Annotated in this window: 50 protein-coding genes (2 of these 50 only partly in view); 23 read left to right on the top strand and 27 right to left on the bottom strand. The window is 68.8% G+C overall.

The features are described 5' to 3' along the window. Together rpoB and C8263_RS10145 are read left to right on the top strand one after the other, a co-directional pair. Positions 1-3,041, top strand: the 3' portion of a protein-coding gene (gene rpoB, locus C8263_RS10150; RefSeq protein WP_199188374.1) for a DNA-directed RNA polymerase subunit beta. It extends 415 nt beyond the left edge of the window; the window shows 3,041 of its 3,456 coding nt (coding positions 416-3,456); its start codon lies beyond the left edge, outside the window; its stop codon occupies positions 3,039-3,041. 124 nt (positions 3,042-3,165) lie between these two features. Beyond that, positions 3,166-7,782: a DNA-directed RNA polymerase subunit beta' gene (locus tag C8263_RS10145; protein ID WP_107138001.1), complete on the top strand. Its 4,617-nt coding sequence runs from the start codon at positions 3,166-3,168 to the stop codon at positions 7,780-7,782. 79 nt (positions 7,783-7,861) lie between these two features. Here C8263_RS10145 and C8263_RS10140 read toward each other — a convergent pair whose 3' ends face one another. The 4 genes from C8263_RS10140 to soxR all read right to left on the bottom strand — a co-directional run bounded on the left by C8263_RS10140 (position 7,862) and on the right by soxR (position 10,785). After that, on the bottom strand, positions 7,862-8,152 hold the full coding sequence (locus tag C8263_RS10140) for a DUF1905 domain-containing protein (RefSeq protein ID WP_107138000.1): 291 nt from the start codon (positions 8,150-8,152) through the stop codon (positions 7,862-7,864). Positions 8,153-8,185: 33 nt separating this feature from the next. After that, positions 8,186-9,826 (bottom strand): hypothetical protein, encoded by a 1,641-nt coding sequence (locus C8263_RS10135; protein WP_107137999.1) that lies wholly within the window; start codon positions 9,824-9,826, stop codon positions 8,186-8,188. Positions 9,827-9,911: 85 nt separating this feature from the next. Continuing rightward, positions 9,912-10,355: a GNAT family N-acetyltransferase gene (locus C8263_RS10130; protein ID WP_107137998.1), complete on the bottom strand. Its 444-nt coding sequence runs from the start codon at positions 10,353-10,355 to the stop codon at positions 9,912-9,914. 1 nt (position 10,356) lies between these two features. Further along, complete coding sequence (soxR, locus tag C8263_RS10125; protein ID WP_107137997.1) at positions 10,357-10,785, bottom strand: redox-sensitive transcriptional activator SoxR; 429 nt, start codon at positions 10,783-10,785, stop codon at positions 10,357-10,359. A gap of 48 nt (positions 10,786-10,833) precedes the next feature. On the opposite strand from soxR, the gene C8263_RS10120 reads away from it, so the two are divergent. Both C8263_RS10120 and C8263_RS10115 read left to right on the top strand, forming a co-directional pair. Next, on the top strand, positions 10,834-11,805 hold the full coding sequence (locus C8263_RS10120) for an arylamine N-acetyltransferase family protein (RefSeq protein WP_107137996.1): 972 nt from the start codon (positions 10,834-10,836) through the stop codon (positions 11,803-11,805). 157 nt (positions 11,806-11,962) lie between these two features. Next, entirely contained in the window at positions 11,963-12,487 is a 525-nt protein-coding gene (locus C8263_RS10115) for a hypothetical protein (protein WP_107137995.1), read from the top strand. Positions 12,488-12,601: 114 nt separating this feature from the next. On the opposite strand, the gene C8263_RS10110 is transcribed toward C8263_RS10115, so the two are convergent. Genes C8263_RS10110 through C8263_RS10100 form a run of 3 tightly spaced genes read right to left on the bottom strand, consistent with a single transcriptional unit; the run spans position 12,602 to position 14,286 of the window. Continuing rightward, the gene (locus C8263_RS10110) at positions 12,602-13,354 is read right to left on the bottom strand and encodes an SDR family oxidoreductase (protein ID WP_107137994.1); all 753 of its coding nucleotides are present in this window, start codon (positions 13,352-13,354) and stop codon (positions 12,602-12,604) included. Beyond that, positions 13,351-13,710 (bottom strand): DUF6463 family protein, encoded by a 360-nt coding sequence (locus tag C8263_RS10105; protein WP_107137993.1) that lies wholly within the window; start codon positions 13,708-13,710, stop codon positions 13,351-13,353. Before C8263_RS10105 ends, C8263_RS10110 begins: the two co-directional genes overlap by 4 nt. 18 nt (positions 13,711-13,728) lie before the next feature. Continuing rightward, positions 13,729-14,286, bottom strand: coding sequence for a TetR/AcrR family transcriptional regulator (locus C8263_RS10100; protein ID WP_107137992.1), 558 nt, complete (start codon positions 14,284-14,286; stop codon positions 13,729-13,731). Positions 14,287-14,401: 115 nt separating this feature from the next. On the opposite strand from C8263_RS10100, the gene C8263_RS10095 reads away from it, so the two are divergent. After that, positions 14,402-15,853 carry a sigma 54-interacting transcriptional regulator gene (locus C8263_RS10095; RefSeq protein ID WP_107137991.1) on the top strand — a complete coding sequence of 484 codons (1,452 nt, stop codon included), beginning with the start codon at positions 14,402-14,404 and terminating at the stop codon, positions 15,851-15,853. A 352-nt stretch (positions 15,854-16,205) separates the two neighbouring features. On the opposite strand, the gene C8263_RS10090 is transcribed toward C8263_RS10095, so the two are convergent. Continuing rightward, the gene (locus C8263_RS10090; protein ID WP_233218754.1) at positions 16,206-16,709 is read right to left on the bottom strand and encodes a hypothetical protein; all 504 of its coding nucleotides are present in this window, start codon (positions 16,707-16,709) and stop codon (positions 16,206-16,208) included. A gap of 108 nt (positions 16,710-16,817) precedes the next feature. On the opposite strand from C8263_RS10090, the gene C8263_RS10085 reads away from it, so the two are divergent. Both C8263_RS10085 and C8263_RS10080 read left to right on the top strand, forming a co-directional pair. Continuing rightward, entirely contained in the window at positions 16,818-17,486 is a 669-nt protein-coding gene (locus C8263_RS10085) for a hypothetical protein (protein ID WP_146160647.1), read from the top strand. Positions 17,487-17,736: 250 nt separating this feature from the next. Beyond that, on the top strand, positions 17,737-18,564 hold the full coding sequence (locus tag C8263_RS10080; RefSeq protein ID WP_107137989.1) for a CAP domain-containing protein: 828 nt from the start codon (positions 17,737-17,739) through the stop codon (positions 18,562-18,564). 55 nt (positions 18,565-18,619) lie between these two features. On the opposite strand, the gene msrB is transcribed toward C8263_RS10080, so the two are convergent. The 5 genes from msrB to C8263_RS10055 form a co-directional block, all read right to left on the bottom strand. Then, positions 18,620-19,072: a peptide-methionine (R)-S-oxide reductase MsrB gene (gene msrB / locus C8263_RS10075; RefSeq protein WP_107137988.1), complete on the bottom strand. Its 453-nt coding sequence runs from the start codon at positions 19,070-19,072 to the stop codon at positions 18,620-18,622. Between the two features lie 113 nt (positions 19,073-19,185). Continuing rightward, positions 19,186-20,748 (bottom strand): acyl-CoA carboxylase subunit beta, encoded by a 1,563-nt coding sequence (locus tag C8263_RS10070; RefSeq protein WP_107137987.1) that lies wholly within the window; start codon positions 20,746-20,748, stop codon positions 19,186-19,188. Positions 20,749-20,958: 210 nt separating this feature from the next. Next, positions 20,959-22,992 (bottom strand): PxKF domain-containing protein, encoded by a 2,034-nt coding sequence (locus C8263_RS10065; protein WP_158263782.1) that lies wholly within the window; start codon positions 22,990-22,992, stop codon positions 20,959-20,961. A 313-nt stretch (positions 22,993-23,305) separates the two neighbouring features. Continuing rightward, positions 23,306-23,884 (bottom strand): xanthine phosphoribosyltransferase, encoded by a 579-nt coding sequence (gene xpt, locus C8263_RS10060; RefSeq protein ID WP_107137985.1) that lies wholly within the window; start codon positions 23,882-23,884, stop codon positions 23,306-23,308. A gap of 58 nt (positions 23,885-23,942) precedes the next feature. Continuing rightward, positions 23,943-24,788: a glycoside hydrolase family 16 protein gene (locus C8263_RS10055; protein ID WP_158263781.1), complete on the bottom strand. Its 846-nt coding sequence runs from the start codon at positions 24,786-24,788 to the stop codon at positions 23,943-23,945. A gap of 159 nt (positions 24,789-24,947) precedes the next feature. On the opposite strand from C8263_RS10055, the gene C8263_RS10050 reads away from it, so the two are divergent. Further along, positions 24,948-25,886: a phosphotransferase family protein gene (locus C8263_RS10050; RefSeq protein ID WP_158263780.1), complete on the top strand. Its 939-nt coding sequence runs from the start codon at positions 24,948-24,950 to the stop codon at positions 25,884-25,886. Between the two features lie 52 nt (positions 25,887-25,938). After that, positions 25,939-26,448 carry a hypothetical protein gene (locus C8263_RS10045; RefSeq protein ID WP_146160644.1) on the top strand — a complete coding sequence of 170 codons (510 nt, stop codon included), beginning with the start codon at positions 25,939-25,941 and terminating at the stop codon, positions 26,446-26,448. 3 nt (positions 26,449-26,451) lie between these two features. On the opposite strand, the gene C8263_RS10040 is transcribed toward C8263_RS10045, so the two are convergent. The 3 genes from C8263_RS10040 to C8263_RS10030 form a co-directional block, all read right to left on the bottom strand. Further along, the gene (locus C8263_RS10040; protein WP_199188373.1) at positions 26,452-27,390 is read right to left on the bottom strand and encodes a DUF8754 domain-containing protein; all 939 of its coding nucleotides are present in this window, start codon (positions 27,388-27,390) and stop codon (positions 26,452-26,454) included. After that, complete coding sequence (locus C8263_RS10035) at positions 27,387-28,385, bottom strand: Gfo/Idh/MocA family protein (RefSeq protein ID WP_107137981.1); 999 nt, start codon at positions 28,383-28,385, stop codon at positions 27,387-27,389. The genes C8263_RS10040 and C8263_RS10035 overlap by 4 nt, the downstream gene beginning before the upstream one ends. 128 nt (positions 28,386-28,513) lie before the next feature. Next, on the bottom strand, positions 28,514-29,590 hold the full coding sequence (locus tag C8263_RS10030) for a methyltransferase domain-containing protein (RefSeq protein ID WP_107137980.1): 1,077 nt from the start codon (positions 29,588-29,590) through the stop codon (positions 28,514-28,516). Between the two features lie 76 nt (positions 29,591-29,666). Between C8263_RS10030 and C8263_RS10025 the strand changes: the two genes are divergently transcribed. Together C8263_RS10025 and C8263_RS10020 are read left to right on the top strand one after the other, a co-directional pair. Beyond that, a complete protein-coding gene (locus tag C8263_RS10025; RefSeq protein ID WP_107137979.1) occupies positions 29,667-31,085 on the top strand; it encodes a TrkH family potassium uptake protein in 1,419 nt (472 codons plus the stop codon). Between the two features lie 40 nt (positions 31,086-31,125). After that, positions 31,126-31,785 (top strand): potassium channel family protein, encoded by a 660-nt coding sequence (locus C8263_RS10020; RefSeq protein WP_107137978.1) that lies wholly within the window; start codon positions 31,126-31,128, stop codon positions 31,783-31,785. Positions 31,786-32,057: 272 nt separating this feature from the next. Here C8263_RS10020 and C8263_RS19290 read toward each other — a convergent pair whose 3' ends face one another. The 4 genes from C8263_RS19290 to lptB form a co-directional block, all read right to left on the bottom strand. After that, complete coding sequence (locus tag C8263_RS19290) at positions 32,058-32,216, bottom strand: hypothetical protein (protein ID WP_158263779.1); 159 nt, start codon at positions 32,214-32,216, stop codon at positions 32,058-32,060. A 17-nt stretch (positions 32,217-32,233) separates the two neighbouring features. Continuing rightward, the gene (locus tag C8263_RS10015; RefSeq protein WP_107137977.1) at positions 32,234-33,436 is read right to left on the bottom strand and encodes an ABC transporter substrate-binding protein; all 1,203 of its coding nucleotides are present in this window, start codon (positions 33,434-33,436) and stop codon (positions 32,234-32,236) included. 83 nt (positions 33,437-33,519) lie between these two features. After that, a complete protein-coding gene (locus tag C8263_RS10010; protein WP_107137976.1) occupies positions 33,520-35,310 on the bottom strand; it encodes a DUF3084 domain-containing protein in 1,791 nt (596 codons plus the stop codon). Between the two features lie 20 nt (positions 35,311-35,330). Then, positions 35,331-36,113: an LPS export ABC transporter ATP-binding protein gene (gene lptB / locus C8263_RS10005; protein ID WP_199188372.1), complete on the bottom strand. Its 783-nt coding sequence runs from the start codon at positions 36,111-36,113 to the stop codon at positions 35,331-35,333. A gap of 86 nt (positions 36,114-36,199) precedes the next feature. Between lptB and C8263_RS10000 the strand changes: the two genes are divergently transcribed. The 5 genes from C8263_RS10000 to C8263_RS09980 all read left to right on the top strand — a co-directional run bounded on the left by C8263_RS10000 (position 36,200) and on the right by C8263_RS09980 (position 41,057). Then, positions 36,200-37,375 (top strand): phosphopentomutase, encoded by a 1,176-nt coding sequence (locus C8263_RS10000; protein ID WP_107137975.1) that lies wholly within the window; start codon positions 36,200-36,202, stop codon positions 37,373-37,375. 167 nt (positions 37,376-37,542) lie between these two features. Then, positions 37,543-38,064 (top strand): hypothetical protein, encoded by a 522-nt coding sequence (locus C8263_RS09995; protein ID WP_332888939.1) that lies wholly within the window; start codon positions 37,543-37,545, stop codon positions 38,062-38,064. 172 nt (positions 38,065-38,236) lie between these two features. Next, on the top strand, positions 38,237-39,586 hold the full coding sequence (gene hisD / locus C8263_RS09990) for a histidinol dehydrogenase (protein ID WP_107137973.1): 1,350 nt from the start codon (positions 38,237-38,239) through the stop codon (positions 39,584-39,586). After that, a complete protein-coding gene (gene yedA / locus C8263_RS09985) occupies positions 39,583-40,467 on the top strand; it encodes a drug/metabolite exporter YedA (RefSeq protein ID WP_107137972.1) in 885 nt (294 codons plus the stop codon). Before hisD ends, yedA begins: the two co-directional genes overlap by 4 nt. Before the next feature lie 20 nt (positions 40,468-40,487). After that, a complete protein-coding gene (locus C8263_RS09980) occupies positions 40,488-41,057 on the top strand; it encodes an antibiotic biosynthesis monooxygenase (protein WP_233218755.1) in 570 nt (189 codons plus the stop codon). A gap of 168 nt (positions 41,058-41,225) precedes the next feature. On the opposite strand, the gene C8263_RS09975 is transcribed toward C8263_RS09980, so the two are convergent. Continuing rightward, positions 41,226-42,245 (bottom strand): D-alanine--D-alanine ligase family protein, encoded by a 1,020-nt coding sequence (locus tag C8263_RS09975; RefSeq protein ID WP_107138025.1) that lies wholly within the window; start codon positions 42,243-42,245, stop codon positions 41,226-41,228. A 298-nt stretch (positions 42,246-42,543) separates the two neighbouring features. On the opposite strand from C8263_RS09975, the gene C8263_RS09970 reads away from it, so the two are divergent. The 3 genes from C8263_RS09970 (at position 42,544) to C8263_RS09960 (ending at position 46,818) form a co-directional block, all read left to right on the top strand. Then, positions 42,544-44,265, top strand: a complete 1,722-nt coding sequence (locus C8263_RS09970; RefSeq protein WP_107137971.1) for an ABC transporter substrate-binding protein — start codon at positions 42,544-42,546, stop codon at positions 44,263-44,265. A 479-nt stretch (positions 44,266-44,744) separates the two neighbouring features. Next, positions 44,745-45,767: an ABC transporter permease gene (locus C8263_RS09965; RefSeq protein ID WP_107137970.1), complete on the top strand. Its 1,023-nt coding sequence runs from the start codon at positions 44,745-44,747 to the stop codon at positions 45,765-45,767. A gap of 28 nt (positions 45,768-45,795) precedes the next feature. Then, positions 45,796-46,818: an ABC transporter permease gene (locus C8263_RS09960; protein WP_107137969.1), complete on the top strand. Its 1,023-nt coding sequence runs from the start codon at positions 45,796-45,798 to the stop codon at positions 46,816-46,818. A 92-nt stretch (positions 46,819-46,910) separates the two neighbouring features. On the opposite strand, the gene C8263_RS19285 is transcribed toward C8263_RS09960, so the two are convergent. Together C8263_RS19285 and ygfZ are read right to left on the bottom strand one after the other, a co-directional pair. Further along, positions 46,911-47,351, bottom strand: coding sequence for a hypothetical protein (locus tag C8263_RS19285; RefSeq protein WP_107137968.1), 441 nt, complete (start codon positions 47,349-47,351; stop codon positions 46,911-46,913). Then, positions 47,344-48,225 carry a CAF17-like 4Fe-4S cluster assembly/insertion protein YgfZ gene (gene ygfZ, locus C8263_RS09950; protein ID WP_107137967.1) on the bottom strand — a complete coding sequence of 294 codons (882 nt, stop codon included), beginning with the start codon at positions 48,223-48,225 and terminating at the stop codon, positions 47,344-47,346. Before ygfZ ends, C8263_RS19285 begins: the two co-directional genes overlap by 8 nt. Before the next feature lie 75 nt (positions 48,226-48,300). On the opposite strand from ygfZ, the gene C8263_RS09945 reads away from it, so the two are divergent. The 3 genes from C8263_RS09945 (at position 48,301) to C8263_RS09935 (ending at position 52,851) form a co-directional block, all read left to right on the top strand. Then, entirely contained in the window at positions 48,301-49,953 is a 1,653-nt protein-coding gene (locus tag C8263_RS09945) for an adenine deaminase C-terminal domain-containing protein (protein WP_107137966.1), read from the top strand. Between the two features lie 95 nt (positions 49,954-50,048). Further along, positions 50,049-51,695 carry a sensor domain-containing diguanylate cyclase gene (locus C8263_RS09940; RefSeq protein ID WP_107137965.1) on the top strand — a complete coding sequence of 549 codons (1,647 nt, stop codon included), beginning with the start codon at positions 50,049-50,051 and terminating at the stop codon, positions 51,693-51,695. Positions 51,696-52,467: 772 nt separating this feature from the next. Next, positions 52,468-52,851 (top strand): 2Fe-2S iron-sulfur cluster-binding protein, encoded by a 384-nt coding sequence (locus C8263_RS09935; protein WP_199188371.1) that lies wholly within the window; start codon positions 52,468-52,470, stop codon positions 52,849-52,851. A 35-nt stretch (positions 52,852-52,886) separates the two neighbouring features. Here the strand turns inward: C8263_RS09935 and C8263_RS09930 are convergent, their stop codons facing one another. The 4 genes from C8263_RS09930 to C8263_RS09915 are packed head-to-tail and all read right to left on the bottom strand — an operon-like array spanning position 52,887 to position 55,838. After that, complete coding sequence (locus C8263_RS09930) at positions 52,887-53,678, bottom strand: DUF421 domain-containing protein (RefSeq protein ID WP_107137964.1); 792 nt, start codon at positions 53,676-53,678, stop codon at positions 52,887-52,889. Next, positions 53,668-53,847: a hypothetical protein gene (locus tag C8263_RS09925; RefSeq protein WP_107137963.1), complete on the bottom strand. Its 180-nt coding sequence runs from the start codon at positions 53,845-53,847 to the stop codon at positions 53,668-53,670. Before C8263_RS09925 ends, C8263_RS09930 begins: the two co-directional genes overlap by 11 nt. Before the next feature lie 6 nt (positions 53,848-53,853). Continuing rightward, on the bottom strand, positions 53,854-54,882 hold the full coding sequence (mltG, locus tag C8263_RS09920; RefSeq protein WP_107137962.1) for an endolytic transglycosylase MltG: 1,029 nt from the start codon (positions 54,880-54,882) through the stop codon (positions 53,854-53,856). Further along, positions 54,879-55,838: a carbohydrate kinase family protein gene (locus C8263_RS09915; protein WP_107137961.1), complete on the bottom strand. Its 960-nt coding sequence runs from the start codon at positions 55,836-55,838 to the stop codon at positions 54,879-54,881. Before C8263_RS09915 ends, mltG begins: the two co-directional genes overlap by 4 nt. Positions 55,839-55,945: 107 nt before the next feature. On the opposite strand from C8263_RS09915, the gene C8263_RS09910 reads away from it, so the two are divergent. Next, a protein-coding gene (locus C8263_RS09910) for a molybdopterin-dependent oxidoreductase (protein WP_233218753.1) crosses the window boundary here: on the top strand, positions 55,946-56,212 show its beginning. It continues 276 nt past the right edge of the window; 267 of the gene's 543 nt are visible here — the first part of the coding sequence; its start codon is at positions 55,946-55,948; its stop codon lies beyond the right edge, outside the window.

The following is a 56,212-nucleotide window of genomic DNA, read 5'->3' as shown; positions in this document are numbered from 1 at the left end:
GCGCCGACCGCGTGATCATCTCGCAGATTCACCGCTCGCCCGGCGTGTACTTCACGAGCTCCTACAAGGGCATCAAGAAGATGTATACCGGCGCCATCATTCCCATGCCCAAGCGCGGCCCCTGGATTGAGCTGGAGTTTGCCGGCGGCATTCTGGAAATGAAGGTGAACAAGCGCAAGTTCCCTGTGGCCATGCTGCTGCGCGTGCTGGGCTACGACGACGCGAGCCTGAAATCGCTGTTCACGGAGTTTGAGCCCGAGATGGAACTTCCCGAGGACAAGAGCGCGGGCATGGGCGCGGATGAAGCCCTGCTGCGCCTGTTCACGGTGCTGCGTCCCGGTGACCCGCCCAAGCGCGACAAGGCCATTCAGTACCTGTACGGCCTGCTGGCCGACCCCCGCCGCTATGACCTGGGCGAGCCTGGCCGCTTCAAGATGAACACCAAGCTGGGCGTCAGCCGCCCCGAGCGCACCCTGCTGAACTTCCAGGACGGCAAGTTCACGGACGCTGGCCTGGTGGACACCATTCGCTACCTGATGGCGCTGCAATACGGGCGCGAGACCGTGGGCATGGTGGACGCGGACGGCGTGATTCAGGACGTGCCGGTGTCCGAAGACGACATTGACCACCTGGGCAACCGCCGCGTGCGCACCGTGGGCGAACTGCTGGCCGACCAGCTGCGCGTGGGCATGGGCCGCATGGCGCGTGGCGTGCGCGAGCGCATGCTGCTGGGTAACCCCGACGCCGCGACCCCCACCAAACTGGTGAACAACCGCCCCATCGTGGCGGCCATGCGCGAGTTCTTCGGACGCAGCCAGCTCTCGCAGTTCAAGGACCAGACCAACCCCCTGTCGGACCTGCGCCACAAGCGCCGTATCTCCGCGCTGGGGCCGGGCGGTCTGACCCGCGAGCGCGCCGGCTTCGACGTGCGCGACGTGCACCGGACCCACTACGGCCGTATCTGCCCGATTGAAACGCCCGAAGGCGCGAACATCGGTCTGATTTCTTCGCTGGCCTCTTACGCCAAGGTGAACGACCTGGGCTTCATTGAGGCGCCCTACCGCAAGGTGGCGGGCGGCAAGGTCAGTGACGACGTGGTGTACATGACGGCCGACATTGAAGACCGCTACACCGTGGCGCAGGCGAACAGCCCACTGCAGCCCGACGGCACCTTCAGTGACGAGCGCGTACTGGCCCGCCGCAAGGGTGATCCCCTCTGGTACACGCCCGAAGAAGTGGATTACATGGACGTGTCGCCCAAGCAGATCGTCTCGATCAACACGTCCCTGATTCCCTTCCTGGAGCACGACGACGCCAACCGCGCCCTCATGGGGTCCAACATGCAGTCGCAGGCCGTGCCCCTGGTGCGCGCCGACAGCCCTGCCGTGGGCACGGGCGTGGAGCGCCGCGTGGTGACCGACAGCGGCACCAGCGTGGTCAGCGACGTGACTGGCCGCGTGACCTACGTGGACGCCCGCGTGATTCAGATCACCCTGACCGAGGACGCCCCCGAAGTCGGCATGAACACCGGCAACGTGCGCACCTTTGAACTCGTGCGCTTTACCCGCTCCAACCAGGGCACCAACCTCGACCAGCACCCGATTGTAGACACAGGCGACACCGTGACGGCCGGGCAAGTGATTGCCGACGGCCCCGCCTCCGACCTGGGCCGCCTCGCCCTGGGCCAGAACATCACGATTGCCATCATGCCGTTTGACGGCTTCAACTTCGAAGACGCCATCTGCATCTCTGAGGGTCTGGTGCGCAAGGACTTCTACACCTCCGTCCACATTGAAAAGGACGAGATCGAAGCCCGCGACACCAAGCTGGGGCCGGAAAAGATCACCCGCGATATTCCCGGTCTGTCCGAGGCCGCGCTGCGCGACCTGGATGAAGACGGCATCGTGCGTGTGGGCGCCGAAGTCAAGCCCGGCGACATTCTGGTGGGCAAGACCTCCTTCAAGGGCGAGAGCGAGCCGACCCCTGAAGAGCGCCTGCTGAGAAGCATCTTCGGTGAGAAGGCCCGTGAAGTGAAAGACACCTCGCTGCGCGTGCAGTCCGGCCAGGGCGGCATCGTGGTGAAGACCGTGCGCTTCCGCCGCGGCGACGAAGGTGTGGACCTGAAGCCCGGCGTGCGTGAAATGGTGCGCGTGTACGTGGCCCAGAAGCGCCAGCTGCAGGTGGGCGACAAGGTGGCCAACCGCCACGGGAACAAGGGCGTGGTCTCCAAGATCATGGCCCCCGAGGACATGCCCTACCTGGAAGACGGCACCCCCGTTGACCTCGTGTTCAACCCGCTGGGCGTGCCCAGCCGCATGAACCTGGGCCAGATTCTGGAAACGCACCTGGGTGAAGTGGCGCGCCTGACCGGCCAGAAGTTCGAGACCCCCGTGTTCGACTCGGTGACCGAGGCGACCATCAAGGAAATGCTGGAAGTGGCCGCCGCCGAGCGCATCCAGGCCCGCAAAGACGAGGGCTTCGAGCTTGACAAGCGCGAGCAGGAAGTGCTGGACCGCGCCGCCAAGCTGGGGGTCATCCGTGACGCCCAGGGCGACTACGAGAAAGCCCAGATGGAACTGTCACGCACCGGCAAGAGCGTGCTGTATGACGGCCGCACCGGCGAGCCCATCAGTGGCCCCGTGGTGGTCGGCACCATGTACGTGATGAAGCTCTACCACATGGTGGAAGACAAACTGCACGCCCGCTCCACTGGCCCGTACAGCCTGATTACCCAGCAGCCGCTGGGCGGCAAGGCGCAGTTCGGTGGTCAGCGCTTCGGGGAAATGGAAGTGTGGGCGCTGGAAGCGTACGGCGCCGCGCACACCCTGCAGGAAATGCTCACGATCAAGTCCGACGACATTGATGGCCGCGACGCCGCTTACCAGAGCATCGTCAAGGGCGAGGAAGTCTCGGGCAGCACCATCCCCGAGTCCTTCAAGGTGCTCGTCAAGGAGCTTCACTCGCTGGGGCTGGACGTGGAAGTCCTGGATCAGGGTGACCGCGCGGTGGACATCTTCGAAGGCATGATGCCCAAACGCTGAGCGCGCCGCAGATGGCTGAAGGCCGATGGCAGATTGCCAGAAGAGCTTCAGCATTCGCAAGAGCCTCGTCTTGAGCCATCTGCTTTCTGCCATTTGCCATCTGCGTAACTCCGAAGGAGTTTGAATGAAAGATTTCAGCAAAGTCCGTATCGCCATTGCCAGCCCGGAGAAGATCCGCGAGTGGAGCTTTGGCGAGGTTGAAAAACCCGAAACCATCAATTACCGCACCCTGAAGCCCGAGCGCGAGGGTCTGTTTGACGAGCGCATCTTCGGGCCGCAGAAGGACTACGAGTGCGCCTGCGGGAAGTACAAGCGCCAGCGCTATGAAGGCAAGGTCTGCGAGCGCTGCGGAGTGGAAGTCACCAGCAGCAAGGTGCGCCGCTACCGCATGGGCCACATTGACCTGGCCACGCCCGCCGCGCACATCTGGTACGTCAAGGACACGCCCAGCAAGATCGGCACGCTGCTGGACCTCTCGGCCGGCCAGCTGGAAAAGGTGCTGTACTTCAGCTCCTTCCTGGTGACCGACCCCCGCAACGCCCAGAAAGACGGCCGCCCCCTCAAGCGCGGCGAGCTGCTCTCGGACGACGAGTACCGCGAACTGCGCTTTGGCCGTCAGGAAACCTACGCCCTGACCGGCGGCGTGGAAGCCGAAGTGCGTGACGGCGAGTACGTGACGCGCGGGCAGATCCTGGGCGGCAACGTGGTCTCCAAGATGGACGGTCTGGCCCAGTACCGCTTCCCCCGCCGCGCCGTGATTGCCTACGCTGAGGAAGTTGAAGCCACCCTGCCGCTGCCCGCCGACGTGCTGGTGGAGCAGGACGCCTTCCGCGCCGGTGAAATTCTGGCCGAGCTGGAAGCCGACGTGCAGATCACCGCTCCCGTGGGCGGCACCACCGTGCTGCACGACATGGGCGAAGACAGCGTGATGGTGGAGCTGCGCGAGGGCGTGGACGAGGAAGGCAGCCCCAGCGGTGAAGTCTTGAGCCGCGTGTACGTGCCCCACGGCATGAACGTGCACGTCGTGCACGGCGAGATCGTGGACGCGGGCGCCGTGCTGGCCGACGCTTCAGGCGGCACCCGCCTGCGCGTGAGCCGCGACAGCCGCCTGAGCGGTGTGACCTTCCCCAAGAAGGGCGACGTGAAGGTCACCGCCCACTGGACCCGCCGCAGCGAGTACCCCATCAACCCCACCATGCACGTGCTGGTCGGGGACGGCAGCGAGGTCAAGAAGGGCCAGAAGGTCATTGGCGCCATTGACGTGGAAGAGCAGATCACCGCCGAGGCCAACGGCGTGATCACCCTGCACAACCCCGCCAGCATCATCGTCTCCAAGGCCAAGGTGTACACCTACGAGGACGAGCCCCTGGTCGTGAACGGCGACCGCGTGGAGCCGGGCGACGAACTGGCCGACTCCGGCGAGCTGCGCAGCGACATCTCGGGCCGCATCGAGATTGACCTGGTGCGCAAGCAGGTGCGCGTCATCGAGTCCTACGACTTCGAGGCCAAGATGGGCGCCGAGGCGGTCAAGGAGCTGCTGGACGACCTCAACCTGGACGTGCTGGAAGCCGAGCTGAACGAGATGATGAAGGACAGCTCGCGCCACAAGCGCGCCAAGGCCCGCAAGCGGCTGGAAGTGACCCGCGCGTTCAAGCGCAGCGGCAACAACCCCAGCTGGATGATCCTGAACACCGTGCCGGTGATGCCGCCGGATCTGCGCCCCATGGTGCAGGTGGACGGGGGCCGCTTTGCCACCAGTGACCTGAACGACCTGTACCGCCGCCTGATCAACCGCAACAACCGCCTGAAGAAGCTGATGAGCCAGGGCGCGCCGGACATGATCATCCGCAACGAAAAGCGCATGCTGCAGGAAGCCGTAGACGCGCTGATCGACAACGGCCGCCGCGGTAGCCCCGTGACCAACCCCGGCTCTGACCGCAGCCTGCGCTCGCTGACCGACCTGCTCGGCGGCAAGCAGGGCCGCTTCCGCCAGAACCTGCTGGGCAAGCGCGTGGACTACTCCGGCCGCTCGGTGATCGTGGTGGGCCCGCAGCTCAAGCTGCACCAGTGCGGTGTGCCCAAGCGCATGGCGCTCGAACTCTTTAAGCCCTTCCTGTTCAAGGTGCTGGAAGAGAAGGGCGAAGTCACCAACATCAAGCAGGCCCGCAAGATGCTCGAGCGCTACCGCGATACCCGCGACAGCGTATGGGACGCTCTGGAAGAGGTCATTGAGGACAAGGTCGTGCTGCTCAACCGCGCGCCCACCCTGCACCGACTGGGCATTCAGGCGTTCGAGCCGGTGCTGGTGGAAGGCCAGTCCATCCAGCTGCACCCGCTGGTCTGTGAAGCCTTCAACGCCGACTTCGACGGTGATCAGATGGCCATTCACGTCCCCCTGAGCGCCCAGGCGCAGGCCGAGGCGCGCATCCAGATGCTCAGCGCCCACAACCTGCTGTCGCCCGCGAACGGCGAGCCGAACGTGAAGCCCAGCCGCGACATCATTCTCGGCATCTTTACCCTGACCCTGCTGCGCAGGGACAACCTGGGCGCCGGCACCGAGTTTGCAGACGCGCAGGAAGCGCTGGCCGCGCTGGACAACGGCAAGGTGGCGCTGAACAGCCCCATCACCGTGGCGGGCCAGGAACTCAGCCCCGGGCGCCTGAAGTACGTCTTCTCCAACCCCGACGAGGCCATCATGGCCGTCGAGCGCGGCGAGATTGACCACCAGGACCATGTCCGCATCCGCCTGAACGGCGTGACCTACGACACCAGCGCCGGGCGCGTGATGTTCCGCCGCATTGTGCAAGAAGCCCTGGGCGCGCAGGCGCACCTCGTGGACACCCTGGTGAACCTGGAAACCGCCTACGAAAAAGACCACCTGAAAGACATGGTCATGGCGTGCTTCAAGCACCTCGGCATCGAGGCCACCGCCGGGCTGCTCGACGGCCTGAAGGACGCGGGCTTCAAGCTCTCCACGACCTCGGGGATCACGATTGGCATTGACGACATCGTGATTCCGCCTGCCAAGGCCGGGATTCTGGCCGAAGCGGACGCCAAGGTGGCAGAAATCGAGCAGAACTTCGAGTTCGGCTTCATGACTGAAGAAGAGCGCTACAAGCAGGTTGTGCAGCTCTGGAACGACACCAAGGACGAAGTCAAGAACGCCATGTTCGAGAACTTCGGCACCAACTACCCGTTCAACCCGCTGTGGATCATGAGCCTGTCGGGCGCGCGTGGTAACGCCCAGCAGATCACCCAGCTGGCCGGGATGCGCGGCCTGATGGCCCGCCCCGACGGCAGCACGATTGAAGTGCCGATTCGCGCGTCGTTCCGCGAAGGTCTGTCGGTGCTGGAATACTTCATCTCCACCCACGGGGCCCGTAAGGGTGGCGCCGACACCGCGCTCCGCACCGCCGACTCCGGCTACCTGACCCGTAAGCTGGTGGACGTGGCCCACGAAGTCGTTGTGCGCGACGTGGACTGCGGCACCACCGACTACACCTCCATGCCGCTGGGCGCCCTGGACGAGCGGACCGGCGAGTGGCGCACCCGCAAGGCCAGCGAGATCGAAACCAGCATCTATGGCCGCACCCTGGCCGACAGCGTGCAGGTAGAAGGCCACACCATCGAGGCCGGCGAGATGCTGAGCCTGGAAGACGTCAAGGCCATTACCCGCAACGCCAAGACCCTGCAGAGCGTGTTCGTGCGCACCCCGCTGAACTGCCGCGTGAAGAGCGGCGTGTGCCAGAAGTGCTACGGGTACGACCTGTCGCAGGCCAAGCCCGTGAGCATGGGCGAAGCCGTGGGCGTGGTGGCCGCCGAATCTATCGGTGAGCCCGGTACGCAGCTGACCATGCGCACCTTCCACACCGGGGGCGTGGCCGGCAGCGGCGGCGGCGACATCACCATGGGTCTGCCCCGCGTGATCGAGCTGTTCGAGGCCCGCAAGCCCAAGACCAGCGCGGCTGTGGCCGACCGTGACGGCGTGGTGCGGATTGAGGAGGAAGAAGAGCGTTACCTCGTGCGCATTGAGGCCGACGACGACCAGTACTCCAGCAAGACCGCCACCAAGATCAGCAAGGGCCTGCGCCTGATCGTGCGTGACGGTGACCGCGTGGAGGCCGGCCAGGCCCTGACGCGCGGCGCGATTAACCCCCACGACCTGCTGCTGTACAAAGACACGGACGCCGCTCAGCGTTACCTGGTGGAAGAAGTGCAGCGTGTGTACCGCAGCCAGGGCGTGAAGGTGCACGACAAGCACATTGAAATCATCGTGCGCCAGATGCTGCGCTGGGTGGAGGTCACCGACGGCGGCAACACCGAGCTGCTTGAGGGCCAGACCGTCGAGCGCTGGGAAGTGGACCAGGCCAACGACGCGCTGGGCGAGGACACCACCCCCGCCAGCTGGAAGCCAGTTCTGCTGGGCATCACCAAGAGCAGCCTGACCACCAAGTCGTGGCTGTCGGCGGCCAGCTTCCAGCACACCACCCACGTGCTGACCGAAGCCAGCATGAAGGGTCAGGTGGACGACCTGATCGGCCTGAAGGAAAACGTCATTCTGGGCAAACTGATTCCCGCCGGTACGGGTCTGATGACCGTCCGCGAGATGCAGGTGGCCGACGACCGCACGCTGGAGAAGTACGGCGAGGGCAGCACCAGCACCGATTCGGTGACGGGCGACCGCTCCTACGACGACACCCGCCCCGGCACCGTGAACGACAACGTGACGTACACAAGCTAAGGGCAGATGGCTGATCGCTGAAGGCCGACAGCAAAGACCCCCACCTGGGCACGGGTGGGGGTTTTGCTGTGGCGTACGGTTACCCAACTTGAAGCTGTAGGGTCACCGTATCGCCGTCTTCCAGCCCTTCCGCGCGGCGCACCTTCGCCTTGACCGGCACCAGATAGCCGCCGTCTTTGGGAAAAAGCGACGTCTTGAAGGTGGTCCCGCCGATCTGCACCTGGGCTGGAATCATGCCCCAGCCGTAGGTCACCAGCTGCGAGAGATCTCGAATGGCCGCTACTTCAGCCTCGGGCACCGCCACGAAGTAGTGGGGCGCGGGGCCCGCCCAGTGAAACAGCGGGCCGCTGAACTGCAGCTCAAGGGTCACCCCCTCAGCCTAACGGCCCGGGCCCTTAAGGGGTCACATGGAGAAACAGGACGGTGTGGCCCACAAGTTGTCCCCCTGACTGAAGGTCAGCCTCATGCCGTCCTGGTACGCGGCCATGCCCGCCGCAGCCGAGAAGGTCAGCGTGGTGGACAGGGCCTGGGCGCCTATTGCCTGCGCCGTCAGGGCGGGGAACGTGAGGGTGCCGGGCGTGACGGTGATGCCGGGCACGTCCGTCGCTACCGTGACCGGGCCGCTCAGCGGGCCCTTTTGCAGGAGCTCAAAGGGCACGGCCACCGCTCCCCCGGCCCGGACCGTTACATCGGCCCCCCAGGCTGGCGTTTTGACCTGCACGACTGGACCCTGCTGGGCCAGGCGCAGGCGCGTGCGGGTGCCCGCAGGCAGTGAGCGGGTGGACCGCAGGATGGTCGCGCCGGCACTCGCCGTGCGCTCGGTGATCAGGTTCCAGCCCCGCTGCAGGCTCAGATCGTAGCTGTAGGAGACCTCGGGGAAGCCCGCGCAGGTCGCGGCGCCCTTCAGCCGCAGGGGCGCGTCGGCGTACAGGCGCCGGACCGCGCTGCCATCGGGCGCCAGTTCGCGCAGGGGGGCCAGCGTGTCGCCCTGCGCGGTCTGGAACGCCAGCTGCGCGGTGGCCACGTTGACATTCCCCGCGCTCTGCTCGCCTTGCACGGTGCAGTCCGGGCCCAGTAGGGGTTCCAGCTGCCCCGGGCCCTGCAGCGGCAGGTGAACCTGCCCGCCCGCCGACACCGGCGCCGAGGCGCGCGTGACCCAATCGCCCACCTGAGGGTCCAGGTACTGCTCGCTCAGCCCAAACGCGCCCCCGGCGGTCCAGCTGGACACCGCGCCGCTCACCACAGCAGGGTCGGCTGGCCGGCCCACCTCGGACGCGGTGCTGTCCTGAGCGGCAGTGAACATCAGGCTGAAACTGAAGGGCTGCCCCCGGGGATTGCTGCGGTCAATCGGCAGGTCCACGGCAAAGGTGACCGGCACGGTGGCGCCGGGGGCCAGGGTCTCGGCGGCCAGCCAGCCCTGGTTCTGCACGGTCATGCTCAGGCCCGCCGGGGGCGCGGCGTTCAGGTCGGTCACGTTCAGCAGGCGGATGAAGGGGGTGGCGGCCGGGTTTTCGCTGCTCTCGCCGGTGCGCACGTCCACCTGCTGCCCCTGCACCGGGCGAATGGCCGCTGCCTGCGCCGAGGCGTCGCTGCCATCGAACAGGCGCACGCCCCGGAAGGGGGTGCCCGCCACGGTGGGGGCCGTGGCGTTGTTGCCCGGGTCGCCGTCCGTGTCGGTCAGCACCACCGGCAGCAGGGTGAGGTGCTGCAGGCTGGTCCCACTGACGTTGGTGGCGGCGAAAGTGGTGCTGATGTGCCGCACATCAGCCCCCTCTCTGGTCGTGGTAAAGGTCTGGGTGGTGAGGGCCTGCGCGCCCAGGCGCAGGGGATCACCAGCCGTGCTCAGGCCCTGGGCGCGCAGCCCGGCGCCGTCCACGCGGCGCAGGCTGGCCTGCCCCACGCCCTGCGGGCTGACCTGCACCTGCAATTCGTAAAGGCCGGGCGTGCCGGACGGAACTGGGGCCGTGGGAGCGGCGGGCAGCGGGGTGGGGGCGCAGGCGGGCAGCAGGGCCAGCAGGCCCGCCAGAAACCAGACTTTGTTCATGGGCCGCTCCTTGAGACAAGTGGGGGGCAGGGCAGACTGGCGCCACCCTAGCGCAGGCGGCGGCGCCGCGCGGCCCCACTTGCGCCTATTCGCCCGGTGGGGGGCCGCCCAGCACCAGCGTCAGCTCGCGGCCACTGTGGGTAAAGCCCAGCGCCTGGTACAGGCCCCGCGCCATATCGGTGGTGCCCAGGCTCAGGCGCGTGATGCCCCGGGCCTGGGCCGCGTTCAGGCACGCCTGCACCAGCGCGCGGGCGTGGCCCTGGCGGCGCCGGTCCGGGTGGGTCCAGACATTGACCAGCCGCGCCCGCCACGGCTGGGGGTCATGGCGGCTGGGGCCCCACTCCAGCAGGGTCAGGCCCGCGCCGGCCACCACCACGCCAGCCTCTTCCCGCACAAAGCCCAGATACAGGCCCCGCGCCAGGGCCCCGGCCACCCACGCGGCGTAGGGGGCGCGTTCCCCAGCGTCGGCCTCGTCGGGGTACCGGTGGGCGGCAATCACCGGGGCATCTGCCGGCACGGCGGGGCGCACTTCAGCCCAGCCCGGTGCGCCCCGGGTGACGCTGCCCGAAGCGGTCGTCCGGGTTGTGCAGGGCGCAGCGCTCCAGCGACAGGCAGCCGCAGGCAATGCAGCCGCTCAGGTCGTCGCGCAGGCGCGTCAGCAGGGCAATGCGCGCGTTCAGTTCGGCCTGCCAGCCGGCTGCCAGGGCCGCCCAGTCGGCGGCGGTGGGCACGCGCCCGCCGGGCAAGGTTTCCAGCGCCGCGCGAATCTGGGCCAGCGGCACCCCCACCCGCGCCGCCGCGCGGATAAAGGCCAGTCGGCGCAGGGTGTCGCGCCCGTAGCGCCGCTGGCCGCCGCCTGTGCGGGTGCTGGTGATCAGCCCCTCGCGCTCGTAATGGTGCAGGGCGCTGATGGCGAGGCCACTGCGGGCCGAGAGTTCAGCGGGCGTCAGGCGTGTCATGGGCTCACCTCTTGACCTCAAGTGTACTTGAGGTTCTAGGGTGAAGGCATGACCCAGCCTGCTCTGTCTGCGGCGCATGCCGCCGCCTATCTTCGGCGCCTGCACCTCTCCGCCCCCGGCCCCCCGACCCTGGAGACGCTCCGCGCCCTGCACCGGGCCCACCTGCTGCAGGTGCCGTTCGAGAACCTTGACATTCACCTGGGTCGTCCCCTGTCCCTGGCGTTGCCGGACCTGTTCGGCAAGGTGGTGGTCCGGCGCCGGGGCGGCTACTGCTACGAACTGAACACCCTGTTTGCCGCGCTGCTGCGGACCCTGGGCTACGAGGTGACCTTGCTGTCGGCGCGCGTGGTGGGCGACGGGGGCAAGCCGGGACCAGCCTTTGACCATCTGGCGCTGCGGGTTACCTCGCCTGCCCTGCCCGGCGCCGTTCTGGCGGATGTGGGCTTTGGCGACGCCTTTCTGGAGCCGCTGGCGCTCTGCTCCGGCGTTCGCCGCCAGGAAGGGGGCAAGGTCGTGGGGCTGGATCGCACAGGAACCGACTGGACCTATCTGGAAGACCGGGGCCGTGGCCCCGAGGCGCAGTATCTGTTCACCGAGGCGGCTTTCCCGCTTCAGGCCTTTGCTGAGCGGCACATCTGGCAACAGACGGCGCCGGACAGTCATTTCCGGCGCCAGCCCCTGTGCACGCGCGCCGCCGCCGAGGGGCGCCTGACCCTGGCCGGGTGCCGACTGATTCAGACGGATTCCGTCCATTTCCGTAACATCCGGGAAAGAGCCGGATGTTCCCCGCCTTCGGCGCTGTCCCAGCCCAATTCCCGGAAATCCGTATTTTTTCCTTCTTCCGCTGGTCGGAAAAATTCCGTAACGTGTTACGGAATTTTTCGGAACCCGTATCAGACCGGCCGCGCGGGCCGCACCGAACAGGTGCTGCGGCCCGCTGCCCGGGAAGCGGTGCTGCGCGACCTGTTCGGGGTGAGCCTGGACCAGTGCCTGCCCGAGCCCGCCGCTTCACCGCCCTGACGCGACCCAGGCGGCCCCTGCCTCAAGTTGCCCTTCTGGCACGCGGGGCTGGAACTGGCGCTGGGAATGGCCCGCACCGTGCGCGCCGTTCAGGCGACGGCCGCGCGGCGGTCAGCGCCCGCGCAACCGGCCGCCGCCTGGGGCCGTATCTCCAGGCATGAGCGAACTGCACGGCCGCATTGGGGGCGTTTCTACGGGATACGATCTGCACGCCACCTGGGATGGCCAGCAGCTCAGCGGCCGCATCGGCGGGCGCTTTGAGGGCAAGGACATCCGGCTGAGCCTGCAGGCCGGCGCCGTGACGGGCCGCATTGGGGGCGACTTTGTGGGCTTCGGCGCCACTGGCGAGGCCAGCCCCCAGCAGGTGACGGTGCGGCTGGGCGGGCGCGTGAATGGCGACGACGTGCGGCTGGGCGGGCGCGTGAATGGCGACGACGTGCGGCTGGACATCCGTGAGGGCCAGGTGCAGGGGCGTTTCTCGGGGCAGGTGCACGGCAAGGACGTCCACCTGAGCAGCGAGGGCGCGCGGCTGGTGGGCCGGATTGGCGGCCGGTTTGAGGGCAAGGACGTGCAGCTGGACGCCCCCGGGGTGCCCCTGGAACTCGCCGCCCTGGCCGCAGTGTGCGCCTACAAGGCATTAGAAGACCAGCAGGCCAGTGCAGACGCAGACGGCTCCTCCTGATCACAGCGGTGGGCACCGCCGGCCGCCCGCCGTTCTCGTGCCGGCCGGAAGAGGACCCGCCCCCGCCCTGGGGGCCAGCTTTGACCGAACGGACAACTCTGCACGGCGTTCCCCCTACGGGGCCGTGTGCGCCCACTCGGCCCAGGACGGGCCAGCCACCTGCGCGCCCTGCGGCACCGCCGCCCCACCGCGCCACGCCCGGAACAGGGGCACCGGCAGCGGGAGGCTCAGCACCCGTTGCAGGCCCCGGGCGCGCGCCAGTTCTGGAAAGGTCAGGGCCTGGGGCCCACACAGCTCGGGCACCCGGCCCGCAGGCGCGCCCAGACCCAGGGCGCACAGGCGCTGCGCGGCGCTGCGGGCAGCCAGCGGCTGCAGGGTCACGCCTGCCGGCACCAGCGTGACCGGCCCCGGCAGGGTCAGGCGGCGCAGCAGCTCATCGGCAAATTCGTGGAACTGTGTGGTGCGCAGAATCGTGAAGGGCACCCCGCTGCCTTCCACCAGCCGCTCGGCCGCCCACTTGTCGCGGTAGTAGGGCGCGCCCTGCAAGCCTTCCAGGCCCGCAATGCTCATGTAGACCAGGTGGGCTGCGCCGGCCGCCTGCGCGGCCTGCACCACCCGCCCGGTGAGGGCCACGTCGGTGCCCGCCCTCAGCGGCTGGGTGGCCAGATGCACCAGCACGTCGCCTGGACGCAGCGCGGCCTCCAGGGTGCCGGGCTGCTCCAGATCGCCCTCTACCCAGGTCAGCCCGGACTGGGAGGCGCGGGGGCGGCGGCTCAGGGCCACCACCTCGGCGCCGGCGGCCTGCAGCAGCGGCAGCAGGTGCCGCCCCAGGGTGCCGCTGGCGCCCGTGACCACCACGCGGGTCATGGCGCTCCCCGCAGCGGGCGCGCCCGCAGGCTCAGGGCGGCGGCCAGGGCCACCAGCGGCAGGCCGCTGAGGGGCATTGCCATACTGCCCAGCAGCCCGGTTAGCAGCCAGCCCTGCACAAAGGCGCGGGGCAGCGGTTCGCGCCGGGTCTCGAAGGCGGCGGCCAGCTGGCCCTGGCCGTACAGCAGCGCGCCGTACAGCAGGAACCAGAAGGCCGCCATGCGGTCCCAGTGGGGGTCAATGGCCCCCACCACCCCGGCCTGCAACCAGGCCAGCAGCGGTTCGCGGTACAGCACCACCCCAACGGCCAGATGCAGCAGGGCCAGACCCCGCAGCCAGCGACTTGCTCGTGTCATCTCCATCCTCCTGAGGGCTTAGGGCTCGGGCAAAGGCGCGGCGCGGCCGGGCAGCAACTGGTAGAGCAACGTACTGATCTGGCGGTATTCCTCGCCCTGAATGGGCGGGTGCATCTGGGCGGCGCCCAGGTACACGGCGTAGCCCAGCCGGGCCAGCAGGCGGCCCTGGTGCGGATCGCCCACGATGGCCGTGAACAGCTCGCCCAGGTACTGCAGCCGCCGCTCATCCACCGGCCGCACCAGTTCGCGGGCGCCGGGGTCACGCTCGGCCCACAGCCGCACAGCGCGGTCCTCGGCCGGGTTGCGGCGGCTGATCTGCTCGGTCAGAGCCTGCAGTTGCCCGGCGGGGGGCAGCCGGGGGTCAATGGTGTTCACCACGTCGGCAAAGCCCACATGGTCCAGGTGCGTCAGCAGCGCGGCTTTATAGGCGCTCAGGCTGGCGAAATGGTGGTAAAAGGACCCCTTGGTCAGCCCCATGAAGGTTGAGAGCCCCTCCACGGTCAGGCCGCCCTCGCCCTGGGCGGTCAGCACCCCCAGCCCCGCATCCAGCCAGTCGGTTTTTGAGGTTCGGGCCATGACACCCGAACCGTACCATACCGAATGGTACGGTGGGGGGCGGATTGTCCTGGGCCCCGCTTGCCAGCAAGCCGCACATTCCCGTCCCCGGGCGCGTGGTACGTTTTCGCCCATCATGACGGTCACTGCCAAGGCGAGAACGCTCGGAGAATTGCTTCAGATGCCGGAATACGCCGGACGCACGCCGTTTGACGGCCGGGTAAGGCTGGTGCAGGACGAGGTGCGCAAGAACCTGACGCGCAAGCTGCGCGCGGGCGAGGACCTGTTTCCGGGTGTGGTGGGCTACGACGACACGGTGATTCCGCAGCTGGTCAACGCCCTGCTGGCGAGGCAGAACTTTATTCTGCTGGGCCTGCGCGGTCAGGCCAAGAGCCGCATTCTGCGCGCCATCACCGATCTGCTGGACCCCGAAGTGCCGGTGATCGCCGGGGCCGACATGCCCGATGATCCCCTGAACCCGGTGGGCGCCGAGGGCCGGCACCTGCTGGAAGCCCACGGCCTGGACCTGCCCATTCGCTGGCTGCCGCGCGCCGAGCGCTACGTGGAGAAACTGGCCACTCCTGACGTGACGGTGGCCGATCTGGTGGGCGACGTGGACCCCATCAAGGCCGCGCGCCTGGGCACGTCCCTGGGCGACGTGCGCTCCATGCACTTTGGCCTGCTGCCGCGCGCCAACCGGGGCATCTTTGCCGTGAACGAGCTGGCCGACCTCGCGCCCAAGGTGCAGGTGGCGCTGTTCAACATCCTTCAGGAAGGGGACGTGCAGATCAAGGGCTACCCCATTCGCCTGGAACTGGACGTGATGCTGGTCTTTTCGGCCAACCCCGAGGACTACACGGCGCGCGGCAAGATTGTCACGCCACTCAAGGACCGCATTGGCAGCGAAATCCGCACCCATTACCCCACGGACATTGGGCTGGGCATGGCCATCACCGAGCAGGAAGCGGTGCGGGCCCCCTCGATCACGGTGCCGCCGTTCATGGCCGAACTGATTGAAGAAATTGCCTTTCAGGCGCGCGAGGACGGCCGCGTGGACAAACTGAGCGGAGTCTCGCAGCGCCTGCCCATTTCCCTGATGGAAGTGGCCGCCGCCAACGCCGAGCGCCGCAGCCTGACGGGCGAGGGCGCTCCGGTGGTGCGCGTGAGCGACGTATACGCCGGCCTGCCTGCCATTACCGGCAAGATGGAACTGGAATACGAGGGTGAACTCAAGGGCGCCGACAACGTGGCCCGCGACGTGATTCGCAAGGCCGCCGGGGCCGTGTACGCCCGCCACTACGGCAGCGCCAACACCCGCGAGCTGGAAAAGTGGTTTGAGAACGGCAACGTGTTCCGCTTTCCGCAGGGGGGTGACGTGGGGGCCGCCCTGAAGGCCGCCCAGGAGGTACCGGGGCTGCCGGACCTCGCCGCCGAGGTGGCCGCCAGCGCCGACGACGCGGTGCGCGTGAGCGCCGCCGAATTCGTGCTCGAAGGGTTGTACGGCCGCAAGAAACTCTCGCGCGCCGAGGAACTGTACGCCGCCCCCGAACCCGAAACCCGCCAGCAGCGCGGCGGCCGCTGGAACTGAGCCGGGCATAAAACAGGCCCCCTGTCGTGGTGACGGGGGGCTTTGTGGTTAGCGGGGTGTGGGGTGCGGTTCAAGAGCTACGGCCACAGCTTCCTGGTGTCAAGCCCACCCTGAGCCTCCACCCCCGTCACCCCTCCTTTCCCGCGCACCGCCTCCTATTCCCCGCCTCCCTTATATGGCTTCCGAAAAATTCCGTAACACATTACGGAATTTTTTCGACCGGAGGGACTCGAAGAGCTGCGGAGCAGAGAAGGAACACATGCGGATTTCCGGGAATTGGGCTGGAGCAGCGCCGAAGGCGGGGAACATCCCCCTTCTTCCCGGATGGTACGGAAATGGACGGCCGTCCGTATTACTCCCCTTCCAGCTTCCGGTACACCGCCCCCGCCACCAGCCCACCCAGCGTGTACCACGCGGCGGTCAGCAGCAGCGTCTGCGGGCGCTCGTGGGGCTGGTGGCCCAGGCCCAGGCGGGGGGGCAGCGCGGCGCCGCCCACACCAGCGGCCACGCCCAGAGCCGTGCCCAGCGCAGGTGCGCGGGCCGCGCCGCCCAGCCCAGCCAGAGCGTAATAGACCGTGTTGGACGCCAGGTCAGCAGCCAGGGTGGTGGCGTACAGCGCCCGGCCGCGCGGCGGCTCCTGACCCAGGGCCAGCAACCCGGCGCTCAGGGCCCGCTCGCCAATGACCTCCATGCGCGGGGCGTGGGGCAGCACGCGGCGCACCCCCTCGTTCAGCAGATTCACGGTCACGGCCCCAGCCAGCCCGGCCAGGGTCAGCGCGGCCCAGCGGGGCAGGCGGGGCGGCGCGGCCTCGGGTGGGGTAGCGGGCAGGGCCGGCAGATTGGGGTGGTCGTTCATGGAACCTCCTGTGAGGCCATGGCAGCACGGCGCGGCGTGGCAAAGATGTGCCCTGGCCCCTGGGGCCGCTTAAGAATGGCCGCCCGGCCGCCCCGTACCCTGAAGCCCATGCTGCCCCCGGCCCTGGCCCAGTTGCTGACGTACCACGCGCCGCTGTCCACCCTGCAGCGCGAGCAGGACGGCGCGGTGACGCTGCTCACGCCCGGCGTGAATGTGCTGGCCCTCAACGCCACCTACCTGCCGGCCGACCCCGGCCCGGCCGCCCTGCGGGCAACTGCGCAGTGGCACGCAGCCCATGAGCTGCCAGCCCTGGTGGCCTCGGCCGCGCCCCTGGCGGGTGCCCAAGTGGTGGCGACCCTGCGGGTGGGGCCCTGGAGCCCCCAGCCTCTGCCACCAACCGGCCCTGAGGCCGCTGAAGTGGTGGTGGAACAGATTTCACGCCTGCATCTGGGGCTCTGGGCGCAGGCACTGGCCGGGAGCCGGGGCACGCCGGGCTGGGGCCCCCCACTGGCCCGGCAGCTGGGGGCCCGGCTGGAAGGAACGCGCGGCTTCCTGCCCCTGCTGGCCTACCGGCAGGAGGAGGCGGTGGGGGCCCTGCTGTGGCAGGCCCAGGGCCGGGGCGGCGCCGCGCTGCTGTGGGGGGCCGCAGAGCCGGCTGTGGCGGCGGCGCTGCTGAACACCGCCGCCGCGCTGGGCGAACCTCTACTGACCGCCTGGACCCCCGAGGACTTTGAGGCCCCGGGCGAGGCCGTGTTTTTCAGCCTGCTGCCGTCGTGACTGGGGCAGGGGCTCTCCGGAGAAACTGAGGTCTGGGCTGCAGGTCTCTTGAACCCACGCTCAAATCGGCCAGCGCTGTGAGATTCTTCTCACCACAGGCCCGCATGATGTGCCTTCCATGAGAAACACCACCTGTGAGAATTCTGGCAAAACATGGGCATTTTTGCGCTCAGTCAGCTCGGCGGATGGCATGAGACATGAGAGCCTTCACCTCATGTTTATGGAGGCTTGAAGCGGTTCTAATACAGGCATGCGCTTTGCCCTGCCGCGTTCTGCCAGCCTGGTGCTGCTCGCCCTGACCCTCGCTGCCTGCGGCGCAGGCCCCAGCGCCCCCGGGGCGGAAGGTCAGACCCCAGGAGGCCACAGCGGCAACGTGGCCGACACCTTGGCCGCGCAGGCGGTGGCCACCCCCATTGCCCTGACGCCCGGTCAGACGCTGCAACTGCGCGTGACGGTGAACGGGCAACCCGCGCAGCCCGGCCAGCTGACCTGGACCAGCAGCAACGCCGCCGTGGTGACGGTGAACCAGAGCGGCCTGGTCACCGCCACCGGCGCCGGCAGCGCCACCGTGCGGGCCGCGCTGAGCAGCCGGCCTTCGGCCTTTCTGGACTTTCCGGTAACGGTGGGCGCGGCGGCCCCGGCGCCCACCCCCACTCCACCCGCGGCGGGCTTCGCCCAGCGGGTGCTGGACCTGACCAACGCCGCGCGTGCGGCGGGCGCCACCTGTGGCAGCGCCGCCTACGCCCCGGTGCCGGCCCTGAGCCTGAACCCCCAGCTGACCCAGGCGGCCCAGGGCCACGCCGCCGACATGGCCGCCCAGAATTACTTCAGCCACACGGGCAAGGACGGGCGCACCTTCGCGCAGCGCGTGACGGCCGCCGGCTACACGTGGCGCGCGGTGGCCGAGAACATCGCCGCCGGGCAGAGCACCCCGGAACAGGTGGTGACCGGCTGGCTGAAAAGCGAAGGCCACTGCAAGAACATCATGAGCGCCAGCTACCGCGAACTGGGCGTGGGCTACGCGCAGGGCGGCAGCTATGGCCACTACTGGGTGCAGGATTTCGGCAGCGCCCGGTAAACCAGGAGCAACCGAAAGGGGGCGGCCCATTCAGCCGCCCCCTTTCGGTTCGTGTTCAGCGCCCGAACAACGGCAGGTATTCGCTGTACCCCTGCACTTCCAACTGAGACACCGGAACAAAGCGCAGCGCCGCCGAGTTGATGCAGTAGCGCAAGCCGCCCTGCGCCTGCGGCCCGTCCGGAAACACGTGGCCCAGGTGCGAGTCTGCGCCCTGAGAGCGCACCTCGGTGCGGGCATAGCCAATCTTGTAGTCCGTGTTCTCGGTCAGGGCCACGCTGGGAATGGGGCGGGTAAAGCTGGGCCAGCCACAGCCCGCGTCGTATTTGTCCAGGCTGGAAAACAGCGGCTCGCCGCTCACCACATCCACGTAAATGCCTTCCTCGGTGTGGTCCCAGTATTCGCCCGTAAAGGCCCGCTCGGTGCCCTCGTGCTGCGTGACCTGATACTGAATGGGATTCAGGCGCTCGCGCAGCTCGGCGTCGCTGGGTTTGGTGTATTTGCCGGTCATAGGCGCAGTCTGGCGCGTCCGCGTGCAGAAACGGTAAGTGGGACGTGGAGAGGGGTTAGTGGAAGCGCCCCCTGCGTTTTTCCCACTTCCCTACGGCCCACTCTCCACGTCCCTCACAGCGGCATATTCCCGTGCTTCTTGTACGGCCTCGCCTCTTCCTTGTCGCGCAGCATCTCGAAGGTCTGAATCAGGATGCGCCTCGTGTCCTCCATCGGAATCACATCGTCAATGTAGCCCTTGCTGGCAGCCACATACGGATTGTCAAAGGCGTCCTTGTACTCGGCAATTTTCTGGGCGCGGGTGGCCTCGGGGTTCTCGCTGCCTGCAATTTCGCGGCGGTAGACGATGTTCGCGGCCCCCTCGGCGCCCATCACGGCCACGGCGGCGGTGGGCCACGCGTACACCACGTCGGCGCCCATATCGCGGCTGTTCATGGCGAGGTACGCCCCGCCGTAACTCTTGCGCGTGATCAGGGTGATCTTGGGCACCGTGGCCTCGGCGTAGGCGTACAGCATCTTGGCGCCGTGGCGGATGATGCCCGCGTGTTCCTGCGCCACGCCGGGCAGGAAGCCGGTCACGTCCACCAGCGTCAGAATGGGGATGTTGTAGCAGTCGCAGGTGCGGATAAAGCGCGCGGCCTTGTCAGAAGCGTCAATGTTCAGCGTGCCGGCCATCACGCGCGGGTTGTTCGCCACAATGCCCACCGACTCGCCGTTCAGGCGCGCGAAGCCCACGATGATGTTCCTGGCCCAGCCGGGCTGGATTTCCAGAAAGGTGCCGTCGTCCACGAGTTCGTGAATCACGTCGTGCATGGGGTAGGGCTTGCGCTGGTCCGGCAGCACGATGTCCAGCAGCTTCTCTGTGGTGCGGGTGGCCGGGTCGCGGCTGGGGAGGGCCGGGGCCTTTTCGTGGGCGTTCTGCGGCAGGTAGGACAGCAGGTCGCGCACGCCGCGCAGCACGGCCTCGTCGCCGTCGTACTCCAGGTGCGCCACGCCGCTGCGGCGGGTGTGCACGTCGGCGCCGCCCAGCTGGTCAAAGGTCACGTCCTCACGGGTGACGGACTTGATGACCTCTGGCCCCGTGATGAACATGTAACTGCTGCCCTCGCTCATCAGGATGAAATCGGTCAGGGCCGGCGAGTACACCGCGCCGCCCGCGCAGGGCCCCAGAATGGCGCTGATCTGCGGAATGGCGCCCGAATAGATGGCGTTGCGGTAAAAGATCTCGCCGTAGCCCGACAGGCTGTCCACGCCTTCCTGAATGCGGGCGCCCGCACTGTCGTTCAGGCCAATGACCGGGCAGCCGGTCTTGGCGGCCAGATCCATGATTTTCGTGACCTTCGCGGCGTTCATCTTGCCCAGCGAGCCACCCAGCACGGTGAAATCCTGCGAAAAGACGAAGACCTGCCGCCCGTCAATGGTGCCCCGGCCCGTCACCACGCCCTCACCGGGGGCGTCCACGCCCTGCATCAGTCGCCCACCCCGGTGCTCCACGAAGGTGCCCATTTCCAGAAAGCTGCCGGGGTCCAGCAGCGCCTCTATGCGCTCACGGGCCGTGAGCTTGCCGCCAGCTTTCTGCTTTTTCAGCCGCTCCGGGCCGCCGCCCTGCTCCACCTTGGCGCGGCGCTGCTCCATGGCCGCAATCAGTTCCTGAAGTTCGATGCCCGGCTGTGTCATGCGGGACATGGTATCCAAACGGGCGTTAGGTGAGGCGGGAGGCAGATGGCAGATGGCAGATGGCAGATGGCAGATGGCAGTGAAACTGCCTCATGTGGCCCGGCGCGCCTGTCAAGCCTCTCGTTGTTCCTACAGCCCACAACCAACGACCCATACCTCAAACGCCTGCGCCGCCCCACATGGAGGCGGCGCGGGCGATCAGCAGAGCAATCAGCGCAGGCGGAAGGTGGCCTCTAGGCTGCTGCCGTCCAGCAGAGCCACGCGCACGGTGCGGCAGGTGTCGGCCCAGGCTTTTTCGGTCTTCCACACGTACCCATACTGGCCGTCGTAGTGCAGGCCAGAGCCGCCCGAGGCGCCGGTGGGCACAGCGGGCCCCAGGGCGCCCAGGCTGCTGCACGACACCGGCCACGAGGCGGGCGAGCCGGCGGCCAGGATGTTCAGGCCCCAGTCGCCGCCCAGGCTGAATTTCAGCGGCACGGCGCTGCCCGCCTTGATCACGTTGACCTCGTTCATGCGCACTGGCTGGAAGAAGCCCTGCACGGCGAAGCGCACCTGCACAGTAAAGCTGCTCTGCGCGGCGTTGCCTGCCGCGTCGGTGGCGGTGCAGGTCACCGTGGTGCTGCCCAGCGTAAAGGCGCTGCCACTGGGAGGCGCACACGCCACGACCACACTGGGGTCTACCACATCACTGGCGGTGGGCAGGGGGTAGTTCACGGGGGCACTGAACTGCCCCGGGGCCGGGGTCACGCTCAGGTCAGGGCTGGGGGCCAGGGTGGGGGGCGTGGTATCGGCCACGGTTACGGTAAAGGTGCCGCTGGCGCTCAGGCCGCCGCTGTCCTCCACCGTGCAGGTCACGGTGGTGGTGCCCAGGGCGAAGGTGCTGCCGCTGGCCGGGGTGCAGACCGGGCTCAGCGCACCGTCCTCGGCATCGGTGGCGCTGGCGCTGTAGGGCACGGCGGCCCCGGCAGCCGAGGTGGCTTCGGCGCTCTGGGCGCCCGGCAGGGTCAGCGTGGGCGGCGTGTTAGCCGGCACCTGAATGGTCACGCTGTAGGGCGCCGCCGACACGTTCGAGGCGTCACGCGCCGTAAAGGCCACCACGAAGGAGCTGCCCGCCTCGTCGGCCTCGGGGGTCCAGCTGAAGGTGCAGGTGGTGGCCCCGCCCGAAGCCGCGCAGGCCCCGAAGGTGGCGTGGGGGGGCAGCCCCAGGTGATTGACCGTCACCGGGGTGCCGTCGGGGTCGGTGGCCTGCACCTGGAAGCTCAGGGGCGTGCCTGCATTCAGGGTGAACACCTGCCCGTTACCCGGGAAGGGCGGACTGGTGGTAAAGGCCGGCGGATTGCCGGTGACCAGCCGGATCAGGAAGTCCACCGGGGTGGTGGCCACCAGGGGCCCAGAGGCTGAACCCAGGCGCTCTTCAATGGTCACCTGGGTGGCAAAAACGGTGCCGGCAGGGGCGCCGATGGGCGGCAGGGTGTATACCCCGGCCGGGCTGATACTGCCCGGCATGGGACCGCCGATCCCGGTTTCTGCCGCCACGCTGGGCTGGTTGGACAGCCGGAACACCAGCACGTGGCCGTCCGGGTCGGCCGCCGGCACGCTGAAGGTGCAGACCGTGGCCACCACGCAGTCCACCACGGGCGGCAGGGTGGTCACGGGATTGGTGGTGTTGCCCGCAAAGCTGACCACGCTGCGCACCAGATAAGGATCGCTGGGGCCAGTGTTGGCGCCGTCCAGCCGGCAGCACGCCTGGAACAGGGCGGTGTACGGGCCGGGGCCCGGGTAGGTCTTGGTAAAGCCGTTTTCAATGGTGCTGCCGGTCTGGGTGATGGCACGGGCGTACAGCAGGTCACCGGCCGGGTCCACCGATTCCACGCGGCCCACCATGCGCCCCGGACGGGTGGTGCCGTCCCCGAAGGCAAAGGCGTTGGAGGCGCTGGCGGCCATATCCACGTAGTCGCCGGGCGCGGGCAGACCGCCGGAGCCTGTGCAGGTGGTCACAGCGCCGGCTGGGGTGCGGCAGCGGTCAGTCAGGTAGAAGCCAGCGCGAAAGCCCCCGCGCAGCTCAAAGCGCACGGTGTTGGGCCCAGTGACGGTGTAAGACAGGTTCTGGTAGCGGTCATGCGACTGGGCCGCCAGGGCGGGCGCCGCAACAACAGGCGCCGCAGGTGCAGGTGGGCTGTGCGGCGCGCAGCCGCTCAGGGCGGCCCCACACAGCAGAGCCAGGGCCGTCAGAAGTCGTCTCATGTTCATCCTCCCCAGATGAAGCACGGCAACACAAGTTTGTCTGCACTGGGGGCCGGGGCTCCAGCGGCACATGGCCGCAGGTCCCGGACCATCCGGCAGCAGCGGGGCGGCGCGCACCTTCAAGGCGGCGCACAGCAACGCGGCACAACACGCCCCACCGACGTTCGCCCGGCCCCGGAGCCCTGGGCCACGAACGCCACCACAGATCGATCTTCATGAAGCGTAACACAAAATACGAAGTGAGGTTCTTCACAGAAGCCGTTGAGGGTTCAGGGCCAGAGCGCTGGCCTTTGTCTCCCTGCGCCCGCCTCCCCTACCGGCCCGGCTCCACAGTCAGCTCTCCCCCCTCCATGCGCACAATGTTGGCCAGTGTGTGAAGAGGCACGCCCAGGTCGGCCAGTTTGGCGCGGCCGTGTTCAAACTGCTTTTCCACCACGCAGCCAATCCCCAGTAACTGCGCCCCGCTCTGGGCCAGAAGGGTGCTCAGGGCGCGCAGGGTGCCGCCCGAGGCCAGAAAATCGTCCACCACCACCACACGGTCGGCTGGGCCCAGGAACTCGCTGCTGACAAACAGTTCCACCACGCCGCCCTTGGTGCGGCTGACCGACTGGGCGGTGAAGATGGGTTCTTTCATGGTCACTGGCTTTTTCTTGCGGGCATAAACCATGGGCACGCCCAGGGCCATGGCAGCCGCAATGGCGGGGGCAATGCCGCTGACTTCAATGGTCACGACCTTGCTGGGGCGCAGCGGAGCGAAGTGACGCGCAAAGGCCTCGCCCATCTCGCGCGTCAGGTCTGGCAGCAGCTGGTGGTTGACCAGACCGTCCACCTTCAGAATGCCGCCGGGCAAGATTTCCCCCTGTTGCCGGATCGCCTCTACCAGTGCCTGCATGGGGGCAGTGTAGCGGCCCCGCCCACAGGGACCGGGGCCTGAACAAAGGAAGCGGGGCTCAGCATCGGGGGGTGCCTGCGTTCACGCTGCCGTCGCTGGGCGCGTACTGGAAGCGGCGCACGGTCACTTCTGTCTCCTGGCCGTTTGCGGGGGCCATGCCTCTGAACAGCCACAGGTTCATGTGCACGGGCATCTCAATCTGGGCAATGCGGGGGTTGGTCCAGCCCCCGGTGCTTGGGTTGTAGGTGGCGGGCCACACGAATTCGTTGCAGCCCATGCGGTTGGAGCGCGCGGTGGTGTGCCCGCCGAAGGTTTCATGAATCACGCGGTCGCGCAGGCGGGTGTAGCGGTGGGTGGTGTAGGTGCCCTGCAACTGCAGAGGCAACACGCGCGAGGTCACCGGCTGACCGCGCGCGCTGGGATAGGTGGTGTAATTCAGCGGCTGGGCGCTGGCCTGCCCCCAGCGGGCCAGCTCCACATCAATTTCAAAGAGGCCGTCCGGGTCCTGCCCGGCAGGCACCGTGTCGGGGGTGGGGTACTGAAACAGACCCAGCACCACATTCTGGTCCAGCTGATCCACGCGGCCGATCACCCGCCACTCGTAGGTGCCGTAGCCCAGGCGGCGCCCAGTGCTGACTTCGGCGTTGGTCCACGTGCTCCCGTCGCGGCGGATGGCGAGGTGCAGGTCGCCCGCCGCATCCAGCCAGACATTCCGGGCCGACCAGGTGTTGGGCCCCGGGCCCAGCCCTGAGCCCTCCTTGACGGTCCAGGTGAAACCACTGAAATTCAGCGTGGCGGCCTGCGGCTGCACAACACGGGCCGCCTGCTGCCCAAGGTGAGGCACCTGCGCACCACACGCGGTTAATCCCAGCACCAGTGTCAGTCTTGGCAAAACGGAATTCATGGTGTCCTCCTGACACGTCTACTGAATCACAAGTCAGCTGCGCAATGATGTAAAAATTCCAATTCAGTGATTGAGATTGAAAATTTATATCATTGGTCAACGGCGGGGTCGGCCAGTTGGCGCATGGCGGGGCGGGGGCCGGGCACCAAGAATGCGGGGGTGCGTATCCTGCCCGACCTGTCGCCTGCCGAACAGGCCGCTTTTGCCGGCAAATACGGCCTTCAGGGCCCACTGCGCCGCCTGCCCAGTGTGGGCATGGTGAACCGCGTGTACGAAACAGTGTGGCAGGACCAGCCGGCCGTGCTGCGCGTGCCCCTGCCCGGCGACGACGAGGACACCCTGACCGAGAGCGTGGCCGCACCCGCCGCGTTCCGGGCGGGCATCTGCACCCCAGAACTGCTGATCTTTGACGAGGACCGGGACATTGTGAACGCGCCGGTGACGCTGTATGCCCTGGCGCCGGGGCGCAGCCTGGAGGACCTGGGCTGGCCCCCCGGCGACCCCCGCCTGCGCCGGGCGTGGCAGGAAGCCGGGCGGGAACTGGCCCGGCTGCACCAGGCGGTGGGCCCGGTGGCCGACCCCCTGGGGCGCCTGGAACCTATTCGCCCGCCCGACGTGGCGCGCGTTCAGGCCCAGGTAACGGGGGCCGCGCGATTAGGGGCGGGGGAAGCCGCGTGGGCCGCGGCCCTCACGCAGCGCCTGCTGGCAGACCACCCGCCCCCCACCCACCCCGTCTTCCTGCACAACGACCTGCACGCCGGCAACCTGATGGTGACCGGGGACGGCGCGCTGACCGCCCTGATTGACTGGGGCGACGCGGGCTGGGGCGACCCGGTGCTGGACCTGACGTACGGCGGCCCGCTGGCGGCCCCGGACCTGCGACGCGGCTACGAGGACGAAGCGCCGGGAGCGCTGGGCGAGGGCGCCACCCTGCGTCTGCTGGCCTACCTGCTGCACGACGCGGTGCGCCGCCTGGGCCGCAACCCAAAGGCCCATGAGGCCGACCTGTGGCACAGCCGCCCCGGCACCGCGCTGCTGCACCTGCTGCGCGTGAGCCCGCAGTTTCCAGAGTGGCAGGCGGCGCTGGCCCCCGGCTGAAGGCTGAAGCCCGGCCCACCCGCTGCCCACAGTGCACCCGTACACTGCCCCCATGCGCCGCGTTCTGCCTGTTCTGCTGCTGGCTGCCCTGGTCTCCCCCGCCCACGCCGCTTCCGTGGAGGTGCCGGGCACGGGCGTGCGCTTTACCGTGCCGGCCGGGTTCGTGAAGATGCCGCCGGACATCCTGAAGCTCAAGTATTCGCGCGGCGCGCCGCCCACGGCCGTGTATTCCACCCCGGGGCCGGGCTGGGCCGTGAACATTGCCTTTGCCGTGCGCCGCGCCGAGGTGCCGGGTGACATGGCAGCCCTGAAAGTCCTGCTGGAACGCTCGGTGCAGGGCGCACCCGGGTTCCGCTGGGAGAGCCGGGGCGTCAAGACGCTGGGCCCGCGCGCCTGGGTGGTGCTGCGCTTCTGGGTGCAGGGCGCTGACGCTCCCATCTACAACGATCTGCGCGCCACGCCGGTCAAGGGCGGGCTGCTCATCGTGACCGCCAACGCGGCCAAGTCGCAGTATCCCCGGTATGTCCAGACCCTCAGTGCAGCCCTGGACAGCCTGCGCTGAGGGTCAGCTCAACTCATTGATCTCCGGTTTAAAGCCCACCTGCCGGATGTACTCCAGGTACTGGGGGCCGCTCAGGGCTTCTTGCTGACCGGCCAGGGCCACGAACATGGCCTCCAGCACGTTGGTGGCAAAGTTGCGCTGCCCCATGCGCGGCGTGGTGGTGATCAGGCGCCGCACGCCGCGTGCCTTCATCCACTCGCGGTCGGCGGCGGTGATGGTCTGGGTGAGGATGGTCTTGCCCTGCAGGTTCTGCGGCGCGTAGCGCTTGGCATAGTGGGTATCGCCGGCAATCACATCGGCCCAGGCGTAATACCTGGTGCCCTTGCCGGGCACGCTCTGCTCCTGTTTGGCGCCCGTGGGGTAAAACCAGTCCTGGGGCAGCCGGGTCAGCAGCGGCAGCACCAGCCCCGCCACCCGGCGCAGCGAGCCGATAGACCGCAGCGGCCGGTCCAGATTCAGGCCAAACACGAGGTCCCCGTACACCACGTCGGCGCCGTGCTCCGACAGGGCCTCGGCCATGCCGAAGCGGTCCACGGCCGACACCATCAGCACCTTCTGGGTGCGCCAGCGGAGCAGGCCATCCAGCTGGGCAATGGCGTCGCGCTCCAGGGTGTTTTTCAGGCCGCTGCCGTCCAGCACGGGGGTCTGCCGGGCGTGGGCCACCAGCTTGCGCACGTTGGCAAACACGTACTTTTTGCCGCCCGCAATCACGTACAGGTCTGCTCCGCCCAGCCCGAAGGCGTCCACCCGGCCGTCCAGCGCCTGAAACAGCGCCGCCATTTTGGCCGCGTCGCCGTCGGTGCCGATGCGCTCAATCACGAACGGCTGGCCCAGCACGGTCACGGTCTCGCGGGCGTTGCGGCTGCTGTTGCCCAGGCTGATGCTGACCACGTGCTTGTGCCCGGCGGGGGCGGGCTGCCAGCCCTGGAGTGGATCGGTCATGCGGGGCATTCTACGCGGCGGCCCGTGCGCGCCGAGGCGTACAGGGCGTCCAGCACGCGGGCCTGGGCGGCGGCGTCGGCCGGTGGGTACAGTGCCGGCGCCTGCCCCGCCGCCACCGCCATGAAGTGCCGGACCATATGGGCGTAGCCGTTGCTGGGCCCAAAGGTTTCCTCGCGCACCCCCGCGCCCACCGTCACCCGCAGCGTCTGCGCTTCCTGGGTGTGGCTGTGAAACACGCCGTCCATACTGACGGTGCCGCGCGAACCCACCACCGTCACCCCCTGGGTGCTGGGCTCGGTCCAGTCAAAGGCGCAGTCCAGGCTGACCAGGGCGCCGGGGTAGGTCAGCACCCCGCTCAGGCCCACGTCCACGCCGCTGTCCGGGCCCCCCGCCGTCCAGCGGGCCGCCGCTGTGACGGCCTGCGGCTCACCCAGCAGCAGCCGGGCAAGGTTGACCGGGTACGTGCCCACGTCGTACAGCGCGCCGCCGCCCTGGGCCGCGTGCCAGCGGAAGTCGTGCGGGTTGGCCATATGAAAGCCAAAGGCCGCGCGCACGGCCCGCACCTCGCCCAGCTCCTCCGCCACGATCTGGCGCAGCCGGGCCACCTGCGGCTGAAAACGGTAGGCGAAGGCTTCCAGCAGCACCCGGCCAGCCGTTTCGGCGGCAGCGGCCAGGTCCTGTGCCTGGGCGGCGTTCAGGGTCAGTGGCTTTTCGGTCAGGGCGTGCTTGCCTGCCTGCAGGGCGGCCAGGGTCCAGGGGTGGTGCAGGTCGTTTGGCAGCGGGTTATACACCGCTTCCACCTCCGAACCCAGCACGTCCGCGTAGCCGCCCACCAGCGGCACGTTCCATTCCTGGGCAAAGGCGCGCGCCCGCGCGCTGTGCGGGTCGCGCACCCCCAGCGCCGTGACCTCACCCCCCGCGGCCCGAATGGCCGGAATCAGTGCCTGGGCAATGCGCGCCGCCCCCAGAATGCCCCAGCGAAATGGTGTGGTCATGGGGGGCAGTGTGGCAGATGGGGTGTGGGGAGTGGGGTGTGGAACAACCTGATTCTGAACTCGGGCGTTTGTCAACCCCCGACCCTTCCCGCGCCCTGCCCCCCTCTTTGTCCACACCCCACTTTCCACTACCTCTTACTCAGCAAATACCCTTTCGGATGGTGCCCGCCGCTGGCGACCTGGAACAGTTCGTGGGCGTTCCACTTCTGCTGCCCGGCCAGCACCCGCTCGAACAGGCGGATTTCGTGGGTGATCACGCACAGGCGCCCGCGCTGGCTGGTCAGGCGGTGCATTTCCTGCAAGAAGGCGGGGTACAGGGTTTCGTTGGCCTGATGGGTGCTGATGGCGTCGCCCCAGGGCAGATCGGCCATCACCAGGTCAAAGGAGCGGGCGGGCAGTTCGGTGTGCAGGGCGTCACGCACCGCCACCTCGATCTCGCGCCCGGCGGCCTGGATGTTGGCGCGGGCGCAGGTCACGGCCTCGGGGTTCACGTCCACGCCCACCAGGGCGGCGCTGGGGCCCATCAGGTCACGCTCGATCAGCAGGGTGCCGCTGCCGCTCATGGGATTGAAAATGCGGTCCTGCTCGCGCTGCCCGGCCAGTTTGTGGGCGGCGTAGGCAATGGTGGCGTTCAGGCCGCCGGCCATGTTGCACACCCGCCAGGGCCGCGCGCTCAGGGGCTTCGGCGTGATGCGGGCCAGCACGTCCCAGCCGGGGCCATCCTGTTCAGGCCGCAGGCGAATCAGCAGTTCGCCGGCCTCGGGGTCGTGGGGCAGGTTCAGGCTGGTCTGCAGTTCCTCGGCGAGGCGCTGCATGACCGCCGACTCCTTGCCCGCCGCCGCCAGCCGGAACGAGCGGTGCGCCCCCATCTGTACGGTCCCCAGCAGAAAGTCCGTCAGTTCGCCCAGTTGCTGGTGGCCCAGCAGGCCGCGCGGGCGCGGTACATCCCAGGTGCGCACGCGGTAGACCGCCTGGGCCGCCTTCAGCCGGGTCAGGCGCGCGGGGTCGCCCGGGTACCAGAAGCGCAGGTCCCGGACATCGCGGGCCAGCGGCACCCCGGAGAGCTCGGTGGCCGCCACCTGTTCCAGGCCACGCAGGACCTCCAGTTCGTATTCGTGGGCCGGCTGGCGGGTGCGGTGGTCGCCCCGGGGGCGGGCTTTGCGCCGGGGCTGGGCGTGACGGTCGGGGCGGGCGGGGCGCGGCATAGCAGAACAGTATAGAGCCCCCGCCCCTGGGGGCTGCCGCCGCCCCGCCCGAACGGCGTACAATCCGGGCCGTTCTATGACCCGTCCGCCCCGCCCCCCCCGCGACCTGAGTGCCGGTCGCGCCCGCCGCCGCTTCTCGCCGCTGTCGCGCCTGAGCCCGCCGCAGCTGATCGCGCTGTCGTTTGCCGTGGCCATTCTGGTGGGCGGCGCGCTGCTGGCCCTGCCAGTCACCCACGGCCTGAACCCGGACGGCACGCGGCGCAGCGTGAATTTTCTGCAGGCGCTCTTTACCTCAACCAGCGCCCTGTGCGTGACCGGGCTGAACGTCATTGACCCCAGTAAGGATTTCAACCGGCTGGGGCAGGTGCTGATCATGCTGCTCATTCAGGTGGGGGGCCTGGGCATCATCACCTTCGGTACGGCCTTCGCGCTGATCTCGCGGCGCCGCGTGAATTTTACCGAGCGCCTGCGGCTGGCCCAGCAGGTCAGCGCACTGAACACCGGGGGGGTGCTGGGTCTCATCCGGGCCATTTTTCTGTACACCTTCGTGATTGAGCTGGTGGGCGCCGCCCTACTGGCCTTTCGTTTCGTGCCGCAGGAAGGCTGGGGCCGGGGCCTGTTCTACTCGCTGTTTCACTCGGTCAGCGCTTTTAACAACGCGGGCTTCGCGCTGTACAGCGATAACCTGATGGGCTTCGTGGGCGATCCGCTGGTCAGCGTGGTGATCGCGCTGCTGATCATCCTGGGGGGCACCGGCTTTCTGGTACAGCTGAATGTGGTGGCCCACCTGCTCAATCCCCGGCGCAACCGCCTGATGGTGCACAGCAAACTGGTGCTGACCATGATGGCTGCGCTGCTGCTGCTGGGCACGGTGGCCTACCTGGTGCTGGAATGGAACAACCCCAGAACGCTGGGGCCACTGGGCCTGGGCGAGCGCGTACTGGCCTCGTTCTTCCAGAGTGTGACCACGCGCACCGCCGGCTTCAACACCCTGGATTACGGCGCCATGGGCCTAACCACGCTGTTCATCACGATTATCCTGATGTTCATTGGCGCCAACCCTGGCTCCACAGGCGGCGGCATCAAGACCAGCACCTTCTACGTGATGATGGCCTCGGCCTGGAGCATGGTGCGCGGGCGGCGCGATACCACGCTCTTTGAGCGGCGCATCGACACCGACACGATTCTGCGCGCCATGACGGTGGGCCTGCTGAGCATTGGGCTGGTCAACGTGATGCTGATTGCGCTGCTGGGCCTGAACACCCGGGACGACGTGCGCTTTGTCCAGCTGTTTTTCGAGGCGGTCAGCGCCTTCGGCACCGTGGGCCTGAGCATGAATACCACCCCGCTGCTGAACCCAGCCCAGCATGTGATTCTGATTCTGCTGATGTTCCTGGGGCGCATTGGTCCGCTCACCTTCGCGGTGGCCTTTGGGCGCCCGCGCTCGACGGTGCCGGTGCGCTACCCGGCCGACAAGGACATTCTGATCGGCTGACCCCGCCGCTTTCCTGCACACCAGAAAGGACCTGTTAACAATGAAAAGCAAACAATGTCTTGTGATCGGGCTGGGCCGCTTTGGCACCGCCGTGGCCACCACCCTCTACGAAATGGGCCACGAAGTGGTGGCCATAGACCAGCACGAAGAAAACGTGGAACGCGTGATGAACCTTGTCACGCACGCTGCAATTGTAGACGCCAGCGACGAGCGCGCCCTGCGCACCCTGGGCGTGGGCGACTTTGACGTGGTGGTGGTGGCCATCGGCACCGACGTGCAGGCCAATATCCTGGCGACCATGAACGCCAAGAGCCTGGGCGCGCCCTACGTGGTGTGTAAGGCGATTGACGAGATGGCCCGCCGGGTGCTGGAGCGCATTGGTGCCGACCTCGTGATTCGCCCGGAACACGACATGGGCGTGCGGCTGGCCCGCCAGATCGCCACCCCGAACATTGTGGACACCCTGGACCTGGGGGGCGACTACGCCATCGTGGAAATCGAGGCCAACGACCGCCTGAAAGGCACCCTGCGCGACCTGAATCTGACGGGCCGCTTTGGCGTGCAGGTGATCGCCATCAGCCGGGCGGGCAAGATTGAGGTGACGCCGCGCGCCGAGGACGAACTGCGCTCCCACGACAAACTGGTGGTGATTGGCACCAGCCACAACCTTGACGACCTGCGGCGGTATCTGGGGGAATAGGCGGGGCGGGTGATCTGGAACTGCCAGCCGCTCCAAACGGGCCCCTTTGCAGCCTGTTGCGGGTCAGCACTGGGCCACATTCGTTCTGGCGTCAGACAGCTTCCGAAACATTCCGTCACACATGACGGAATGTTTCCGACCAGAGGACTCGCAGAGCTGCGTAGCCGAGCAGGAACGAATGCGGATTGCCAGGAATTGAAGTCACATCCCCTGTCTTTCCGGATGTGACGGAAATGGACGGCAGTCCGTATCAGACGGGCGCCCAGCTTCTTTCAGCCCCCGTGCCCCAGCGCCACGACCAGCGCCGCCAGCAGGGGAAGCAGCGCGCCCAGGCCCCACACCACCCCGGCGCGCGCCAGCCCTGGGCGCAGCAGAAACAGCAGCAGCGCCAGAGCAGTCAGCAGGGTCAGGAGCAGGTAGGCAAGCACCACGCCGCCCAGCATAGCGCCTAGCGTTCGGCGCGCTTCTGGGCCTCGTCCAGCGCGGCCTTGGCGCTCAGTTTGCCGGTGGTGGCTTTCAGGATGGCCTCTTCCAGCAGGGCGGTCCAGGCGGCGTACTCGGGCAGGGTGGGCCGGGGCACCGCGCGGCCAATCTGGGCATGCGCCGCGCGCAGCTGCGGGTTTTTCGCGTACCAGTCTTCCAGCAGGGGCCCGGCGGCGCGCCGGGGCGGCACGTAGGCGGTGGCCTGCACCCAGTGGGCCAGGCGCGCAGGCTGCATCAGGAACTGCCAGAAGGCCACGGCGCCGGCCTGCTCGGCGGCGGGGGTACCAGCGGGCACCGCCAGGGTGGCACCTCCCAGCGGCACTGTGCAGGCGCCCTGCTTTTCACAGGGAAAGGGCGCAATGCCCAGGTTGAAAAACGGCAGCTTGCGCGCGTCAATCCAGTTCGCCACGCTGGCCAGCACAAAGACATTCTGCCCACGGGCAAAATCGAAGGCGGCGCGCGTGGCCTCGTTCAGGGTGCGCGGCTGGGCCTGACCGGCGGCGCTCATGCGGGTCAGCTGGGTCAAGGCTTCCACGGCGTCAGGGCTGTTCAGGCGCGGCGCACTCCCCCCCACCAGGCTGCCCCCGCGCGACAGCACATTCGCCTCAAAGGTCCAGGCGTCGGCGGCGGCCACCAGCGGGCGGCGGCCCCCCGTGGCCAGCGCGCGGCTCTGGGCTTCCAGCTGCGTCCAGGTGTCGGGCGCTCCCAGGCCGGCCCGCTTCAGGCTGCCCGCGTTGTACAGCAGCACCGGCACGCTGAGATTCCAGGGCAGGCCGTAGGTGCGCCCACCCAGCTGCCCCGATTTCCAGGCCGCCGGGTAGATGTCACTCTGCAGCGCGTCCGGCAGGGCTTCAGCGGCACGTGTCAGGTCGGCCAGCTGCCCGCCTGCCGCCAGGGCCGGGAACTGGGTGAATTCCAGCTGCACCAGCGCGGGGGCCTTGCCCGCTTTCAGGGCGCCCTGCAGTTTGGGCAGCAGCTCGCGGTAGTTGCCCTGCACACTGGGCACCACCTCATAAGCGTCCTGGGCCGCGTTAAAGTCGCGGGCGTAGCCGGCCACCACACCCTGCACGCCGCCCATGGCGTGCCAGAACTCCACGCGCACGGGGGCGGCCAGGGCCGAACTCAGGGACAGGGCCAGCAGGGGGGTCAGCAGGGCCAGTCGGCGCATGGCGGCAGGATAGCGGCCCCGGCTGATGACAACTTGATACAGGTTGCGATTGGGTCTTGAGGCGGCCCCTGTGTCCGGGCCCCTCAGGGCAATACGGGATACAGGTCCACGCGGCTGGCGGGCTTCACGTCGCTGCGGGCGGCAATGCCCACCACTGCCGTGCCACCTGTGCGGGCCTGCAGGCGCGTGAGCAGGGTGGCGAATTCGGTCACGTCCAGGCCCTGCACGTACTCGCTGGGCACCCCGCGCGAGGTCACGTCCAGCACGGTGTCCTTGACCAGATCGCTGATCTGCTCCTGCAGGGCCCGGGCATCGCCCCCCAGCGCCACGCTGGCGCGGCGGATGATCTGGTTGCCCCGGAACAGCACGGCGTTGGGCCGGGCGTCGCAGGTGAGCTCCACGGGCAGGCCCGCCGCCGCGTTCTGGGCGGCGCGGCACTGCACGAAGGTGCTCACGTTCAGGCCGCGCAGCTTGGTTTCCAGGGCGCTGCGGGCCGCCGCACTCAGGCGCACGGCCGGGGTGCCGCGCGCGCCCCGGGCCTGGGCACTGCGCGCCGCGTCCTGCAAGAAGGCGTCGAGGTTGCGCACGCTGGGCACCACGGCGGCGTACACCAGTTCGTTTTTTGGGTAGGCGAGGTCACTGTTGCGGGTGGCACTCAGCTCGGCGCGGCTGCTGGAATATTCATCCTGCAGGCGGCCCAGGGTGTCTCTGGCCTGCGCCAGATCGCGCCCCAGGGCCTCGTTGCTTTTTTGCAGCTGCGCCTGCTGCGCCTGCAAGCGCGCCAGATCGGTGCGCACGCGGTCACGCTCGCTGGCGGCCTGGTCACGCTCCGCACCCAGGCGGGTGCGCTCGGCGCTCAGGCGGCCCACCTCGGCCTGAGCGGCGCGCACCTGGGCCTGCGCCTGCCGCTGCTGGGTCTGGGCGCGGGCCAGTTCGGCGGTGGCCTGGGCCAGTGCGGCGCGCGCCGCGTCGCGCGCGGCCTGCACCTCCTGCACCTGCGCCTGCGCCGCCCGGACCTGGGCCTGCGCCTGCCGCTGCTGGGCCTGGGCCGCCCGCACCTGGGCCTGGGCCTGGGCCGCCTGCACCTGGGCCTGGGCCTGGGCCGCCCGCGCCTGGGCCTGCGCGGCCTGGGTCTGGGTCCGGGCCTGGGCCTGGGCCTGCTGCGCCCGCGCCTGCGCCTGGGTGGCCCGCAGCTGCGCGGCTTCGGCAGCCTGCTGCGCGGCCTGGGCGCGGTCCTGGGCGCGGCGCGCTTCCAGTTCGGTCAGGGCCACGCGGGCGTTGAGGTCCACCACCTGGGCGTCCAGGGCCTGGGCGCGGGTGCGGCTGGCCTTCAGGGCGCCCTCGGACTGGGCCAGCTTCGCGCGGCTCTGGGCGGCGCGGTCTTCCAGGGCCGCGCGGGTCTGGGTCAGGGTCTGCACGCGGCGCTGCAGCTCGGCGGCCTGGGCTTTCAGGGTGGCTTCAGCGGCGCGCGCGGCGTTCAGGTCCCGGCGGGCGGCCGTCAGGTCACGCTGGGCGGCCTGCTGCTGGGTGCGCAGCCCCTGCGCTTCCTGCTGGGCGCGGTCACGTTCCTGCTGAGCAGCGCGAATCTGCGCCTGGGCCACGGTGATTTCCCGGCGCAGTTCTTCAAGCTGGGGCCGCAGCTGATCAGCCTGGGCAATGGTGTTGACCGCCGAGCGGTTGAGCAGCAAAAAGGCCGCCAGACTGGCCGCGCTGATGGCCATGCCGGAAAGCACCGCCACAATCAGGGCCGTCTGCTTGGGCCGCAGCCCGAACCAGCGCAGGTGTTTGCGCCCGGCCTTTTTGGCAATGGTGTCGGCGGCGTAGGCCACCACACCAGACAGAATCACCACGAAGGGCAAAAAGAGCCACAGCACCGCGCCTCACGCTCCCTGGGTCACAGCTCGAAGTCGTCGCCCAGATAGTGGCGCCGGGCGTCCTCGTCCTGGGCGAACTGGGCCGGCGTGCCTTCAAATTTCACTTCGCCGTCGTACATCAGATACACCCGGTCGGTCAGGGCGATGGTCTCGCGCACGTTGTGGTCGGTGATAAACACGCCCAGGCCGCGGCGGTCACGCAACTCGCGGATCAGGCGCTGAATCTCGCGGATGCTCTTGGGGTCCACGCCGGTAAAGGGCTCGTCCAGCAGCAGGTAATCGGGGTCGGTGGTCAGGGCCCGCGCCAGTTCCAGGCGCCGCCGCTCGCCGCCCGAGAGCTGGTAGGCGAAGCTGCCCGACAGATGCGACAGGCCGAATTCGGCCAGCAGCGCGTCGGCGCGGGCCTCCTGCTCGGCGCGGGAGAGGTTCTGGTATTCCAGGATGGCCAGCAGGTTGTCGCGCGCCGTGAGCTTGCGAAAGGCGCTGGGTTCCTGCGGCAGGTAGCCCAGGCCCAGCCGGGCGCGTTCGTGCATGGGCAGGCGGGTGACGTCGCGCCCGCCCAGGCCAATGCGCCCGCCGCCGGGACGAATAAAGCCCACCAGCATGTAGAACGTGGTGGTCTTGCCTGCGCCGTTGGGGCCGAACAGCGCCACGATCTCGCCGGGGCGCACTTCCAGGTTCACGCCGCGCACCACCGCGCGGCGCCCGTAGGTCTTGCTCAGGCCCTCGGCGTGCAGCACCGGCCGGGCCGCCCCGGGGCCGGACGCGGGCGCGGCGGTCGAGTGGGACAGGGGCGCGGTCACGTCTGGCAGCGTAGCACGGGCCTCCCGCGCCCCCCGTGAGGGCCAGATGGGACCCCCGGGGCCCGGGCGGCCCTTACACTGGAAGAATGCTGCTGACGATCATCGTGCTCGATTCTGTGGGCGTGGGCGAACTGCCCGACGCCGAGCGCTTTGGCGACGTGGGCGCCCACACCCTGAACCACACCCTGCAGGCGGCCCCGGCAGCGCTGCCGAACCTGGCCGCGCTGGGGCTGGCGCAGGTGGCCAGCGTGCAGACCGGCCCCGACACCGTGCCCGATGTACCCGCCCAGGGCGCCTACGGCCGCATGCGCGAGGTCAGCCCCGGCAAGGACACCAGCACCGGCCACTGGGAATTCATGGGCGTGCAGTTGCAGCACCCGTTTCAGGTGTTTCCGGAGGGCTTTCCGCCGGCGGTCATGGAGCGCTTCGACGCCGCCACCGGCAAGGGCCACCTGTGCAACCGGCCGTACAGCGGCACCGACGTGATTCGCGACTTCGGCCCCGAGCACCTGCAGACGGGCGCGCCGATTGTGTACACCAGCGCCGACTCGGTGTTCCAGATAGCCGCCCACGAGGACGTGGTGCCGCTGGAGACGCTGTACGCGTGGTGCGCCGCCGCCCGCGAGATTCTGCAGGGCGAGTACGCCGTGGCGCGCGTGATCGCCCGGCCCTTCCGGGGTGAATTCCCTTTCGAGCGCGCCGGTGAGCACCGCAAGGACTACAGCCTCGTGCCGCCGCCCACGGTGCTGGACGCCGTGAAGGCCGCCGGACGGGCCGTGATCGGCATTGGCAAGATTCCCGACATCTACGCCCACCAGGGCTTTACCGAGGAAATCCACACCGACCACAACGCCGACGGCGTGGCCAAGACGCTGGCCCGCATGCGGCAGGCGGCGCAGGACGGCACCTCGGGGCTGATCTTTACCAACCTCGTGGACTTTGACAGCAAGTACGGCCACCGCCGCGACCCCGCCGGCTACAGCGCCTGCCTGGCCGAATTTGACGCCGCGCTGCCTGAGCTGATTGCGGCCACCCCCGAGGGCGGCGCCCTGATCATCATCAGCGACCACGGCAACGACCCCACGTGGCACGGCAGCGACCACACCCGTGAATACGGCCTGCTGCTGATGCACCGCGCCGGCTGGGCGGGCGTGAACCTGGGCGAGCGCGCCACCTTTGCCGATGTGGGCGCCACGGTGGCCGAGGCGCTGGGCGCCGAGTGGCAGGGGCCCGGTGAGAGCTTCTGGACACGCCCGAGCTAGGCGGCGAACTGGGCGACCCCAGGGCGGAAGCCAGGGGCGACCTGAAGAGCGAGCCCCGCGCCGAGCTGAAAGAGGGGGCGTTCAGCCTGACCCTGTCGCTGGGCGGGCGTTACGCGGGCGAGCAGCACTGGGCCCTGACGAGCGAGCGCAGCGCCCTGGTTGCGCGCGTGCAGACGGATTTTGGCGGCGTGCTGCCCGAACTGCGCCGGGTGCAGCACAGCCGCCTGCACCCCCGGCACCTCACCAGCCTGGGCTACGCCGAGGGCGACGGCCGGGGCCGCCCCAGCTTCGAGGTGCAGTTTGACCGCCGCGCCGGCCTGGTGCACCTGCGCCAGGGCCGCGAGGAAGCCAGCACGCCGCTGGTGACCGAGTACCACGACCCCGTGAGCCTGCTGCTGTGGCTGCGCTGGCTGAGTGCCCAGGAGGGCGGCGGCCCCGAGCGCCTGGGCGCGCAGCTGACCGGCGGGCGCGTGCTGATTCAGCGCCTGCAGAGCACCGAGGTGGGCGGCGTGCCCTGCACCGGGTACTTTCTGCGCCCCGGCAACGCCTACGTGTACACCGAGCAGGCCGAGCCCTGGCGCCTGATGCGCCTGATTCAGCCCACCGATTTCGGTTCTGTGGAGGCCAACGCCCAGGTGCGGTCCAGCCGCCCGGCCCCCGACCGCGAACGCCGCCGCCGCAGGGTATAAGGCCCGGCTGGCCACGACCCGTCCAAACAACCGTTTGGTTTCCAACCACGACCGCGCGCAGACTGAATCGCCAGCGAGCGGCTGTGCTGTCCCCGCTGTCTCCACCTGCCACTTTCCACTGCCCCACGGCCTTTCCTACGCCTCACAACCCACACCCCTCCTGGAGCCCCCCATGCAAGTGTTGCAAGGCCCTGATGCCCGGCGCGCCCTGACGCGCACCTTCAACGACCTCCCGGTGCCTGACGCGGTCCTGGCCCGCATTGAAGCCACCTTTGGCGAGCCCCTGAGCCCCGAGGCGGTGGTGGAGCGCATTCTGGCCGATGTCCGGGCGCGCGGCGACGACGCCCTGCGCGACTGGACCGGGCGGCTGGACGGGTACCGGCCCGAGGTGCTGGCCGTGGGTGCCGCCGAACTGGCCGGCGCCGTGGTCGACGAGGCGCTGCACGGCGCCATTCGCACCGCCATTGCCCGGGTGCGCGGCTTTTACGAGCAGCAGCCCGCCCACGGCTTTCTCAACCACGGCCCAGACGGCGCGCTGGGCCAGCTGGTGCGGCCGCTGGGACGGGTAGGGGTGTATGTGCCCGGCGGACTGGCGCCCCTGATCAGCACGCTGATTCACACGGCGGTGCCCGCGCAGGTGGCGGGCGTGCCCGACATCGTGGTGACCACGCCCCCTGCCCGGGACGGCACCGTGCACCCCGCCATTCTGGTGGCGGCGCGCGAACTGGGCCTGACGCAACTGTTCAGGGTGGGCGGCGCGCAGGCCATTGGCGCCCTGGCCTACGGCACGGCCAGCATTCCCGCCGTGGACAAGATCGCCGGGCCCGGCAACCTGTTCGTGGTGATCGCCAAGCGCATGGTGTATGGCATGGCAGGCATTGAAAGCCTGCCCGGCCCCACCGAGACCCTGGTGGTGGCCGACGACAGCGCCTCGGCGCGCTTCGTGGCCGCCGACCTGCTGGCCCAGGCCGAGCACAACGGCGCCGAGCCGGTGCTGGTGTCCACCAGCCGGGAGCTGCTGATCGCCGTGCAGGCCGAACTGCACGGCCAACTCGAAGCCCTGCCCGAACCCAACCGCAGCTGGGCGCGCGACTCGGTGCTGGCGCGCATGAAGGTGGTGCTGGCGGGGTCGCTGGACGAGGCGCTGAGCCTGGCCAACCTGTATGCCCCCGAGCACCTGTGTCTGCTGACCCGCGATCCCTGGAGCCTGCTGGGGCAGGTGCAGCGCGCCGGCGGCGTGTTTCTGGGCGAGGCCAGCATGGAGGCGCTGGGCGACTATGTGGCGGGCCCCAGCCACGTGATGCCCACGGGCGGCACCGCCCGCTTCATGAGCCCGGTCAACGTGCGCGATTTTCAGAACATCATTTCTGTGGTGGGCCTGAACGAGGCCACGCTGCGCCGCATTGGCCCGGCCGGCGCGCTGCTGGCCCGCGCCGAGGGCCTGGAAGCCCACGCCCGCGCCATCGAAAGCCGCCTCGCACCTGAACCCGGGGACACCCCGGGCGCCTTCCTGCCGTCATGACCCCGGCCGCGCGCCCGGCCGCCACGGTCCTGACCCCGGCCGTGCTGCTGTGCCTGGGGCTGGTGTACGTGGTGTGGGGCAGCACGTATTACGGCATCAAGGTGGCCATTGAAACCCTGCCGCCGCTGGGCATGCTGGCCGTGCGGTTCGTGGTGGCCGGGGCGCTGCTGCTGACCTTCCTGCGCTGGCGCGGCGCGCCGTGGCCCACCGCGCGTGAGTGGGGCGCCAGCGCCCTGGTGGGCACCCTGCTGCTGGGCGGCGGCACCGGGCTGGTCACGCTGGCCGAACGGGACGCGAGCAGTTCGGTGGCGGCCATGATCATTGCGGTGTCTCCCCTGTTTGCCGCGCTGTTCGGGCGGCTGTGGGGCGAGCGCACCGGCGGGCGCGAGTGGCTGGGGATTGGGGTGGGGCTGGCCGGCATTGCCCTGCTGAACGTGGGCGAACTGCGGGCCACGCCGCTGGCCGCCCTGCTGCTGGTGCTGGCGCCCATCTGCTGGACCTTTGGCAGCCAGTGGTCCCGGCGCCTGCCGCTGCCCGCCGGGCTGATGGGCAGCGCCGCCGAGATGCTGACCGGGGGCGCGGTGCTGCTGGCGCTGAGCCTGCTGCTGGGCGAACGCTGGGGCACACCCAGTGCGGCCAGCCTGTGGGCCCTGGGGTACCTGACCGTGTTTGGCAGCCTGGTGGCCTATTCGGCCTACATGTATCTGGTGGCGCACACCCGCCCCGCGCTGGCCACCAGTTACGCCTATGTGAATCCGGTGGTGGCGGTGCTGCTGGGCGTGGGACTGGGGGGCGAGCGCCTGGGGACCCTGGGCTGGGCCGCGCTGGGCGTCATCCTGACTGGAGTGCTGCTGGTGGCGTGGCCGCGCCAGGACAGGTAGGCCCCGCCGTGGCCGACGACCTGCAGTTTCAGGCCCACAGCCCGGCCGATCCCATCAGTCTGGTGATCCGCCGCCGCATCCGCCCCGGCCGCGAAGCCGAGTACGAGGCGCTGCTCGCCGAGGCCAACACCCTGCTGGCGGGCATTCCCGGGCACCGGGGCACCGGCGTGATTCGCCCGGCCCCCGGCGAACACGACTACACCCTGGTGGCCCGCTTCGATTCCCTGACCAGCGCGGCGGCCTGGGAACTGTCGCCCGAACGCGCCGCGTGGCTGTCGCGCGTAACGCCGCTGGTGGACGAGCAGCTCAGCTTTGAAAAGCAGCCCGGCCTGGATTTCTGGTTCACGCCGCCTGCCGCGCCCAGCCTGCGCCAGCCACCCCGCTGGAAGATGGCCCTGCTGACCCTGGCCGCGCTGTACCCGGTCAGCCTGGGCACAGGCTGGCTGTTCGGCACCGCGCTTTCACCTTGGCTGGGCCACTGGCCCATGCCCCTGCGCGCTCTGCCGCAGATGGTGGTCGTGGTGGTGTCCATGACCTATCTGGTGATGCCGGCGGTGACGCGGTGGGCGGCGGGGTGGCTCAGGCGATAGGGGCGCGGCGCGGGAAGAACAGGAGACGGAGAGAGCGGTGGGACGGAGAGAAAGGGTCAAAACGGCGAGAGTCGCACGGCCCCCACCCAAAGGCGTTCCAGAGGACCGACACTGAATTTCCACATCTCAGGGCGCTGCGGTCTTCCTACACCCCACGCCACGCCCCCCTTACCGCTCCTCCAGGGCCAGTTGCACCAGCCGGGTCACCAGTTCGCTGTAACTCAGCCCCGCCGCCTCGAACAGCTTGGGGTACATGCTGGTGGTGGTAAAGCCGGGCATGGTGTTGACCTCGTTCAGCAGCAGCTCGCCGGTCTGTTCCAGATAAAAGAAGTCCACGCGGGCCAGCCCGGCGCAGTCCAGGGCGCGGAAGGCGGTCAGGGCTGTCTGGCGGGCCTGCTCGGCCACCTCGGGCGGCAGGGGCGCGGGAATGTGCATGGTCGCGCGGCCCTCGGTGTACTTGGTTTCGTAGTCGTAGAACTCGGCGGCAAAGCGCAGTTCGCCCACCGGGCTGGCGATGGGGGCGTCGTTGCCCAGAATGCCCACCTCGATCTCGCGGGGCCTGTGGGGCGTCATGGCCTCCAGAATCACCCGGCGGTCCAGGCCAAAGGCCAGCCGCAGGGCGCCGTCCAGCTCGGCGGGGGTGCTCACCTTGCTGATGCCCACACTGGACCCCAGGTTGGCGGGTTTCACAAACAGGGGGTAGCCCAGGTCAGCGGCGCGCGCCCGCACCGTCTCGGGGCTCTGTTGCCACTCGCGCCGCACGGCCAGGCGCCACGCCACCTGCGCAATGCCGGCCGAGGCCAGCACCTGCTTGGTCATGACCTTGTCCATGCTGACCGCGCTGCCCAGCACGCCGCTGCCCACGAAGGGAATACCGGCCAGGGTCAGCAGGCCCTGCACGGTGCCGTCCTCGCCCATGGGGCCGTGCAGCAGCGGAAACACGGCGTCGTAGCCCTCGGCACTGGCGGCGCGGTGCAGCACCAGGTCGCCCCCCACGGGCGCGGCGCCCTGTTCCAGCGCCCGCTGCGTTTCAGTGGGCGGCAGCCAGCGCCCCTGTTTGCTGATCACCACCGGGGTCACGTCGAACTGGTCGCGCGGCAGCGCCGCCAGCACACTGCGGGCGCTCAGCAGACTGACCTCATGTTCCCCGGACTGGCCCCCAGCCAGCAGCAAAATGCGCTTCTTCACGCGGCGCAGTATGCCACGGGCCCTGGCCACCGCCCAGGCTGGACGCTGAGGCCCAGAAGGCGCATGGCCGGCCAGACAGAGCCCGGACGTGGCCCCTGACCCAAAGGCTGGGCCCTGGATTCGCCCCAGCGCGCGGCCCCGGTATGGTCCGCGCAACCGGACACTGGTCACACCATCCCCAAATCTCCTGCGCTATGATGCGCGCGATCAAACCACCGACAGCCTGTCACGGGGCCTACTGTTGCATTTCGTCTTCGCCGCCCGCGCCCGCTGTCAAACGTAGCTCTACGGAGGCTCAATGAAGAAGATCGCTGCACTGACCACCCTGCTCGCCCTGACCACCGCCCTGGCTGCTGCTCCCAAGGACACGCTGGTCTACCAGAACGCCTCGGATATCCCCACCATGGACCCCGGCGTGACCTATGACACCGCCTCGGGCGAGGTCGTGGAAAACATGTACGAAACCCTGCTGACCTACAGCGCGGCCAGCCTGACCAAACTCGAGCCCCTGCTGGCCACCAAGTGGACCATCAGTGGCGGCGGCAAGACCTACACCTTCGACCTGCGCAAGAACGTCAAGTTCCACTCGGGCAACACCTTCAACTGCGCCGACGCCGAATACACCTTCGAGCGCAACCTGGTGACCAACTCCGCCGAGTCCGGCAACTGGTTTATCGCCGAGAGCCTGCTGGGCACCGGCGCCAACGCCAACGACGACAAGACCATCACCTGGGCCCGCATTGACAAGGCCGTGGAGTGCAACAGCGCCGGTCAGCTGGTGTTCACCCTGCCGTCGGTGGACCCCGCGTTCCTGGCCAAGCTGGCCTACACCGGCCAGAGCATCGTGGACCGCGAGCACGCCATCAAGATTGGCGAGTGGAAAGGCACCGAAGCCGACTGGAAGAACTGGGTGGGCAAGGACCTGACCAACTCCAACCTGAGCAAGCAGCCCAGCGGCACCGGGGCGTACAAGTTCGTGCGCAAGGACGCCAACGCCTTCCTGGCCACTGCGTTTGACGGCTACTGGGGCAAGAAGCCGGCCATCAAGAACGTGATCATCCAGAAGGTGCCCGAACTCGCCGCCCGCCAGCAGGCCTTCCTGCGCGGCGACGCCGACATGATCGAGGGCGGCGGCCGTTCGGTGGACGAGGTTCAGATCAAGGGCAAGGACGGCGTGCTGTGGGTGGACAACCTCCCCAACACCGTGGCCCAGGCCATCTTCATGAACCAGAACATCAAGGGCTCGGGCGCGCTGGGCAGCGGCAAGCTGGACGGCAAGGGCATTCCCGCCAACTTCTTCAAGGATGCCAACGTGCGCCGCGGCTTCTCCTACGCCTTCGATTACGCCAAGTACATTGCCGACGTGCAGAAGGGCAAGGGCAAGCAGCGCACCATGCTCCTCCCCGACTCGTTCCCTGGCTATGACGCCAAGATCGGCACCTACAAGTTTGACGCCAAGCAGGCCGAAACCTATCTGAAGCGCGCCTTTGGCGGCCAGCTGTGGAAGAACGGCTTTGTGCTGAACGCGAACTACCGCGCGGGCAGCGTACCGGCCCAGACCGCCATGGAAATCCTGAAGCGCAACATTGAGTCGCTGAACCCCAAGTTCAGGGTGAACATCACGGCCAAGCCCTGGAGTGAAATGCTGGAAGACTCCAAGAAGGGCACCGAGCCCATGATCATCATCGGCTGGGCGCCGGACTACGCCGACCCTGATAACTTCATGTACACCTTCTACTCCAGCAACGGCTACTACTTCCCCCGCAGCAACTTCAAGGATGCCCAGGTGGACAAGTGGCTGGAGCAGGCCCGCAACACGGTGAACACCTCCGAGCGTAACCGCCTGTACAGCCTGGTGGGCAAGAAGGCCTACGAGCAGGCGCCCTTCATCCTCATTCCCGCTGGTATCGGCTACACCTTTGTGCGCGACAACCTCGTGGGCGTGAGCGCCTCGAACTACAACCCCATGATCAGCTTCTCCAGCACTGGCACCTTCTGGAAGGAACTGAGCAAGAAGTAAATTAATAAGAAATGAGGGGGTTCGCCCCCTCATTTCTTATGGTGTTCTTCAATAATTAGCAGACGCGCTGTCCGTTCTTAATGCTACAGAAAATAGGCGCGGGCAGAGGCGTCACACCACCACCACCACCACCTGTACAATCACACACTCTAGCAGAAGCTGTAGAAAGGGCCAGCGTCGGGACTAAAAACACTAGGGCGATTGCAATCTTTTTCATATAAGCCTCCCACTAGTCGGTAAGCACCCCGACCAGCGTAAATATATTTTACTCTGAATAGCATGGTGTGTTTATATAAATTCGCTTGACACGAATAGGTTGAATATGGTAAGGGAACAATTAAAAATTAAGGTGGAGAGGTCCTTAATCCAACCTCATTTTTCGGGTATGACCAAAAAGGCAGCCACCCAAGGGAGGCAAAACTTTGTTACATTATACCGGCTATGTCTAGAGATTACGCTTTTCTAACGGAGAGGGGTCAATGCTTAATTTCATCCTAAGACGAATTGTCCAGATTCCTGTGGTAATGCTCGTCCTTTCGCTAATGATTGTAGGTCTGACACAGCTACTGACGCCCGAGCAGCGCGCCGCGCCGTACATCCGCAGCGAGCAGCAGGCCGCGCGGCTGGAGCAGATCATCGAGCAGCGTGGCCTGCGCGATCCTTTTGTGGTGCAGTACAGCCGCTGGCTGGGCGCCACCCTCAAGGGCGACCTGGGCTACTCCAAGGCAAGCAGCCAGGACGTGATCGTGACCATCAAGGAGCGGCTGCCCCGCACCATTGAGCTGACATTGGTCACGGCTATTCCTATTCTGCTGATCAGCATCTGGCTGGGCACGCTGAGTGCTCTGCATAAGGACAAGCTCCTTGACCAGGTGCTGCGCGTGCTGGTGGTTTTAGGCTACAGCTTACCCAGTTTTGTAGTAGGGATTCTTCTATTGGCCATCTTCTATGCATACCTTGGATGGGCGCCTCAGGCAGGTAACGTCAGCACGGAGTTCACTGTTGATTACTTTACGATGCCTAAACCCACAGGCTTCTTGACCATTGATGCGGCGCTGGCTGGAAAATGGAATCTCTTTTTAGATGCGCTCTGGCACATGATGCTCCCTGCGTTGACCCTGGTGATCGTGCTGAGCGCCAGCATCATCAAGGTGATGCGCAACAACATGCTTGAGGCGCTGACCAGTGACTACGTGCGCACTGCCCGCGCCAAAGGCCTGTCCAGCCGCGTGGTAAACAACAAGCACGCCCGGCGCAACGCCCTGCTGAGTATCGTGACTCTGGCGGGCTTCCTGATCATCGGCCTGCTGAGCGGCTCGCTGATCACCGAAACCATTTTCGCCTACCCTGGCATTGGGCAGTGGGTTGTGGATGCTGCCCGAGGGGTAGACTTGGCCGCCGTGCTGGGCTTCGCCATGCTGTCGGCCATCATCGTGGTGGTGGTCAGTACCATCGTGGACATTCTGTACGGGGTTATCGACCCGCGCGTGAGGTTCGACTGATGCCTCGCCCTGCCTTCCGGAGGACCGCATGACCACCGCCGTCGCCCCCACCGCCAAGGGCCGCAGCAGCTGGGAGCTGTTCTGGACCAGCCCGGCCATTCGCAAGCTGCGCCGTAACCCCCTGGCCATCACCGGCCTGATCATCACGCTGCTGTTCGGGCTGATGGCCCTGTTCGCTCCCCTGATTGCCAAGCCCAGTGGCAACTGCCTGCGCGACCTGAATATCAGCCAGGCCAGCGAGGTCTACAACCCGGGGCGCGCAGCGTTCTGGCAGGCCACCCTGGCCCCCCCAAAAAGCTGTTACCTGACTGAGCGCCTGAGCTTTCAGCAGCAGCCCACGGCTCCTGGCCAGGACGCCATTTTCGGCACGGTCAACGGCTACAACATCTTTTACGGCCTGGTATGGGGCACCCGCACGGCGCTGAAGCTGTCGTTCATCATCGTGGGTATCACGCTCCTGACCGGCGTGATTATCGGGGCCATCAGCGGCTATTACGGCGGCTGGGTGGACAACCTGATTCAGCGCTTTATTGACGTGCTACTCGCCCTGCCGCCCCTGATCCTGACAGTGGTGATCCTGACCATCCTGCGCGCCAAGTTCAGCGCCGGGGGCGGCGACTATGATCCCACCGTGCCCATGATCGTGGCCTTCTGTATTGCCGGCTGGGCCAGCTACGCCCGCCTGATTCGTGGTGAGGTGCTGCGCACCCGGCAGCTGGAATACGTGGACGCCGCCCGCAGCCTGGGCGCCCGCGACTTCCGCCTGATCATGAAGCATGTGGTGCCCAACAGCATTGCCGCCGTGTTCACCACCGCCGTGCTGGATCTGGCCACCGTGCCCCTGAGCATCGCGGGGCTGTCGTTCCTGGGCCTGGGTTTTGAACCCGGCTACTCGGAATGGGGCCAGCTGGTGGATTTTGCCCGCGCGTGGCTGAAACCTGAATACTGGTACGTGCTGGTGTACCCGGCCGTGTTTATCGTGCTGTTCAGCCTGGCGTTCAACCTCTTTGGCGACGGCCTGCGCGACGCGCTGGACCCCAAGTCCCGCTGAGCCCCAGCGTTCCCACCAGAGCACCGCGCCCAGGATTCAGGCGCGGTGCTCTGCTTTGCGCGGTGCTGTGTGGCCGACCTGTGCCGCCGGGCTTAACGTGCCCCGGCCGCCGCCTGCGCCCAGCGGCCCAGTTGCCGCCACACCAGCACATGCCCCAGCCCTGCCACAGAGAGCAGCGCCAGCACCAGTCCCCAGGTGGGTACGAACGCTCCCGCCAGCAGCAGCGGCACCCCGGGCACGCTGGCCCCCTGAAAGGCAGCGGTCAGGGCGGCCTGGGCAGGCGGCACGCCGGGCGCCCGGGCCGAGCGGCGGGCCAGCAGGTAGGCTGCCCCCGCCAGCCCCGCCGCCAGCAGCGCCACGGCCACCATGCCCCCGGGCGGCAGGGGGGCGCGGCCCTGCAGCGCCTGCACCAGCCCCACCAGCGCTGCCGGGCCAGCGGTCAGGGCTACCCCCAGGCCGTAAGCGCGCCGGGCCGCACGCCGCCGGGCGGCCGGCGTACCCGCGCGCAGGTCGCGCGCAAACGCCTCAAGCATGGGTGCCCAGCGGCTGCACAGCGGCGCCCACCGGGCCCACCTGCACCGCCGCGCCTCCGGGCAGATCACGGCGCACCCGGGCCAGACTGGCGCCCCCCGCCCACAGGCCCGCCTGCCCCACCACGCGGCCTTCAAAGGTCACCTCGTGGCCCGCTGGCCACCCGGCGCCGCCGGTCCCCTGCAGGCGCGCGAGATGGTAGCGGGTCTGGCCGCGCGCCTCCAGCCGGGCCATGATCTCCTGGCCCACGTAGCAGCCCTTGCGGTAGCTGATGGCCGGCAGCGGCCCGCCCAGGTCCAGCCCCACCTCCTGCGGCAGGGTGCCGCCCAGGGCGTCGCGGGCAATGTCGGGGATGCCGGCGGCCACCCGGGCCTCGTCCAGCTTGGCCAGGGGCACCTCGGGGCCGCCCAGGGCCGGGTGCAGCGTCGCTTCGTCGCGCGCCAGATAGTGCAGGTCCACGCCCGGGGTGCCGGTGCGGTTCACCCGGCCGCCCAGCACCGCCGCGCCCCCCAGGGTCAGGAGCTGGGCGTCTGCGCCTTCTGCGTCCCAGCCGGGCAGGTCGGCCGGCCGCCAGAGATGCACGGTGCGCAGCTCAGGCGTGGTGTCGTGCACCTCCACCTGATCGAAGATGATGTAGCGCCGCAGCCGCGCGGCCAGGGGTCCGGCCTGCCCCTCGTCCAGGTGCAGGTAGACGTCCTGCTCGCGGCGGTAGACCCGGGCAAACTGCTCGATCTGGCCGCGCACGTTCAGAAAGGCGCAGGGCACCAGCCCCGGCGTGGGAGCGGCGCGCAGGTGATTGGTCATCTGGCCATGCACGAAGTCCACGCGGTCGGCGCCGGTGACGCGCAGACTGCTGGAAGGAATGGAGGTCCACATGCGCCCAGGGTAAGGGACAGGCCCCCGCGCCATCTGTGGCCCGGGGGTGGCCCGCGCCCTGCCCTACACTGGTGCATGGCAGGACACGCAGGCAACGAGGATCGGCAGCGGCTGGTGAGGGCGGCGCGGGGTGAGGTCCCCGGCGACCTGCTGGTGCGCGGCGCACAGGTGGTGCAGCCCGCCACCGGGGAAATTTTTGCGGCGGACGTGCTGGTGGCCGCTGGCCGCGTGGCCGCGCTGGGCAGCGGCTTTGAAGCGGCGCGCACGGTGGAGGCGCGCGGCGCCTATCTGGCCCCGGGCTTTCTGGACGCCCACGTGCATATCGAGTCCAGTCTGCTGACCCCGGCCGGGTTTGCCGCCGCCACGTTGCCGCGCGGCACCACCGCTGTGGTGGCCGAGCCGCACGAGGTGGTGAACGTGCTGGGCACCCCGGGGCTGGCCTGGATGCTGGACGCAGGCCGAACCTCTGGGCAGCGGGTGTGGGCCAGCGCGCCGTCGTGCGTGCCTGCCAGCGCCTTCGAACAGGGAGGCGCGGGCGTGAACGCGGCCGACACCGCGCGCATGCTGGCCATGCCGGGCGTACTGGGCCTGGCCGAGATGATGAATTACCCCGGCGTGCTGGGCGGCGACCCCGGGGTGTGGGCGGTGCTGGACGCGGGCCGGGCCCCGGGGCGGCGCCTGGACGGCCACGCCTCGGGGGTGCGGGGGCGCGATCTGCAGGCGTATGCGGCGGCCGGGCTGCACTCGGACCACGAAGCCACCACGCCCGAGGAAGCCCACGAGCGCCTGCGCGCGGGCCTGTGGCTGATGGTGCGCGAGGGCTCGGCGGCGCGCAACCTGCAGGCGCTGCTGCCGGTGCTGCGCGGGCGCCCCCGCCGCGCCATGCTGGTGAGCGACGACGTGAGCGTGGACGAGTTGTTGGAGCTGGGGCACCTGGACCGGCTGCTGCGCGCCTGTGTGGCAGGCGGCCTGCACCCGGCGCACGCGGTTGCCCTGGTCACCTGCAACCCGGCCGAATACTGGGGCCTGCACGATTACGGACTGGTAGCGCCCGGCCACCACGCCGACTTCGTGCTGCTGCGCGACCTGCAGGGCTTTGAGGTGCTGGACACCTTCGTGGGTGGCCAGGAGGCCCGCGCCGGCACCCACACCCCGCCCCTGAGCGGCGGCGGCGTGACGCTGGGGCCGGGCTGGGACGCGGCCAGCTTCGAGGTGCCGGCCCACTGGCCGGTGATGCAGGTGCGCCCCGACCAGATCACCACCGGCGTGGGGGCCCCGGGCAGCGGCGACGCCCGGCTGGTGGTGGCCGACCGCTACGGGGAGGGCCAGTGGGCCAGCTGCTGGACCTCGGGGACCGGGCTGAGCGGCGCCGCCCTGGGCATCAGCGTGCTGCACGACGCCCATCACGCGGCGTTTCTGGGCGGCACCGACGAGGACATCCGGCAGGCGGGCCGGGCCCTGGAGGCGCTGGGGGGCGGCGCGGTGGTGGTTTCGGGCGGGCAGGTGCGCGCCCAGCTGCCCCTCCCCTACGCCGGCCTGATGACCGATCTGCCCCCGGCACAGGCGGCGGCGGCCCTGCTGGACCTGACGGCCGCCTGCCGCGCGGGCGGCTGCACCCTGCCTTACCCCGTCACCACCCTCAGCTTCCTGGGACTGACCGTGATTCCGGCGCTGAAACTGACCCCGCGCGGCCTGCTGGACGTGACCGCGTGGCGCCTGCTGCCGTAGGGCCGGGCCTCCCCCCCACCCCCACCGGCATCTGGACAGGGCGCCGCATCCGGGGCCAGTGAACCCCGGGTCAGGCTCTACACTGCCGCGAGGCCATGTCTGCCCCGCCCTCCTCGCTGCCCCAGTGGCGCACGCGCACGCCTGCGCAGGCGCTGCGGGTGTTTGCGGCCTCGCGGGCGTGGCTGCTGGCGGCGCTGCTGCTGACCCAGGCCCTCACGCTGGGCGCCGCGCTGTGGACCGAACGCCAGCTGCAGGAACGCGCCCTGCGGGCCCAGGCCCAGACCAACCTCACCCAGATGGCGCAGCTGACCTCGGTGAGCGTGCAGACCTATCTGCAGTCGGCCGAACAGATGGTGCGCCTGGGACAGGGCAACGTGCGCGCGGGCCTGCTGCGCCCGGCCGATGGGGCCCAGACCCTGCGGGCCTTTGACACGCTGCTGGACGCCCTGCCGCAGCTGAGCGGCGTGATGGCCGCCCAGGACGACGGCCGCTTTGCCTTCGTGCGGCGCGACGGGCCCGGGGGCCAGGGCCGCTTTACCCGGCTGATTGAGGTGCAGCCGGCCCGGCGCGTGACCAGCCGCACCCTGAACGCGGCGGCACAGGTGCTGAGTACCACCCAGCAAGATGAAGGCTATGACCCCCGGGCGCGGCCCTGGTACCGGCTGGCCCGCGCCCGTCCCGGGCAGGTGGTGTGGACCGATCCCTACGTGTTTGCCACCTCGCAGGAACCGGGGGTCACGGCGGCGCTGGCCGAACGCGGCGGCCCCGTGATTGGGGTGGACGTGCAGTTGCAACAACTGGCTGACCTGCTGCGCCGCCTGCCGCTGGGGCCCCAGGGCCGGGCCTTTCTGGCCGATGCCCAGGGCCGCGCCATCGCCACCTCGCGGGCGTGGCCGCAGGAGCAGGGCGGCGTGCCGCTGCTGTCCGAGGTGGCCGACGCGCCGCTGCACGTCCTGCTGGACCCGCGCGGGCGGCCCCGGCTGTTTCCGCAGGCCCACTGGGTCACCCTGGAGGGCGAGCTGTACGCGGCGGTGGTGCAGCCCGTGCAGGTGAAGCCGGGCGTGGAGTGGGTGGTGGGGGTGTATGGGCCGGCCGCCGAGCTGATGGGCAGCCCCGGGCGGCGCGGCGCGTGGCCCTTTGTGCTGCTGGTGAGCCTGCTGAGCGCCCTGCTGGCGTGGCCGCTGGTGCGCCGGGCCACCCGGCCGCTGGCCGAGTTGCAGCGCCAGGCCACCACCGACCCCCTGACCGGGCTGCCCAACCGCGCCAGCTTTCTGGCCGAACTGGACGAGGTGCTGCGCCAGCCGCCCCCCGGTGCCCTGGGCGTGGCCATTTTCGACCTGGACGGCTTCAAGGCCGTGAATGACACCTACGGCCACCCGGCGGGCGACGAGGTGCTGCACGCGGTGGGCGCACGTATGCTGGCCGCCGCCCATATTGGCGACACGCTGGGGCGGCTGGGCGGCGACGAATTTGCCCTGATTGTGCAGGCCGACAGCGCCGAGGAGGTGCGCCTGCGGGTGGAAGGGGTGCTGGACGCCCTGGGGCGGCGCCCGGTGGTGGCAGCGGGCGTGCCCCACGCCCTGACGAGCACCGCTGGCCTGGCGTTCGTGCCGCCCGGCAGCGCGCCCACCCCCAGCCTGATGCTGGCCCGCGCCGACACCGCCCTGATCCGGGGCAAGCGGCGCGAGAAGGGCCGGGTGTGGGTGGACGGCGAGGTGACCATGCCCACCCTGTTCCGCTGATCAGCACGTCGGTTGAACCGTTTTGAGCAACGATTCGGACAGTTTCAGCATCCCCGGGAATGGGCAGCGATCAACCCGGCCTCTTTGCTCTTCCCACCTTGCGGGGGACTCGCAGAGCTGCGCCGCAGAGGCTGGGAGGGGGGTGACAGGACTGACGTTCCAGACGACGTTTTCGCAACTGGCGCCCCCCACTGCTTGAAAAGTGTCCGCACCTTTGTTTTATACGGATTCCGTCTATAACGCCCACAATCCGGAACAGAACCGGATTGCCAAGGACGTTGCCCCTCATGGTGCGACTGTTCAGGAGAGCACCGAACAGTCTCCACGCCCGGCGCAACGTCCTTTTTTCGATCCTCGCGCTGCGGCGCCGCTGTCCCCGCCCGCTCGGTTGATCGGGGGCTTGGCGGCGAGTGACTGAACGCCACGCCCGGAAACCGTTTCTCTCCTGCTCACTGTGCGAAGCAGCTCTACAAGTCGGCCCGGATTGAATCGTGTCTGCAAATGATTCATACAGGTTCCGAAAAGTTCCGTAACGTGTTACGGAACTTCTCCGACCAGAGGGAGCAGGAAAGAAGGCGGATTTCCGGGAATTGGGCTGGAACAGCGCCGAAGGCGGGGAACATCCGGCTCTCTCCCGGATGTGACGAAAATGGACGGCAGTCCGTATCAGTCGGAGCCCGGATGACACACGATTCAGTCCGGGCCGCGCGAGCTGGAGCAACACAGCTTCCGCTGGGCGCAGCACACGCGGCCTCCATGTCATGCTGGGCCCATGACCCAACAGATCACGGTGCAGGTGGAAGGCTACGGCGAGATTCAGGCGCAGGCCGGCGAGCGGCTGGTGCTGGCACTGGAACGCGGCGGGGTGGACATCCTGCACCGCTGCGGGGGCGTCGCGCGCTGCACCACCTGCCGCGTGAGCTTTCAGGCGGGCGAGCCCGACGCCATGACGGCCGCCGAGTACGACAAGCTGCAGGAAAAGGGCCTGCTGGGCACTGCCCGGCTCTCGTGCCAGCTGGAATGCGCCCCGGACATGGAGCTGACCCCGCTGCAGACCGCCCGCAGCAGCGGCCTGGAACCCGGCAAGACCCCTGCCGAGCAGATTGAACCGGAGCCCGTCTGGACCACCCGCCCCGGCGCTTCCACCGAGGGCTAAAGGCCAAGTCCAGCGCCCACCTTCCCCACGGACCCTCAGCGGGTGCCGGGGACACCGGGGCCGCGCCCGCCGCCCTCGCCACGTTCCTCTGGAGCGGGGGGTTCGCCCGGGCTCAGGGGGTCGGCGGTGGCCGGAGTCCAGCGCGTGCCGCCGCAGGTGCAGCTGATGCTGGCCAGGGGCTCACCGGGCGCCGGGGCCGGGCGCACCGCGCCGCAGTTCAGGCAGGCCATGGGGCCCCGGTAATCATCGGCCGGGCTCAGTTCGCGCGGGGGTTCCAGGTCCCAGGGAGGCACCACGGCCAGCCCGGGCGGTGGATCACTGGCATGGGTAAACACCGTCAGGGCGCCGTCCTGCTCGAAGTACAGGCGCTGCACCTGCCCCAGCTGCCGCACGCCCTGGGCCCGCAGGCGCTCGAACACGTCCTCGCGGCTGAGGTTGGCGCGCGCCATCGCCTGACGGCTGAGCACCCCGTCGCGCACAAGTTCGATGGGCGTGCCCTCCACAAAGGTCTCGACCCGCTCGCTGTGAATCACGAGGTACGACAGCAGACGCTGCAGGCCCACCACCAGCGCCAGCACCAGCATGCCGTGCAGCAGCGGCACCTCGGGGTAGAACATGGGGTCCCCGGCCGCCGAGCCCAGCCCAATCACGATGGCCAGTTCCAGCGGGCTCAGCTGCGCCAGTCCGCGCTTGCCGGTCACGCGCAGCAAAAACACCAGCCACAGAAACATCAGCGCTGTGCGGAACACCACTTCCAGCAGAAACAGGGGCGGCACGTCCCCCAGGAACATGCGGCCCCAGTCAAACGGCACAATCTCAGCGCTCATGAAGAGCCTCCTCTGCGGTCAGGCCCAGGCCCGCCAGAATGCGCGCGCGGTCCCAGCCGGTCAGGGCCGACAGCTCGGCCAGCGTCTGCTCGAATTCTGGCCCGGGTGGCAGCGCGCGCAACTGCCGCCACAGGGCGTTGCGCCGCGCCAGCACAGCCCGCCGGGTCACCGCCGCTTACCGGTAACGCGCAATGTCGCGGTTATGTTCTGCAAAGGAATGGTTGACGTAGATCTTGCGGTCACGGCCATGCAGGAAATACAGCGCCTCGCGGCCATCGGTCAGGGTCCGCTGCGGGTTCAGGACCGCCAGCAGGGCCGCCTGCCCGGGGTTGTTGATGGGCCCGGCGGGCAGCCCGGCGCGGGTGTAGGTGTTGTACGGCGTGTCACGCTTGAAATCCCCGGCCGAGCGGTCGAGTTGGGGCAGGTCCTTGCCCAGCCCGTAGGCCACGGTGGGATCGCTGCCCAGGGTCATGGGCACCCTCAGGCGGTTGAGAAACACCCCGGCGATGACCGGCATTTCGCCGTCATTGGCAGCCTCGGCCTGCACCATGCTGGCCAGCACCACCCAGTCGCGCACGCTCAGGCCCAGCCCCCGGGCGCGGGCCACATGGGCGGGCGTGAATTCCTGCTCCATGCGCGAAACCATGGCCCGCACCATCTGCCGGGCGCTGTCTTTTGGCCGGAACTCGTAGGTGGCCGGAAACACGAAGCCCTCGAGGTTGGGGGCCTGGCCGGCGTGGCGGGAAAGGGCGGTCTCGTTCAGGGCCGCGCGCAGGGCCGCGCCGTCAAAGCCAGCCTTCTGAAAGATGGCGGGCAGGTCTTTGACCCGCCGCCCCTCCGGGATGGTCACGGTCACGGTGGGAATGCGCGCGGGCCCGGCCAGCTTCTCGGCCACCTGGGCCAGCGTCATGGCGCCGCTCAGGTCGTACAGGCCCTCTTTGAGGCGGCCCGCGGTGCCCGCGCGGCGCATGTACAGCCGCAGGGCGTCGGCATTTTTCACGATCTGCCGCTCCTGCAGCCGGGCCGCCACCCTGGAGAGCGAATCGCCGGGTTGCACCTCCAGGGTGTAGGCGGCCCCCCCCGCTGGGGCCAGCAGACTGCGCACGTACAGCGCCGCGCCGCCGGCCCCCAGCAGCGCCAGCAGCAGCAGACCCAGCAGTGCGCGCAGCCACAGGGGCGGACCAGAGCGCCCGAGCCGGGTCACGCCGCACCGCCCTGCAGCCGGGCGCGCAGATCGTCGTCGGCGGGGGGGCGGGCGCCGAAGCGCGCCACCACCCAGCCGCCCACCTGCACCGCCAGCTGCGCGGCCTTGACGGCGTCACGGTGGGCCAGCCAGCCGGCCAGAAAGGCGCCCCCGAAGGCGTCGCCGGCGCCAGTGGCGTCTATGGCGCGGTCCTGGGTGGCGGGCACCTGCACGCGGGCCTGCCCGGGGCCCTCGATCAGCACGCCCTCATCGTCCAGCTTCATCACGATCAGGGCGTGCGGGAACTGGGTGCGGAACCACGTCATCGCGCCCTCCCGGTCCAGGCAGCCGCTCATGGCGCGGGCCTCGTCGTCGTTGGGAAACAGGATGTCGAAGGGCACACCCGCGAGCACCTGCAGAAAATTGTCGCGCCCCATGCCCTGAATCATCTGAAAGCTGCCCGGGTCCAGGCTGAGGGTCGCGCCGCCTGCACGCGCCCGCGCCGCCGCGTGCAGGGCCGCCGCCTGCGGGGGATCGCGGAACAGGCTCCAGGCGGTCAGGTGCAGGTGCGCCGCGCCGGCCAGGGCGCTGGCCGGCACCTCTTCGGGCAGCAGTTCCCAGTCGGCACCCTGGCCAGTCAGCATCGCGCGCTGGCCCCGGCGGTCAATCAGGCCCAGAATCACGCCGGTGGGGTGGGCGTCGCTGAGAATCAGCTGCGCGTCCACGCCCTCGGCGCGCAGCTCGGCGGTGGCGAGTTCGCCAAAGCGGTCGCGGCCGATCTTGCCCACAAAGCGCGAGGGGTAGCCCGCGCGCTGGGCCCAGACGGCGAGGTTGGCGGCGCTGCCGCCGCCCGACAGCTCAATGCGGCCCGTGCTGTCGCCGCCGGGTAGCAGCAGGGTGTCGGGTTTGGCCAGCACGTCCCAGGTCAGGTCGCCCAGGGACACCAGCGGCGGGGGGGATGAAAGGTGGGCGGTCATGTCCGCCCCGCAGCATACCGCTGTGCTCTCTGCTGCGCTCCCGCCCGCCGGGGGCCGGGGCTTTTCCCCCTTGAGTGGGGGGCGCAGCGCCCGCTAGCATGGGCGGCGTGCGTTCTGCTTCCTTGCGCCTGCTGATGTGCGCCGCGCTGCTGGGTCTGGGCGCGCAGGCGCTCCGGGCGCCGGCGGCGCTGCCCTTTCCCTATGTGGGCCCCGCGCGCAGCGCCCTGGGCCCGCTGCCGCCGCCCCGGTCCGGCGAGCGCCCCCTGCTGAACCTGCGTGGCAAAACCACCGAAACGCTGACCCTCTCGCAACTGCGCGCCCTGCCGGCGACGCGCTATAACAGCACCCAGCCGCAACTGGGCCAGAGCTTTACC

This window comes from Deinococcus arcticus (genome assembly GCF_003028415.1).
GTDB classification, from domain to species: Bacteria; Deinococcota; Deinococci; order Deinococcales; family Deinococcaceae; genus Deinococcus; species Deinococcus arcticus.
The sequence above is the reverse complement of the archived record's forward strand: the minus strand, read 5'-3'. Positions and strand labels throughout refer to the sequence as shown.

Bases quoted from the DNA above. Each gene is read 5' to 3' on its own strand.
- C8263_RS10105 (WP_107137993.1), bottom strand. From the start codon at position 13,710: ATGACACGAGCAAGTCGCTGGCTGCGGGGTCTGGCCCTGCTGCATCTG.
- msrB (WP_107137988.1), bottom strand. From the start codon at position 19,072: ATGACCGGCAAATACACCAAACCCAGCGACGCCGAGCTGCGCGAGCGC.
- C8263_RS10095 (WP_107137991.1), top strand. From the start codon at position 14,402: ATGACGGTCACTGCCAAGGCGAGAACGCTCGGAGAATTGCTTCAGATG.
- C8263_RS10090 (WP_233218754.1), bottom strand. From the start codon at position 16,709: ATGAACGACCACCCCAATCTGCCGGCCCTGCCCGCTACCCCACCCGAG.
- C8263_RS09965 (WP_107137970.1), top strand. From the start codon at position 44,745: ATGCTTAATTTCATCCTAAGACGAATTGTCCAGATTCCTGTGGTAATG.
- C8263_RS10000 (WP_107137975.1), top strand. From the start codon at position 36,200: ATGCTGCTGACGATCATCGTGCTCGATTCTGTGGGCGTGGGCGAACTG.
- C8263_RS10045 (WP_146160644.1), top strand. From the start codon at position 25,939: ATGCGCCGCGTTCTGCCTGTTCTGCTGCTGGCTGCCCTGGTCTCCCCC.
- C8263_RS10030 (WP_107137980.1), bottom strand. From the start codon at position 29,590: ATGCCGCGCCCCGCCCGCCCCGACCGTCACGCCCAGCCCCGGCGCAAA.
- C8263_RS10035 (WP_107137981.1), bottom strand. From the start codon at position 28,385: ATGACCACACCATTTCGCTGGGGCATTCTGGGGGCGGCGCGCATTGCC.
- C8263_RS10135 (WP_107137999.1), bottom strand. From the start codon at position 9,826: ATGAACAAAGTCTGGTTTCTGGCGGGCCTGCTGGCCCTGCTGCCCGCC.
- C8263_RS09935 (WP_199188371.1), top strand. From the start codon at position 52,468: ATGACCCAACAGATCACGGTGCAGGTGGAAGGCTACGGCGAGATTCAG.
- C8263_RS10040 (WP_199188373.1), bottom strand. From the start codon at position 27,390: ATGACCGATCCACTCCAGGGCTGGCAGCCCGCCCCCGCCGGGCACAAG.
- C8263_RS10115 (WP_107137995.1), top strand. From the start codon at position 11,963: ATGAGCGAACTGCACGGCCGCATTGGGGGCGTTTCTACGGGATACGAT.
- C8263_RS10020 (WP_107137978.1), top strand. From the start codon at position 31,126: ATGAAAAGCAAACAATGTCTTGTGATCGGGCTGGGCCGCTTTGGCACC.
- C8263_RS09940 (WP_107137965.1), top strand. From the start codon at position 50,049: ATGTCTGCCCCGCCCTCCTCGCTGCCCCAGTGGCGCACGCGCACGCCT.
- C8263_RS10100 (WP_107137992.1), bottom strand. From the start codon at position 14,286: ATGGCCCGAACCTCAAAAACCGACTGGCTGGATGCGGGGCTGGGGGTG.
- C8263_RS19285 (WP_107137968.1), bottom strand. From the start codon at position 47,351: ATGCTTGAGGCGTTTGCGCGCGACCTGCGCGCGGGTACGCCGGCCGCC.
- C8263_RS10025 (WP_107137979.1), top strand. From the start codon at position 29,667: ATGACCCGTCCGCCCCGCCCCCCCCGCGACCTGAGTGCCGGTCGCGCC.
- C8263_RS09945 (WP_107137966.1), top strand. From the start codon at position 48,301: ATGGCAGGACACGCAGGCAACGAGGATCGGCAGCGGCTGGTGAGGGCG.
- C8263_RS09915 (WP_107137961.1), bottom strand. From the start codon at position 55,838: ATGACCGCCCACCTTTCATCCCCCCCGCCGCTGGTGTCCCTGGGCGAC.
- yedA (WP_107137972.1), top strand. From the start codon at position 39,583: ATGACCCCGGCCGCGCGCCCGGCCGCCACGGTCCTGACCCCGGCCGTG.
- C8263_RS09960 (WP_107137969.1), top strand. From the start codon at position 45,796: ATGACCACCGCCGTCGCCCCCACCGCCAAGGGCCGCAGCAGCTGGGAG.
- C8263_RS09930 (WP_107137964.1), bottom strand. From the start codon at position 53,678: ATGAGCGCTGAGATTGTGCCGTTTGACTGGGGCCGCATGTTCCTGGGG.
- C8263_RS10080 (WP_107137989.1), top strand. From the start codon at position 17,737: ATGCGCTTTGCCCTGCCGCGTTCTGCCAGCCTGGTGCTGCTCGCCCTG.
- hisD (WP_107137973.1), top strand. From the start codon at position 38,237: ATGCAAGTGTTGCAAGGCCCTGATGCCCGGCGCGCCCTGACGCGCACC.
- C8263_RS10070 (WP_107137987.1), bottom strand. From the start codon at position 20,748: ATGACACAGCCGGGCATCGAACTTCAGGAACTGATTGCGGCCATGGAG.
- xpt (WP_107137985.1), bottom strand. From the start codon at position 23,884: ATGCAGGCACTGGTAGAGGCGATCCGGCAACAGGGGGAAATCTTGCCC.
- C8263_RS10055 (WP_158263781.1), bottom strand. From the start codon at position 24,788: ATGAATTCCGTTTTGCCAAGACTGACACTGGTGCTGGGATTAACCGCG.
- C8263_RS10085 (WP_146160647.1), top strand. From the start codon at position 16,818: ATGCTGCCCCCGGCCCTGGCCCAGTTGCTGACGTACCACGCGCCGCTG.
- C8263_RS10065 (WP_158263782.1), bottom strand. From the start codon at position 22,992: ATGAGACGACTTCTGACGGCCCTGGCTCTGCTGTGTGGGGCCGCCCTG.
- C8263_RS10120 (WP_107137996.1), top strand. From the start codon at position 10,834: ATGACCCAGCCTGCTCTGTCTGCGGCGCATGCCGCCGCCTATCTTCGG.
- C8263_RS09970 (WP_107137971.1), top strand. From the start codon at position 42,544: ATGAAGAAGATCGCTGCACTGACCACCCTGCTCGCCCTGACCACCGCC.
- C8263_RS10145 (WP_107138001.1), top strand. From the start codon at position 3,166: ATGAAAGATTTCAGCAAAGTCCGTATCGCCATTGCCAGCCCGGAGAAG.
- soxR (WP_107137997.1), bottom strand. From the start codon at position 10,785: ATGACACGCCTGACGCCCGCTGAACTCTCGGCCCGCAGTGGCCTCGCC.
- C8263_RS10110 (WP_107137994.1), bottom strand. From the start codon at position 13,354: ATGACCCGCGTGGTGGTCACGGGCGCCAGCGGCACCCTGGGGCGGCAC.
- ygfZ (WP_107137967.1), bottom strand. From the start codon at position 48,225: ATGTGGACCTCCATTCCTTCCAGCAGTCTGCGCGTCACCGGCGCCGAC.
- C8263_RS10015 (WP_107137977.1), bottom strand. From the start codon at position 33,436: ATGCGCCGACTGGCCCTGCTGACCCCCCTGCTGGCCCTGTCCCTGAGT.